At 52.5% G+C, this 57,671-nt stretch carries 47 protein-coding genes and 2 tRNA genes (1 of these 49 running past the window's edge); 20 read left to right on the top strand and 29 right to left on the bottom strand.

From position 1 onward, the window contains the following. From P8J86_05915 to P8J86_05875, 9 genes are all read right to left on the bottom strand, one after another. Window positions 1–3,092 carry the 5' portion of a hypothetical protein gene (locus P8J86_05915; GenBank protein ID MDG2054226.1) on the bottom strand. The gene continues 2,764 nt to the left of window position 1, outside the view, so the window shows 3,092 of its 5,856 coding nt (coding positions 1–3,092); its start codon is at window positions 3,090–3,092; its stop codon lies beyond the left edge, outside the window. A gap of 37 nt (window positions 3,093–3,129) precedes the next feature. Beyond that, window positions 3,130–4,701: a prepilin-type N-terminal cleavage/methylation domain-containing protein gene (locus tag P8J86_05910; protein ID MDG2054225.1), complete on the bottom strand. Its 1,572-nt coding sequence runs from the start codon at window positions 4,699–4,701 to the stop codon at window positions 3,130–3,132. Next, entirely contained in the window at window positions 4,701–5,855 is a 1,155-nt protein-coding gene (locus P8J86_05905; protein MDG2054224.1) for a hypothetical protein, read from the bottom strand. The genes P8J86_05910 and P8J86_05905 overlap by 1 nt, the downstream gene beginning before the upstream one ends. After that, window positions 5,852–6,808 carry a prepilin-type N-terminal cleavage/methylation domain-containing protein gene (locus P8J86_05900; protein ID MDG2054223.1) on the bottom strand — a complete coding sequence of 319 codons (957 nt, stop codon included), beginning with the start codon at window positions 6,806–6,808 and terminating at the stop codon, window positions 5,852–5,854. Before P8J86_05900 ends, P8J86_05905 begins: the two co-directional genes overlap by 4 nt. Beyond that, entirely contained in the window at window positions 6,805–7,803 is a 999-nt protein-coding gene (locus P8J86_05895) for a type II secretion system protein (GenBank protein MDG2054222.1), read from the bottom strand. The genes P8J86_05900 and P8J86_05895 overlap by 4 nt, the downstream gene beginning before the upstream one ends. A gap of 25 nt (window positions 7,804–7,828) precedes the next feature. Then, complete coding sequence (locus P8J86_05890; GenBank protein ID MDG2054221.1) at window positions 7,829–9,133, bottom strand: type II secretion system F family protein; 1,305 nt, start codon at window positions 9,131–9,133, stop codon at window positions 7,829–7,831. A gap of 78 nt (window positions 9,134–9,211) precedes the next feature. Beyond that, on the bottom strand, window positions 9,212–10,987 hold the full coding sequence (locus P8J86_05885) for an ATPase, T2SS/T4P/T4SS family (protein MDG2054220.1): 1,776 nt from the start codon (window positions 10,985–10,987) through the stop codon (window positions 9,212–9,214). A 459-nt stretch (window positions 10,988–11,446) separates the two neighbouring features. Continuing rightward, window positions 11,447–12,565: a type IV pilus twitching motility protein PilT gene (locus P8J86_05880; GenBank protein ID MDG2054219.1), complete on the bottom strand. Its 1,119-nt coding sequence runs from the start codon at window positions 12,563–12,565 to the stop codon at window positions 11,447–11,449. Window positions 12,566–12,599: 34 nt separating this feature from the next. Then, window positions 12,600–14,366, bottom strand: a complete 1,767-nt coding sequence (locus P8J86_05875) for an ATPase, T2SS/T4P/T4SS family (GenBank protein MDG2054218.1) — start codon at window positions 14,364–14,366, stop codon at window positions 12,600–12,602. Between the two features lie 388 nt (window positions 14,367–14,754). Between P8J86_05875 and P8J86_05870 the strand changes: the two genes are divergently transcribed. Next, on the top strand, window positions 14,755–15,414 hold the full coding sequence (locus P8J86_05870) for a phosphopantothenoylcysteine decarboxylase (GenBank protein MDG2054217.1): 660 nt from the start codon (window positions 14,755–14,757) through the stop codon (window positions 15,412–15,414). On the opposite strand, the gene P8J86_05865 is transcribed toward P8J86_05870, so the two are convergent. From P8J86_05865 to P8J86_05855, 3 genes are read right to left on the bottom strand one after another with little or no spacing between them, the layout of a single operon-like run. Beyond that, window positions 15,348–16,619 (bottom strand): cytochrome c peroxidase, encoded by a 1,272-nt coding sequence (locus P8J86_05865; protein MDG2054216.1) that lies wholly within the window; start codon window positions 16,617–16,619, stop codon window positions 15,348–15,350. The genes P8J86_05870 and P8J86_05865 overlap by 67 nt on opposite strands. Window positions 16,620–16,654: 35 nt before the next feature. Then, window positions 16,655–17,137 (bottom strand): FixH family protein, encoded by a 483-nt coding sequence (locus P8J86_05860; protein MDG2054215.1) that lies wholly within the window; start codon window positions 17,135–17,137, stop codon window positions 16,655–16,657. Window positions 17,138–17,188: 51 nt separating this feature from the next. Then, a complete protein-coding gene (locus tag P8J86_05855) occupies window positions 17,189–19,120 on the bottom strand; it encodes an NHL repeat-containing protein (GenBank protein MDG2054214.1) in 1,932 nt (643 codons plus the stop codon). 145 nt (window positions 19,121–19,265) lie between these two features. Between P8J86_05855 and P8J86_05850 the strand changes: the two genes are divergently transcribed. The 3 genes from P8J86_05850 (at window position 19,266) to P8J86_05840 (ending at window position 22,075) form a co-directional block, all read left to right on the top strand. Then, the gene (locus P8J86_05850; protein MDG2054213.1) at window positions 19,266–20,858 is read left to right on the top strand and encodes a sodium:proton antiporter; all 1,593 of its coding nucleotides are present in this window, start codon (window positions 19,266–19,268) and stop codon (window positions 20,856–20,858) included. A gap of 113 nt (window positions 20,859–20,971) precedes the next feature. Further along, window positions 20,972–21,202 (top strand): sulfur carrier protein ThiS, encoded by a 231-nt coding sequence (thiS, locus tag P8J86_05845; protein MDG2054212.1) that lies wholly within the window; start codon window positions 20,972–20,974, stop codon window positions 21,200–21,202. 15 nt (window positions 21,203–21,217) lie between these two features. Continuing rightward, window positions 21,218–22,075, top strand: a complete 858-nt coding sequence (locus P8J86_05840; GenBank protein ID MDG2054211.1) for a thiazole synthase — start codon at window positions 21,218–21,220, stop codon at window positions 22,073–22,075. Between the two features lie 9 nt (window positions 22,076–22,084). Here P8J86_05840 and P8J86_05835 read toward each other — a convergent pair whose 3' ends face one another. The 6 genes from P8J86_05835 to P8J86_05810 all read right to left on the bottom strand — a co-directional run bounded on the left by P8J86_05835 (window position 22,085) and on the right by P8J86_05810 (window position 30,604). Then, entirely contained in the window at window positions 22,085–23,491 is a 1,407-nt protein-coding gene (locus P8J86_05835) for a phosphomannomutase/phosphoglucomutase (GenBank protein ID MDG2054210.1), read from the bottom strand. Window positions 23,492–23,591: 100 nt separating this feature from the next. Continuing rightward, on the bottom strand, window positions 23,592–25,634 hold the full coding sequence (locus P8J86_05830; protein MDG2054209.1) for a helicase C-terminal domain-containing protein: 2,043 nt from the start codon (window positions 25,632–25,634) through the stop codon (window positions 23,592–23,594). Then, complete coding sequence (rsmG, locus tag P8J86_05825) at window positions 25,631–26,368, bottom strand: 16S rRNA (guanine(527)-N(7))-methyltransferase RsmG (GenBank protein ID MDG2054208.1); 738 nt, start codon at window positions 26,366–26,368, stop codon at window positions 25,631–25,633. The genes P8J86_05830 and rsmG overlap by 4 nt, the downstream gene beginning before the upstream one ends. Then, a complete protein-coding gene (locus P8J86_05820; protein ID MDG2054207.1) occupies window positions 26,361–27,572 on the bottom strand; it encodes an FtsW/RodA/SpoVE family cell cycle protein in 1,212 nt (403 codons plus the stop codon). Before P8J86_05820 ends, rsmG begins: the two co-directional genes overlap by 8 nt. Further along, a complete protein-coding gene (locus P8J86_05815) occupies window positions 27,572–30,010 on the bottom strand; it encodes a penicillin-binding transpeptidase domain-containing protein (protein ID MDG2054206.1) in 2,439 nt (812 codons plus the stop codon). Before P8J86_05815 ends, P8J86_05820 begins: the two co-directional genes overlap by 1 nt. 153 nt (window positions 30,011–30,163) lie before the next feature. Beyond that, window positions 30,164–30,604: a hypothetical protein gene (locus P8J86_05810; GenBank protein MDG2054205.1), complete on the bottom strand. Its 441-nt coding sequence runs from the start codon at window positions 30,602–30,604 to the stop codon at window positions 30,164–30,166. A 167-nt stretch (window positions 30,605–30,771) separates the two neighbouring features. Here P8J86_05810 and P8J86_05805 point away from each other — a divergent pair, with 167 nt between their 5' ends. Both P8J86_05805 and P8J86_05800 read left to right on the top strand, forming a co-directional pair. After that, window positions 30,772–31,110 carry a hypothetical protein gene (locus P8J86_05805; protein MDG2054204.1) on the top strand — a complete coding sequence of 113 codons (339 nt, stop codon included), beginning with the start codon at window positions 30,772–30,774 and terminating at the stop codon, window positions 31,108–31,110. 308 nt (window positions 31,111–31,418) lie between these two features. Continuing rightward, complete coding sequence (locus P8J86_05800; protein MDG2054203.1) at window positions 31,419–31,775, top strand: hypothetical protein; 357 nt, start codon at window positions 31,419–31,421, stop codon at window positions 31,773–31,775. 33 nt (window positions 31,776–31,808) lie between these two features. On the opposite strand, the gene P8J86_05795 is transcribed toward P8J86_05800, so the two are convergent. Both P8J86_05795 and aat read right to left on the bottom strand, forming a co-directional pair. Continuing rightward, entirely contained in the window at window positions 31,809–32,882 is a 1,074-nt protein-coding gene (locus P8J86_05795) for a DUF933 domain-containing protein (protein ID MDG2054202.1), read from the bottom strand. A gap of 38 nt (window positions 32,883–32,920) precedes the next feature. Further along, on the bottom strand, window positions 32,921–33,574 hold the full coding sequence (gene aat / locus P8J86_05790) for a leucyl/phenylalanyl-tRNA--protein transferase (GenBank protein ID MDG2054201.1): 654 nt from the start codon (window positions 33,572–33,574) through the stop codon (window positions 32,921–32,923). 66 nt (window positions 33,575–33,640) lie between these two features. Between aat and P8J86_05785 the strand changes: the two genes are divergently transcribed. Then, entirely contained in the window at window positions 33,641–34,597 is a 957-nt protein-coding gene (locus tag P8J86_05785; protein MDG2054200.1) for an aldo/keto reductase family protein, read from the top strand. Between the two features lie 12 nt (window positions 34,598–34,609). On the opposite strand, the gene P8J86_05780 is transcribed toward P8J86_05785, so the two are convergent. Continuing rightward, window positions 34,610–36,532 carry a hypothetical protein gene (locus P8J86_05780; protein MDG2054199.1) on the bottom strand — a complete coding sequence of 641 codons (1,923 nt, stop codon included), beginning with the start codon at window positions 36,530–36,532 and terminating at the stop codon, window positions 34,610–34,612. Between the two features lie 1,105 nt (window positions 36,533–37,637). Between P8J86_05780 and P8J86_05775 the strand changes: the two genes are divergently transcribed. From P8J86_05775 to rplI, 8 genes are all read left to right on the top strand, one after another. Next, window positions 37,638–37,709: transfer RNA gene (locus P8J86_05775), tRNA-Gln, on the top strand. 73 nt (window positions 37,710–37,782) lie between these two features. Next, entirely contained in the window at window positions 37,783–38,586 is an 804-nt protein-coding gene (locus P8J86_05770) for an NTP transferase domain-containing protein (protein MDG2054198.1), read from the top strand. After that, window positions 38,583–39,617: a ribose-phosphate pyrophosphokinase gene (locus P8J86_05765; protein ID MDG2054197.1), complete on the top strand. Its 1,035-nt coding sequence runs from the start codon at window positions 38,583–38,585 to the stop codon at window positions 39,615–39,617. Before P8J86_05770 ends, P8J86_05765 begins: the two co-directional genes overlap by 4 nt. Continuing rightward, window positions 39,614–40,270, top strand: coding sequence for a 50S ribosomal protein L25 (locus tag P8J86_05760; GenBank protein MDG2054196.1), 657 nt, complete (start codon window positions 39,614–39,616; stop codon window positions 40,268–40,270). Before P8J86_05765 ends, P8J86_05760 begins: the two co-directional genes overlap by 4 nt. 21 nt (window positions 40,271–40,291) lie before the next feature. Next, a complete protein-coding gene (gene pth / locus P8J86_05755) occupies window positions 40,292–40,867 on the top strand; it encodes an aminoacyl-tRNA hydrolase (GenBank protein ID MDG2054195.1) in 576 nt (191 codons plus the stop codon). Window positions 40,868–40,903: 36 nt separating this feature from the next. Further along, entirely contained in the window at window positions 40,904–41,413 is a 510-nt protein-coding gene (rpsF, locus tag P8J86_05750; protein ID MDG2054194.1) for a 30S ribosomal protein S6, read from the top strand. Window positions 41,414–41,504: 91 nt separating this feature from the next. Continuing rightward, the gene (gene ssb / locus P8J86_05745; GenBank protein ID MDG2054193.1) at window positions 41,505–41,939 is read left to right on the top strand and encodes a single-stranded DNA-binding protein; all 435 of its coding nucleotides are present in this window, start codon (window positions 41,505–41,507) and stop codon (window positions 41,937–41,939) included. Window positions 41,940–42,101: 162 nt separating this feature from the next. Further along, window positions 42,102–42,695, top strand: coding sequence for a 50S ribosomal protein L9 (gene rplI, locus P8J86_05740; GenBank protein MDG2054192.1), 594 nt, complete (start codon window positions 42,102–42,104; stop codon window positions 42,693–42,695). Between the two features lie 77 nt (window positions 42,696–42,772). Here the strand turns inward: rplI and P8J86_05735 are convergent, their stop codons facing one another. The 4 genes from P8J86_05735 to P8J86_05720 form a co-directional block, all read right to left on the bottom strand. Next, window positions 42,773–43,183 (bottom strand): hypothetical protein, encoded by a 411-nt coding sequence (locus P8J86_05735; protein MDG2054191.1) that lies wholly within the window; start codon window positions 43,181–43,183, stop codon window positions 42,773–42,775. A 108-nt stretch (window positions 43,184–43,291) separates the two neighbouring features. Next, window positions 43,292–46,696 (bottom strand): transcription-repair coupling factor, encoded by a 3,405-nt coding sequence (gene mfd, locus P8J86_05730; GenBank protein MDG2054190.1) that lies wholly within the window; start codon window positions 46,694–46,696, stop codon window positions 43,292–43,294. A gap of 35 nt (window positions 46,697–46,731) precedes the next feature. After that, window positions 46,732–47,055 carry a helix-hairpin-helix domain-containing protein gene (locus P8J86_05725; GenBank protein MDG2054189.1) on the bottom strand — a complete coding sequence of 108 codons (324 nt, stop codon included), beginning with the start codon at window positions 47,053–47,055 and terminating at the stop codon, window positions 46,732–46,734. Continuing rightward, the gene (locus P8J86_05720) at window positions 47,052–48,590 is read right to left on the bottom strand and encodes an endo-1,4-beta-xylanase (protein ID MDG2054188.1); all 1,539 of its coding nucleotides are present in this window, start codon (window positions 48,588–48,590) and stop codon (window positions 47,052–47,054) included. Before P8J86_05720 ends, P8J86_05725 begins: the two co-directional genes overlap by 4 nt. Window positions 48,591–48,815: 225 nt before the next feature. Here P8J86_05720 and P8J86_05715 point away from each other — a divergent pair, with 225 nt between their 5' ends. Then, complete coding sequence (locus P8J86_05715; protein ID MDG2054187.1) at window positions 48,816–49,745, top strand: phosphoribosylaminoimidazolesuccinocarboxamide synthase; 930 nt, start codon at window positions 48,816–48,818, stop codon at window positions 49,743–49,745. A gap of 3 nt (window positions 49,746–49,748) precedes the next feature. Here the strand turns inward: P8J86_05715 and P8J86_05710 are convergent, their stop codons facing one another. Continuing rightward, entirely contained in the window at window positions 49,749–50,681 is a 933-nt protein-coding gene (locus P8J86_05710; protein MDG2054186.1) for a bifunctional 5,10-methylenetetrahydrofolate dehydrogenase/5,10-methenyltetrahydrofolate cyclohydrolase, read from the bottom strand. A gap of 4 nt (window positions 50,682–50,685) precedes the next feature. On the opposite strand from P8J86_05710, the gene P8J86_05705 reads away from it, so the two are divergent. Together P8J86_05705 and P8J86_05700 are read left to right on the top strand one after the other, a co-directional pair. After that, window positions 50,686–51,450: a type III pantothenate kinase gene (locus P8J86_05705; GenBank protein MDG2054185.1), complete on the top strand. Its 765-nt coding sequence runs from the start codon at window positions 50,686–50,688 to the stop codon at window positions 51,448–51,450. Then, complete coding sequence (locus P8J86_05700) at window positions 51,431–52,414, top strand: 50S ribosome-binding GTPase (GenBank protein MDG2054184.1); 984 nt, start codon at window positions 51,431–51,433, stop codon at window positions 52,412–52,414. The genes P8J86_05705 and P8J86_05700 overlap by 20 nt, the downstream gene beginning before the upstream one ends. A 19-nt stretch (window positions 52,415–52,433) precedes the next feature. On the opposite strand, the gene P8J86_05695 is transcribed toward P8J86_05700, so the two are convergent. The 3 genes from P8J86_05695 to P8J86_05685 all read right to left on the bottom strand — a co-directional run bounded on the left by P8J86_05695 (window position 52,434) and on the right by P8J86_05685 (window position 53,811). Then, window positions 52,434–52,823, bottom strand: coding sequence for an FHA domain-containing protein (locus P8J86_05695; protein MDG2054183.1), 390 nt, complete (start codon window positions 52,821–52,823; stop codon window positions 52,434–52,436). A gap of 89 nt (window positions 52,824–52,912) precedes the next feature. After that, on the bottom strand, window positions 52,913–53,692 hold the full coding sequence (locus tag P8J86_05690; GenBank protein ID MDG2054182.1) for an enoyl-ACP reductase: 780 nt from the start codon (window positions 53,690–53,692) through the stop codon (window positions 52,913–52,915). Between the two features lie 45 nt (window positions 53,693–53,737). Beyond that, window positions 53,738–53,811, bottom strand: a tRNA-Arg gene (locus P8J86_05685). 291 nt (window positions 53,812–54,102) lie between these two features. On the opposite strand from P8J86_05685, the gene P8J86_05680 reads away from it, so the two are divergent. Beyond that, entirely contained in the window at window positions 54,103–57,297 is a 3,195-nt protein-coding gene (locus P8J86_05680) for a tetratricopeptide repeat protein (GenBank protein ID MDG2054181.1), read from the top strand. Between the two features lie 39 nt (window positions 57,298–57,336). Next, window positions 57,337–57,671 (top strand): hypothetical protein (locus tag P8J86_05675; protein ID MDG2054180.1); only part of this gene is annotated, 335 nt, incomplete at its 3' end.

The raw sequence follows: 57,671 nt of genomic DNA, 5'->3' as shown, positions 1-57,671 counted from the left end.
CTCTCAGCACTGGCCCCCTGCTGAACTATTCGGCTGATATTTTCATCCATGGCATAGAAGACCGCCGTATACGGCGCTTCAGGCGTACCAGGTGGCAACAAGAGCTGCTCGGCTAAGAAGGCTGGCTGTTGAGTCGTGTCTGCGGTTGGCGTCCCAACCAAATCAGCTATTTCAAACTCTTGACCAAACACATCAATCACATAATCAGAAAGGTCAATAGCAACATCAAAGGGGTTGGCAATTTGAACCACCACAATCGTGCTTTGCCAATTCGGATCGTTGGGACCCGGTGTTGACTGTGGAGTGGCTGAACCACCAGTGCCATTGGCGCAAGGACCATATGGATTCTCGAAGACGGTATTGGCTTCTTGGTCTTCATCTCGGTAAGGAATACCAAGCTCATCTCGCTCGGGTATCTCTTGCGCGGAATGCACATGGGCCACAAACGCTTCTAGCAAGAACGGCTGAGGCTCCACGCCCAGGAAGTAGCGATTGTTCATCTGCATCTGATTGGTATCAACAGGTTGACTACCACCGGCATACAACTCGGGTTGATGCAAGCCAACATCTGGCAGCGGTACCGCTTCGACTAACTTGAGATCTTGGTCACTGTCGCGCCACTGCAAAATGTTAGCAGCATAGGCGGCCGCCAAACGACGGGTATTGCGATAGGCCTCATCTGTAACGCTGTTATACACGCCAAAGTAACTGTGGTACGGCGCGGCTGGATCAAGATCATCGCCAAAAGCACCGGCACCAAAGGTCATCTCAGGACCATCGGTCAAAGCCATCATTAAGGTTGGCGATAAACGCTGCGAGAGTGACAAGTAACCAGTAGTAGGATCATTATCAAGCCGGGGCCGGCTCTCTCCGTTGGGAAAACGATCTTCGCGCAGGTCAAGCTTCCAACCGCGCTGATCATCAAACTCGTTCATGACGCGGCGAAATTCACTGGCTCCTTCAATCGCGTCGGGATAATCCCACTGATCAGGGGTCAAGAGATTGGGACGACGCTTTGAGAAGCGCAGCCACGCTGGCAATTCATCATTGCGAGCGCCGTTATAGCCAGTGAGCTTGCGGCGATTATCAAAGACCAACTGCTGGTTACTGAGCTGACCGAGGCCCTCACTTGTTTCCGCTCGATTATTACGACCTCGCAGTGGTCCAATTTGTGCCCAACTAGGTCCCTCCCAGTGGGTGTAGTTCTCCAGCTCTGAAAATTGATAAGGCCGATTCTGGCCGTGATACGCTGCTAACTCAAGCTCTTCACTGAGATCAAGGTTGGTCAAACCTGCCAGTGGATCATCAGGGCGACTGCCTTTGAGGTTCCAATAGCGCAACCGCCCTTGCTGTGTCGCCCAAGGGTGAATTTCTGAGTTCTGTGTGTCGTCATACGCTTCATCCCAGAAATCAAGGTTGCCGTTGAGACCAAAGAGCTCAAGGAACGGATCATCAGTGTAGTTGCCAAACAGACGCCAGCGCGGCATACCGTCAGTCGGAACCCCATCGGTGTTGGCATACCACTCTAGATGTGGCCAAATCACTTGATGCCCATTACCGCCACCAGAGTATTCAACCCATCGCTCGGCATTATCCACGGGCTGCCTTTGAAACCAACCAGGTTGGTTCATGGGGGTGTCAAAGAAACCTGTATTCCAGTTAAAACTACCCGTTGAAGAAGTAATCTCTTCCTGCGAAATATTTCCACCACCTTGCTGTGGAAATCCGCCGCCACCATTATGAATTAACGGCGGCACTTCTTGTCCAACCAACGCCACATCAGCTGGGGTATGCCCTGCAGTCGCTTGGGGAAGCACAAAGCCCGCATCATTTTGATATCGCGAATCTTCATTGCGACGGAAGATCGTCGCGGTGTTGAGGTTCAGCTTACCACTGAGATCAACGACTGAAACGCCAACCACATGATGCACCCCATCTTTGATCGGCAGCGGTGGAATCCACCAAAAGGAATCGGTAAAGCCATCACCATCAGTATCGTTCAATCGACGCTCAACATACCAGCGCCAGTTGATGTTGCCCGCCGTGTCAAACTTGGCGTACGCCGCTTCAGGACGGTCACGGAAGTTGTAGTTGTTGCCATCACCATCAAGATCGCTGAGGTCATAGTGGTTGGGTGGCGCCAAGGTAGGATCGGCGTAAGCAAGGGCCCCACTTTGATCGATCGCCACTGTGTTACCACTAAACCAGTTATCCCAGGCAGCATCAAAGAGCGTTTGCTCAGGATTGTTCGGATCGGGCGTGGTATTGAGGGTGGCATTACCTGAAGTGCTGTTTAAAAGCGCATACCCCTCATCACTGACACCACCCGGTGGTGTCGGCAGCCATTGCTCCACGGGCAAGTTCAAGTTCATCAGCGTGGTTTGCGGCCCCACATTTGAAATGTCTGTGCAAAGACGCCAACCATTGTCGGGCCGGGCCAGATAGGTCATGTGCTTCCAGTGTGAAAAGGCATTGAGATCTTCACTGGTCTGACCGGTGGTCTGCCAATTACTGGCCCAGCGCAGCGGCTCGGTCGAGCGCAGCCAGCGACTATCACCAAAGCCGGGGTTGCCGATCGCGTTACGAGGACCTACCGGCGGAAAGATCACGCCATTATCGTCGGGCAAGTTGGTCACTGGGGCCACATGCATGGGCGCGTGATTAAACGGATGCCAGCGATCGGCGCTGTAGCGGCCACCGCGATCGTCAGGCCCCACCGCACCAGGCTGGGGAAAGCCAGTGCCATCACCCACAAGCTGAGCACCTGATTGAATTCGAGCATTATTAGAATTGCCAACATAGTTGTCAGCATCAGCATCAAAAGAGAACCCACCTTCTGGCACAGCCAGTGGCCGCGCAAACAGGGCCTGGGCCAACTCTTCAGCCAGCATGGCGCCAACATGTTCGCCGGCGCCCTCTCTTTGGGCTGCGCTCTGGTGAGCGGCCGCGGTGGAGCGCGTCGCCCGAGTGCGTGAGATATAGGCGGTGGCCATAATCACCAGCAACGTCAACATCGCGGCCACCAAAATCATGGCGTTGCCGCGCCATTGGCGACGATCGGTTAAACGAATTGGTAAGTCGATGTACTTCATTGCGTCACCTCGCTTATCGTGATGAACTTCTGGGTATTCATTTCTCAGGTAGCTCCACGATGAACTGGAAGATCCGCCCCCCTTCAAGATTCTTCTGCCGGTCATTGAGCACCATGGTGATACGTAAGGCCGTCGGCCATGGAACAAAATCCTGGCGAAGGTTGCCAACAGTATCAAAGGCGCCATTTTGGTTGTAACCAAAGATGGCCCAATACTCCCGGTATGGTGCCTGTCCACCAAAGCCGCCAAAGTCTGGCTCAGCTGGGTAGACCACTTTCTGAAAAACCCCCTCTGTTTCTGGGGTCAATACTTCTGCTTGCTCTTCGAGCGGAAGATCACGATAGTTACCAACACCGCGGAAGACGCGCCGCTGCTCTTGCTCGCTCAAATTATCAATACCTGTCAGTGAGGCGACCTGCGCATCGCTGAGACCAAACCAACGAATTGGTCGATCGGCCGGCTGCCGTGGCCCGTACAACTGTGAACCGTTGTTCTCATCTTGAGCGCTGCCCGCCAAATCGTCATACGTCCACTCGACAATGAACTCACTACATCCACCCGTTAGCACATGATTACTCAGCGCCTGGTCAAGCGAGCTGGTGCTGGGCGGCTTGCGCTCGGCGCGGGGCCAGTAGACCGCCTGATCACTGATGAACTGCTGCTGATCAAGCAAGAACCGCTGCCGACCCGTTTGCGGGTCTTCTGTTACCAAGGCACGGATTTCTGGAAGCTCGGTGGCGGCGATGTCATGTCGCCCATCGCGCACTTGTGGCGTGATACCCGCTACTGTTTGATCCTTAAAGATTGATTTCGCAGTACGGAAGAGGTTCTGAAAAAACGTCTTATCGTCATCATCCGGCGGTGACTCATCGTCATCAGCCAGCACCACTGCCTGGCGACTCAAAATCCAATCGGTCGCCGCGGGCTGACTGGCATCGGCCACCCCTGCATCGCTGAAGGTATAGATATCGCCATTACTATCTCCGGAACGTGAATGCCGCGTTCTCACTTGAGCAACATCACCTGTCATCCATGGGGTCATGACCGCATCAGGATTTGGATCATAGGTGTATTGAACAGAACTTACAGTCGGTAGATCCGCATCTTTGGAAGATGGTATTTGAAATGCGTGACCGTAATAGATGCGGGCTGCTGAACCTGCGGCCCACAAGTCGGTGGGATTTGTTTGCGTTGCCGACGCATCATCCATCAATTGAAGTGTGCTACTTGGAAAGTTTCCCTCGCCAAAGAAGACCAGTTGATCGGCGCGAATTGGCGCCTCTTGTGGCCGGCCAGGATCAAGCAGTTTGCCAGTAATGGCCACGTTGATGTCATTGGGGATGGCCACTGAATGAATTGCCAAAAATCCATTATGACTGATGCGATCAATGTCATCACGAATTTGTCGCTCAATGGCCACCGAATCTTGCAAGAGATCGTTGGTCGAATCACCAACACCAGAGATGGTCGAGGCCGCAGAAAAGACCTGGCCCACGGCAATAATAATCAAGACAAAAATAGCAACAGCCACCAAGAGCTCTGCCAAGGTAAAGCCGCGGCCTGTGATCACAAAGCGGCGACCATGAGATTGTGGGTTCTTATTTCGCATTAGAGCTCTCGCACCGTGGCATACACGGGCACCACATCAACAAAGCGACTGCCTTGACCATCTTGTACTTCAACTTCAAGCGGTAGGTACCAAAGGTTGGTCACAGCCCCAAGGTCAGGGTCACCATCCTTATAGTGATTCACGCGCGCTGGACCGCCAATTGGAATCGGCGACCGAAACTCACACCAACGCTCATCATCACTATCCACCCAACCGTTCAGCGGGCGATGCACAATGTTGTTCTGATCGATGAGCCACTGCCCTGGTTCCAAGGCCTCACGCAGTTTGGCGTAGGCTGGACTAGCTGCATCAGACATGACCTCTGAAAGCTTCAGACGACTGACCGCTGGAATAGATGCTTGCACCTCTTCAAGATTCAGATGACGCACACCCATGTCCTCGCCATCACTCTGCGACCAGTAGGCACGCGATCCCTGGGCTTGATCAATCACACGGTAAACAAAGATGGCCACCAGCACCTTGCCGTCATGGCGGCGGAACATGCAATCCCACCGATAGCGCGGTCGCGGCGGCAAGAATTGCTCGGGGTTCACTTCACCGAAATACCCCAGCCCTGCATTGGTGCCGTCAAGCTGATCGGCCATCGGGTAACAGCGCTCACCCTGGGTCAAAATGACTGCTGAAGGAACGTTATCATCATTGAGTTGCGTGTTATAGGGCATCACGCCCAAAGTAGCCTCATCGACATCAAAGCCATCTACCGGCGCCACAGAAGAATTAACAAACACATGCACCGCGCCCGCTCCATGGGTCAGCGAACCACTTGCTGGCAAGCTGGAATCCACAGTGACAGTGCCCTCTGCATCCGCTGGATCAAACAACGCTGGTCGGCGCCAGAACCAATCACCGCTTGCCGTTGGTGGCTCAAAGCCAGTGGCCAAATCGGCGACCTCCTCACGAGTGCCAAACATTTCAGGCTTGACCTTACTGCGAATCACCGACAGCGCATTGTTGGCCACAATTGGCCCCATCACATCATCAACGGCTTCATCCGTTTGGCGAATGCCAGCGGGAAAGACCGCAGCGATACAAATTAAGCCCACGCCCAAAATGCCGATGGCCAACATCAACTCAACCAGTGACATACCGCGCGTCGCATTGCCGCGTTTTGTTTTCATAAGCAGAAGTCTCATTCCATGATCACTCCACTAAAGCGGTTGAAATACAGTGGGTCCACGTTCTCACTGATATAGCCGTTAGGCCCGATGAGTTCGTTAATTTCAAAAGAGGCTGGGTCTAGAGGGTCTAAAAGCAGTTCACGTGCTTCTTCGCCGTCATAGACACCCAAGATCATCGTTAATTTCAAACGCGGCTCATCCTGAGGATGCAGAAAGAGAAATCCACTAACGCCCGAATTGGCCTGCTCTTGCCAACCATTGTTGTTGAAGTCCATCCAAAGATACCGGCCATCAGATTGATTGTTTCTCGTTCGCACAGTGCCATCGGGGGCAAACATCACGCCGACCATGAACCACCGGTGGGCGCCGAAATCGATATTGTCCAGTTCATCAACCGGCACATCCTTCAGCTCAGGCCCCGTGGCCCAGACCATGCCGCCGTTTGCAGCCGTCGAGTTGTAATAATCAATACCGGCCACCTTAATACCGCGCGGTAGCACATAGCGCTCGGCGCCGGGAATCTCAACATAACGATCGTCAAGCGTACTACTACTGCCCTGGTAAAGATCTTGAGGGGGCAAGCCCTGCTGATCTTCTGGTGGCCAATATGGACTCCAAGTTCCGGTCTCACCGGTAAACTGACCAAAGAGAATTTCAGTACGGGTGGCTCGTTTTTCCTGCTCATCAGAAAGATAGTCATCATCATCTTCATTGATCAGCGCCGGCTCGCTCGGATCAGGCACCGGCCGAAAAGCCACCACGACCCACTCGTTTCGTTCCATCGCTAAAGCGCGCCCTTTGCCAAGCGCCCCTTTGACGGTGGTAATCGACCCCGTCAAACGCGCGTTGCGAGAAACAGAGCTAAAGCTCAATGCCGTGACCACAGCCACAATCACAATAATGACAATCACCACGATCAACTCGATCATGGTAAAGCCGTGGCTTCGATGACGCTGTTGATACCTCATGGACCAATCTCCACGAGGTTATCGATATTGAATTCTTCTTCATCGACACGGCGATCTTCATCAACGGCTTGATCAGCGCCCCGTGAAAAGAGTGCAAAATCTGCCGAACGGGTTTGTCGCAGCGCCTTGCCTTCACCATTGGCATCGAGCACTTGCGAATCGATCACTTGACCTCCAACAATTGACTGTGGACGCAGTACCACCACATCTGAAAGTGACGGCGTAAATTCAGCGCCGGGCGCTTCATGTAACTTTGTGCCAGGGTCAGTGCCAGCATACGGCGTGCGGTAATAGCGAATCGCATTGCCCCAGTAATCAGCAATGGCTTTGGGACCATTGTCACTGTAGCCAGGGTCACCTGGAAAGAGCACCTTGCCATTTGCTGTCAGCATGCCAACCAGCCGCTCATCAGAGAGCGTGATGTAGGGACCGAGCACACGCCCAGAAAGCTCTTGCTGGCGGTAGAGATTGCTAGGATTAACATCAGGGTCGCGATCGACGAGCGACCCATTGCCATAGCGCTGCGCCCCCCAGACACCATCAGGCCCCGGATGGCGAATGCCAAGTGGCGGGTTCTCTTTGGGACGTACGGGGAGCTGGTTGTTGCCGTTTAGATAATATTTGCCATAGCCATCTTGGTTATAGCCACCATAGCCCAGCAAATATTCGGCCAGCGTTGTTTCTGAATACCACTGCTGGCGATCGTCGCCATAATCATCATCATCAACCGACGGACTCATAAAGGGGTCAAACCCACTGTTTGAAAAAGCAGGCATGAGACTTCGGTCATCGTTCAGTACCGGCGGGTAATAACCGGTGTCATTTTTGAACTGCGTCAATCCTTGTGAGATTGACGTCATCAGCGCCTGGGTATTGGCCTCTTGGGCTGTACGCCGAGCCGCAGAACTCACATAAATCACCAGTGTGGCGACCACAATGATCAAGCCCACTGTAATAAGCAGCTCCACTAAACTAAATGCTCGACGATGTCTCACGCGTATGTTCCTCATGTCGTACACATCAACCGCCCGTACGGCCTGATACCGATTCAATCATGTTCACCAATGGCAAGAACAGTGCCAAAACAATGGTGCCAACGATGCCACCAAGAACCACCACCATCAGCGGCTCCAAAAGGCTAAGCAGCGCTTGAACCGCCACATCAACCTCTTCGTCATAGTTATCTGCAATCTTGTTAAGCATGACATCAAGATCACCGGTCTCTTCACCAACATCGATCATATTCACGACAATTGGGTCACAGACCTTCGCTTCACGAAGTGGCCCCGCAAATGTTTCACCCTCACGAATAGAGTCATGCACATTCGTCAGTGCGACTTCATACACATGATTTCCAGAGGTATCTCGGGTAATCATGATCGCTTCAAGAATAGGCACACCAGCAGAAATCAAGGTGCCCAACGTTCGCGTAAAGCGAGCCACAGCAGTCTTGCGAATAATGGTTCCAAAAAGCGGCAAGCGCAGACGGATCTGGTCTGTAATAGCGCGACCATGGCGCGTCTTCCGTACTAAAAACAAAAGAACCCACAAGATAAATGGCGAGCCAACGACAATAATCCAGCCCGGCACAAGCTGGTTTTCACTGAGATTCCCTACCACCCAAGCACTTGTATCAATCATAAAGAGCGTCAGCTTCGGAAGTGGCACATCGAAGTCCAAAAAGATCTCTTGGAACTTTGGAATCACAAAATACATGATGCCCATCACGATCGCGACCGCAATAAAGATGACCACTGCAGGATAAATACAAGCGCCAATAATACGACGCTTCAAGCGTTGGGCCTTTTCCATAAAGTTGGCCAGCCGCTGAAGAATGATGTCGATCACACCACCAATTTCACCAGCATTGACCATCTTGCAATAAAGTCGATTGAAGGCACGCGGGTGTTTCGCCATTGCATCTGAAAGCGTTGAACCAGCTTCCACATCCTCACAAATCGCGCCCAAAATAGATTTGAGCTGACCAGGCTTCTCCTGTGATTCGAGAATCTGCAGCGACCGCAATAAGGGAAGACCAGCATCTTGCAACGTTGAAAGCTGTCGTGTAAAGAGACAAAGCTTCTTACCGCTGACAGGAAAAATGCTGATCGAAAATTCGCCTTTTTTCTTTTTCTTGCCTTTCTTCTTAGGCTCACCCTTCTTCTTACCAACCTTGCCACCTTTGACTTTTTGCTCGCGCACAGAGGTGGGAAAATGTCCCTGCTGGCGAATGCGTTGAATCGCCTCTTCACTCGACGACGCTTCAATGGAGCCAGATTCTGGCTTACCTGCAGAGTTCAATGCTTCATACTGATAGGTTGGCATACCTGTCGTCTCCTGACCTAACACGGCTGAATCATGCTTGTCTTTCAACAGGCGAGACCCAACCATCCACCCAAAGGTTTATTCTTCAACAATCGTCTCGCGGACGACCTCATCAATCGTTGTTTGCCCTTCAAAGATGGCAAAGAGCCCCGATTCACGCAACGTACGCATGCCTCGCTTACGCGCTTCTTCACGCAATACCGCTGTCGATGCATCGGCCATAATCATGTTACGAATCTTGTCATCCAGCGGCATGATCTCGAAGATTGCCAAGCGACCCTTGTAACCACTGTTATTACACGCTTCACAGCCACGGCCGCGGAAGAAGGTCCGACCTTCAACAGCATCGCGCCGCAGTTCGAGCTCCAAGAGCTCTTCATCTGTTGGCGTAAATTCTTCCTTACAAGCGATGCATACACGACGCACCAATCGCTGCGCCACAATCGCTTCAACTGTTGCCGTCAACAGAAATTTTTCGACGCCGAGATCAACCAGCCGGAGCACTGAAGATGGCGCATCATTGGTATGGATCGTTGAAAACACCAAGTGGCCCGTCAACGCAGCCTGAATAGCAATTTGCGCTGTTTCAAGGTCACGAATTTCACCCACCAGAATAATATCTGGATCTTGACGCAAGAAGGAGCGAAGCAAACGGCCGAATGTGAGATCTTGATCAAGATTCACCTGACACTGAATCATGCCATCAATGTCATATTCCACAGGATCTTCAGCAGTAAGAATCTTCGTATCGGCCTCATTGAGTTCCGTCAACGCCGCATACAAGGTCGTTGTCTTACCGGAGCCGGTTGGCCCAGTGATCAAGACAATTCCGTTTGGCTTGCGGATCAGACCTTCCATCTCTTCTAACTCGTCATCCCGCAGCCCAATCTTATTGAGGCTCAACTGCACATTCGAACGATCGAGCACACGCATCACGACTGACTCACCAAACATGGTCGGCAATACTGAGATACGTAGATCGATTGGAAGATTATTAACCACCAACTCGATACGACCATCCTGCGGAAGCCGCCGTTCAGCGATATCGAGATTGGCCATCACCTTAATGCGAGACACAATTGGCAGCGCCAAGTGCTGCGGCGGAGGAATCATCTCGTAAAGAACACCATCAATGCGGTAACGCATCTTGAACTCTTCTTCAAAGGGCTCAAAGTGAATATCCGATGCCTTGTCCTTAATGGCTTGCAGCAAAACCATATTGAGTAAACGAACAACCTTGTTATCTTCTGCAGCGCTTGCGAGCACTTCCAGGTCGATGGAATCACCCCGACCTTCCAATACCGCAAGCTCATCACTTCCTTCGAGCTCGGCCATCATGTCGGCCATCGATGCCTTTTGCTCGCTGTAGAATTTTTCCAGCACCGCATCAATCTGGCTTGCTGGTGCCACCACTGCATCCACTTTGAATCCCATCAACAAACGCAGGTCATCAACCGCGCGAAAGTTGTCTGGACTCTTCATCGCGATCGAAATCTGTCGCGTCGCCTCATTAAATGACAGAGGAATAATCTGATAGGTATTGGCCGTTTCCACTGGCAGCGCTTCAATCGCCTCAGCTGAAATCTCATCGATCTCAATATTGACCATTCGCATCCCGGCCTGGCCTGCGACGGCTGCTAAAACATCATCCGCTGTGATGACGCCCATCTCTTGAAGTAAGTCACCCAGGAGCGCCTTATCACCCTTCTCCTTACGAGCACGCTGAACGGACAATGCCTCATGCACCTGCTCGCGCGTGACTTTGCCCAGCTTGGTCAAGACACGCCCAATACGACGTCCCTTAAGCTCGCTGACCTTAACGGTGTCTGTTTGAGATGCTGTGGTTTTTGCCACGAGAAACTCCTGCATCCTGTGCAAACAGTGAGTGCTTACACTGGCGGCCATAATGAGCCACCGAAAACAATGGGCCCGCCTGATGACCTCGCGTAGGTCAAGTCAACTCGGTGCCCAACGAGGCCGGAAAATCCCGCCTCTGATTAAGCCAGCAGCTATCCACAACTGCCAACGCCCCGATCCCACCTACTAGCTATACGCTCAATATGACAGCTCTATCGACCTCAACAAGAGAAAGAGGCGGTATTTTTTGTTCGGACACTTAAGTTCTGCAACCAATTTGCCCCCGGCAACAATCCTCAACCGACAGTTTATCCAGAAAAACGGGCTCTATTTAAAGACCTAAAAACACGCCTCAATAAAGATGCAAAGTGCCCCTTAGAGGCTAAAAGAGGGGTTGATGTTAGACAAAAAAAGCCGCTATCCAGGTTGCCTGAAGGCAGTTACCCACAATACTGGCTAGCCCGTAGGTTCGGCCTCAGCATCATATTCAGTGCGACCAACCCGATTTCCAGATCGGTGAACCTTCTCAGATAAATCACCAGGATCCTTCGCCTTATCGATCATTTCATCAGCATCAATCATGCCCTTGCCATAGAGTTTCCAGAGGTGGTCATCAAGCAACTGCATTCCAAACTTACGGCCCGTCTGGATGGCTGAATCAATTCGGAAGGTCTTGTTCTCACGGATGAGGTTGGCAATAGCTGGCGTGACAGCCAGAAATTCATAGGCCGCCACACGTCCATCTTTGTCACAACGAGCCAAGAGCACCTGGCTCAGTACCGCGATCAACGACGTCGATAGCTGCACACGAACTTGGGCCTGCTGATTCACTGGAAAAGCATCAATCACACGCGTGATGGTGCCCGCTGCCCCTGTGGTGTGAAGCGTTGCAAAAACAAGGTGGCCCGTTTCTGCCGCACGGATTGCCGCCTCAATCGTCTCGAGGTCACGCATTTCACCGACGAGAATCACATCGGGGTCGGCACGAAGCACACGACGCAATGCCTCAGCAAAGCTCGGCACATCAACACCAACTTCACGCTGATTGAGTACCGCTCGCTTGTGATAGTGGTAGTACTCAATTGGATCTTCAACGGTCACAATATGCCGGTCTAAATTGTCATTAATAAAGTCAATCATCGTCGCTAGCGATGTCGTCTTACCTGAACCGGTTGGCCCAGTCACGATAAATAATCCACGCGGGCGTCGGATCAACTCTTTAACAATGTCTGGCAGGCCAATATCATCGAAGCTCAGAAGTTTATTTGGAATCAATCGAAGCACGAGCGCCAGTGCGCCACGCTGACGAAAAATAGCAACACGAAAGCGAGCCTCAGTGCCATAGGCAAAACCGAAGTCACAACTCCCATCTTCCTGTAATTCCTGCTGAGCTCTTTCGGGCGTAATAGACTTCATCAGCGCAACACAGTCATCATTGTCGAGCACCTTCGTATCAAGGTTCCGCAAACGACCATTGAGGCGCAGGGTTGGCTTACGCCCCACCGTCAAGTGCAAGTCCGATGCATTTTGACGAATGACTGTGTCGAGAAGACGATCTATCTGAATGGTTGACATAAGTGACTCCAGCGTCTCTGGCTCTCAAGAGAACTCAGACGTCGATATTTGCCTCTAACAGACTATCAGCCTGCGCGAACCTCGCGACCTCGACCGGCGTCGTTTCGCCTCGCAAGATCTTCATCTTGCCATCCTCAACGAGCTCTCGCATACCAGAACGAATCGCCGCAGCCCGGATATCTCCCACAGTACCCTGCTGGAAGGCCAATTCTCGAATCTCCGTATTCAATTTCATTAACTCAAACAGGGCCCGCCGGCCTCGGAAGCCGATTTTGCCACATTTGGCACATCCGACAGGCTTACAAATGGCACCTGACCGAAGGTCTTCTGGCTCCAGACCAACCAACTCTGCCACCTTTGGAGGTACATCGGTATCGGGCTCCTTGCAATGATCGCAAAGCACGCGGAACAATCGCTGAGCCATGACTGCCTGAATTGAGCTCGCCACCAAGTATGGCTTCACACCCATATCAATCAGACGCGTCATGGCTGAAGGCGCGTCATTGGTATGCAACGTTGAAAAGACCAAGTGACCTGTCAATGCTGCCTGAATAGCAATGTCCGCGACTTCCCGGTCACGAATTTCACCAATCAGAATAATGTTCGGCGCTTGGCGAAGCATGGACTTAAGAATCCATGAGAAAGACAGGCCAATCTGCTCACGCACTTGACACTGGTTGATACCAGCAAAACTATATTCAATCGGATCTTCAGCTGTGATGATCTTACGATCAGGGCGATTCAAGATATCTAACGCAGAATAGAGCGTCGTCGTCTTGCCAGAACCAGTTGGCCCCGTTACGAGGAAGATACCGTTGGGCCGGCGAATAATCTTGTTGAATGTCTGAAGATGATCGCTTTCAAAACCCAAATTCTCTAAACCAATACGCACCGAATCAGGTCGCAAAATACGAAGCACCACTGACTCACCGTGGTACGCGGGGCAGACACTGACACGAAAATCAACAACGTCTTCATCAACAGTCATCTTGATACGACCGTCTTGGGGTATTCGACGCTCTGCAATATTCACACCCGCCATGAGTTTTAATCTAGCAAGCATTGCTTGTTGCATGCGCTTGGGCAGATTGTCACGCACGTGGCAAACACCATCAATCCGATACCGAAGCAGAACGCGATCATTCATTGGCTCAACATGAATATCACTTGCCCTGGTCCGAACGGCCTCAGTGATAAGCCGCGTGACCAAGCGAATAATAGGCGCATCATCACCATCGCCAGCAGCAATGTCGACAGATGCATCAACAGATGTATCGACTGAGCGATCCATGGTGACATCAACCGAATCAGTCACCAGTGACTCTTGCCCACCAAACAAACTACCGCCATCGCCAGCTTGCCCCTCTGCAGCATTGACGCCCTCAATGAATTCTCGCAACTGTGACTTACTGGATACCGCAGTATCAATTTCGCAATTCAAACGAAAGCGAAGGAGATCGAGAAGTTCAAGATCCATTGGGTCGTGCACGACGAGCTTCATGCGACCACTAACCTTCTCCATCGGAACGATAAGATGTTTCTTAACCATGTCGCCTGGCACAAGCGACATATCGCAGCGACTCTCAATATCATCTGAATTCAGATCGACATATTCCATTCCAAACTGTTCAGCCAAGGCTTCCGCAAGGTTGCTTTCATCCAGAAGGCCTGCTTCAACCATGGCCTCGCCTAATCGCTTGCCTGAGCCATGCGAGATCTCCAACCCTTGAGTCAGGGTCTCCTTCGTCGCAAACTTACGTTCACGGAGGATCTCGCCAAGTTTCTTACGTTTTCTGGCCATAATTGATGCCAGTTCCTCTCAAACAATCAACAGGTCACTACTGGACCTGCCATTTTAGCTCTCGCGCCCCAAACAATGCTTGGAGCGACCATTATCATCGCTTCGCCCATGGCCACAACCCTCGTGACCAGTTGCTGCCAACCGAATCGGCATCTTCCCATCGATATGATGAGTAGTATTAACCGCCCTTACAGGCCCTGCAACCCTGAGATGGATGCTGAGGCGACCGATGACCAACAACGACACCTAGGCTTAGAATTGAATCTACAGTATCCCTCATTGTAGAGGGCCAGTAGCGCCCATAGAGCTTTACGTTAAGTCTATCTACCACGGTTCCACTATTAAGCCCTCAAAGGGCTCTGCGATCAACATTTTCTAGATAAGAGCCATGATGCACCTTCTAATCACCGCTGGCCCAACCCACGAGCCCATTGATGACGTCCGATACATCGGCAATCGTTCATCGGGTCGCTTGGGGCTGTCGATCGCTGAAGAAAGCTGCAATCGCCATTGGAAAACAACCCTTCTGCTTGGACCAACAGCCTTGCCCGTTCCGCAGCTAGAGGGGCTCGAGACCCAACGATTCCAAACAACCGAAGAACTCTCCCAACTCCTTGATTCATACTGGCCAAGCTGCGATCTCCTCATTATGGCCGCTGCAGTCGCTGACTACCGCCTGCCAACTGACTCAAGGCCTGCGAAGCATGCCCGCCAGCCACAAGGCCTCGATCTCCATCTAGAGTCAACCCCTGATCTCGTCGCCGGACTCCAACGCAAGAAAAACCAACGCGTGGTTGGCTTTGCCCTCGAAGAGGCTGCCAATCTCGTGCCCCGCGCGCTTGAAAAGCTATCAAAAAAGAAGCTCGATGCGATTGTTGCCAATCCGCTTGAGACAATGGACGCGCTCAACATCACCGGGCAACTGTTTTTTTCCGATGGAACACATCGCTTGGCCCCAGAACAGACCAAGCAAGCCTTTGCTCACTGGTTACTCGATGAGCTCGGCGATTGGCCAGAAGGCTCGCCTGTCACTGGTGGCGATAAATAAATCTCTTCTGGCGGCGTACCAGTGAGTGACTCAAGGAAGGCCTTGAGATCTGCCTGCTCTTGTTCCGTCAGGCCCAGTGGCTCCAAAATGGCTTCCTGGTGGTGCCCCGGAAAGATCGCGCCATCTAAGGTCGAGTAATAAGCCAGAACCTCTTCCAGCGAGGCAAACTGACCGTTATGCATATACGGCGCCGTCTGGGCAACATTACGCAGTGAAGGCGTACGAATTTGCCCCCAGAGCTCAGGCCCACCGACCAATCGCCCCGCAAGCTTTGCTTGCTTGCCCGTTGGATCATCGCTGTAGATACCGGCGGCTCGAAATGGATTCGCTTGCAACTGCCGAACGCCATCAAATCGACCTGGCAATTGCATCACGTCCCCTGCGTTACCGACAATACCTACCGAATGAAACTCTCCATCGGAGAGCAATGCTCCAACATGGCACATCCGGCAGTTTGCTCGCCCCACAAAGAGAGCCGCGCCACGCACCGCCGATGGCGTCATCCCTTGAGGCAACGCGGTGGCATCTTGTGTCATACCCTGAACATAAAGATCAAATGGCGAAGGACCCGTCACAAGCTTTCGTTCATAGGCCGCGATCGACTTACCTGTATTGACAAAGATTTCATTAACGACCGCTTGCTGCCCTGCAGGCATACTTGCCCACGCTGCTGAGATTTGACTGTCATCAAAACGAGGGGCTGCTCTTTCAGGCCACGACGCGGTTGCCTTGGGTAACGGTAGTGGACCGAAGGCTGACTCATACGCTTGCCGCAACGTCTGATCGGTGATCAACAAACGAGCAACTGAGACGCGATCACCATCCATTTCTTTGCTACGCTCAATTGGCTCTAATGCTTGACCCCACAGCGTGTCCATGCGTCCATCCCAGAAGAACCAGCGCTGATGCGCCACATTCAAAAGCGTAGGCGTATTCCGAGAAACCTGCCCCGCACCGCTGGCCACTTTGAGGCCGTCGGTAAATGCCTGACTTGGGTCGTGGCAAGACATACAACTCAATTGTCCATTACCGCTGAGGCGCTTCTCAAAAAACAACCGATGCCCAAGTGCAACAGCTGCTTCATCTTCCGCATACATATTGGTTGAATCTGCAGGCAATTGAGGCAGAAAGCCATGCCGCGCAATACGTTGTTTCTCTGTCGGTGTCAGCGACGCTGGCTTCACAGCATCTTGCGCCTGCGTCACAACAGCCACTCCCATCACTGCTGACAACAGAAACATTACTCGAAGAAAACAACGCACTGAGCTCGCTCCGTCACATCGTTTTCAGTGATGTCAAAGTAAAGCTCCCATCGACCTGGCATATGAAAGAGCATTCCATCGACAAGAAAAAGGCCATCGTTTTGAGCTTCAACTTGCGGCACCACATTCATACCGTGTCCATGGTGTGGCATCGCGGCATCTGCAAATAGCTGCAGATCCTCGGTCGCAATGACTTTGCCATTAGGCCGCAACACTCGGACCTTGAGCTCACACAATTCACTGACAGGCATTGGGTCGGGCGAAGAAGCAAACTGCACCAGATAATTACCTGCATTACTTTCAATAACATGGCCTTGAAAAGGCTCGCGCCCCTGCGCTGGTGCATCGACTACCAGCGTTGACTCGCCTCCCTGATACGGAGCGCAGCAAGCCGTCGCCGCTGCGATACACGCAATCATGACACTGCCAATAAACACGCCTATGGAATGATAATTCTTCACCGCAAAGATTGTAGGACGCCTTGGGCCTCAAGAGGAAATCAAGTCTCAGGATTATTCACTGGGTATTGGCCGCGGCCTGCGATCCGGTGTGTATGAGCGGCCAAGGCCAAAAGTGACCAACCATTGCCCCTGCGGCGACCAAATTTGCCCACGATGATTGCCCTCATCAAGCACGATGAGCCGCCCCTGGTGATCGTGCACAATTCCAGATGGCTTGAACATCTGGTCGACATCGAATCCCCGTCCACCAGGCCCCGCAATACGCTGAACCACCTGGTCATCACCAACATCGAACACGACAATCTCACCGGTGGCGCGATCTGTGACGTACACCCTATCGCCGACGACCGTTACACCAAAAGGACTTTCGAGAACATCTGGGCCACCGAAGGTCCCAACAAACTGACCATCGACACCAAATATAAACACCATCTTTTTCGTCGCATCGACGATGTAGAGCTGCTCCTTTTGATCCAGCACGAGAGCTGTTGGCCGGCTCAAGGACTGTTCTGGCAAATCACTTTGGCCAAAGCGTCTTTCAACTTTGCCTTCTGAATCAATCACAAGAATCTCAGCATTGGCTTGATCGATCATAAATCGCCGACCATCATCATCAAGAACCATCGCGCCAAGCCAAAGCCCGCGCTGCCCTTTTGCAGTTGCGTCCTCACCAAAATCACGGCTCTTGACCAAACGACTAATCAAGGGGTCAAATTTCAATGGATCCTCTGGCTTCCAATCCAAACGAAACTGCGCCAGTCGTGAAGTCGAAGGGTCAAGCACCTCAATGGTCTGACCATTCACTGACAAACCACTCAGATCCATAAAACGACCAGCGCCCGTGCCACGCATACCAAATTGCGTAATCAGAATTGGTTCTCGCGCGGTCATTCGAAAGACATAGACCTGGTGCGTTTCTGGATCAGGTATCACCAGAAGTTCTCCTGAAATTGCTGGATGGGCGCCGAAGTGCGTCTTGGTCTCCTGAGCCAAGATCCCTTGCGGCCCTGCAGGCGCTACCAATGGGTCTCCAGGTTTAAAGACCTGCATGCGATCTTCGAGCCCTTCAACAACCATTGCCCAGGTACCATCAGGGGCAACGAGAAACTGATCTGGGTAATGTAGTTTGCCCTCGCCTTGATGAGGCATTAGTGCATGTTTACCCCACATACCCTGGCTTTGACCGGCCATGTCAAAAACTTGCACACGATGATTACGCCGCTCGGTCACATAGATCAATCCATCAACGATCTGCAACGCTGCTGGCTCGTCAAGCATGCCTGGATACATACCCCACTGCCCAACTTGCTGCGCTGGGCCAACAGATTCACTGAGCGATTCAGGTTGAACAATCAGTAACCGATGATTACCGGTATCAGAAACAACAAGCTGACCATCTGCTGCAACAGCAAGCCCCGCGGGCCTCTTCAGCGGCAACTCCTTTGGTCCTTGCCAATAACCCTGCAACTGTCCGTCAAGGCTATACCTTGCAATACGATGTTGCCCAGTGTCCGCAACGTAAAGCACACCACGCTGCTCATCAATGGCCAAGCCAGCAGGCTCAAATAATTCCTCAGGACCGCCCCAAACTGCCAGCGGCGCTCCCCAGGCATCAAGCACAATAATTTGATGACGGTCAGCATCTGCAATATAAATGCGCTGGTCGCCATCAGCAACGATCGCGGAAGGATTGCCGACATCGTCAAAAATCGTCAGGCCAGCAGGATCATCAAACTGCCCATGTTGACCACTCAACAAACGCACGCCACCGCGTTCTGCCAGCACGACACTGTAAGTACCTGTCTCATCAGGCGGTAAAATAGCGGCTGCCCGCGGCATATCCAGATCACCGACGGTCTGTGAATAAGTCCAACCGATTGCCTTTTGGGATTGGGCCCGAACTGATAAAGGTTGCGTCAATAGCAAAGCTGCCATCGCCATCAGCGCCAATTGCCATCCTAAAACACTGCCCTGCCTAGTCATCTTCACTGAGACACCTTCCATTTTTAACAACTGTTCCTCATTCTAAGGCTCAAAGTTCCACACAGTACCCGGATGCTTCGTTACTCTACGCCAACGAGCAAGAGAACACCTCGACAAAACGAACAAGATTGGCCCTATCTGACCAGTGACTACCACGCCTCCTGACATCAATTTGCCAAACGAAACCAGGCTTGGCCCAATTGCTGCCGCTGCGATCTTGATTGGGTTGATTGTGGCCATTCTCACCGTTTGGGGCCTTGTGGGTCATTCCACCCCCAGTGATCACACACAACAAACCGCTACCGCTGAAGCAGAACCAGCACTCGCCACCACAGCGGCAACCGATCATGAAGTGCACGAGGCCCATGACGATCACACACCAAAGGTGCTTCCACCAGTTTGGTACATCGGCATTCTTCCGTTTATCGGGATTCTTGGCTGCATTGCAGTGCTTCCGCTCCTGAGTTCGACACACCACTGGTGGGAAAACAACCTCAATCGATTCATCGTCTCGATGTGCTTTGCTGGCCTCACCATGTTGTACTACTTACTTGCAGAAGGCTTGCACTCACTGCCGTACGTGATGAACCATGCCATCATTGAAGAGTACATCCCGTTCATTGTTCTGCTCTTTAGTCTGTACGTCATATCCGGTGGCATTCGTCTCTCAGGCGACCTTGCGGCGCACCCACTCACAAACACCACCTTCTTGTTGGTTGGTGCTGGCATCGCAAGCTTCATTGGCACGACCGGCGCCAGCATGCTTTTGATCAGGCCGCTGTTGAATACCAACAAAGAGAGAAAGCATAAAGTTCATACTGTTGTCTTCTTCATTTTTCTCGCCAGCAATATTGGTGGAACCCTTCTGCCTGTTGGCGACCCACCACTTTTCCTGGGCTTCCTTGCCGGCGTGCCCTTCACATGGACACTTGGACTCTGGCCCGAGTGGCTGATCTGCTGCATTGTTCTTCTCATTGTCTATTACATCATTGACACCCGTGCCTATAAGCGCGAGGCACCAGCTGATGTTCGCCGTGACGATCGCAATATTGAACCACTTCGCCTAGTGGGCTGGTTCAACTTGTTTTGGCTTGCTTTGCTCGTAGTCGTGCTGGCGTTGATTGATCCGACGAAAGTTGTTCCTGGCACAAATTGGGAACCTTTTCTGTTTATGCGTGAGCTTATTATGCTCGGCATTGTGGTCATTGCCTGGGGAACAACGCGACCTCAAATTCGCACTGACAATCAATTCAACTTTGCGGCCATCATTGAGGTTGCCGTTATTTTTATCGGTATTTTCATTGCCATGCAGGTGCCACTTGAAGTGCTCAAGATTTCAGGAAGCACGATCACCAATGCCTTTGGAGAACCATGGCATTTCTTCTGGGCCACTGGCATTCTTTCAAGCTTCCTTGATAACGCACCGACGTATCTGGTTTTCTTGCAACTTGCCCAACAGGTACCAATCACAGAGGGCATGGATACGCTTATTATCGCTGAAGGCACCGCCAAAGAGTATGTCATCAGTGATAGTCACTTGGCAGCCATTAGCCTTGGCGCCGTCTTTATGGGCGCCATGAGTTATATCGGCAATGGACCAAACTTCATGGTCAAAGCGATTGCTGAGCAATCAGGCGTGAAAATGCCAAGCTTCTTTGGATACATGTTCCGCTACAGCATCCCAATTCTCATTCCGTTGTTTATTGTGATTAGCCTTCTTGTTGAATTCGTTATCTAAACGGCTTTCGAGAATCAGTAAACCACCCCATTTTTGAGAGAGGCACGGCGCTCCTGGGCTCCAGATAGGCCCGTTCGGCCTGGTATCACAAACGTGGTCATTCCTCCGGAAAGCTGCCTCGATCGGCGTATAATGCTTGGCTCATGGAAATCATGCTCAATGGCACCGCACAGCAAATTCAGGAACAGGCCACCATTGCTTGTTTACTATCGCTTCGCGATCTCACGAACAAACCCTGCGCAGTTGAAGTCAACCAACAACTGGTACCAAAAGCCATGCATGAACAGCACCATTTAAACAGCGGCGATCAGGTTGAAATTGTCACGCTGGTTGGAGGCGGCTGAAAAATGGCGCACACAATGCCAAAGACACCAAATACAACTGACCCAGCGGACCTCATGGTTGGGCCAGTCAATATTACCAATCGCTTGATCGTTGGCACCGGCAAGTACGGCGACTACGAAACAATGCAACAGGCGCTCGATGCATCCGGCGCCAACGTGATTACCGTTGCAGTACGCCGCGAGAGACTCATTGATGACCAAGGCCGATCACTGCTCGACTTCATTGATACCGACCGCTATACCATCTTGCCTAATACCGCCGGCTGTTTTAGCTGTGATGACGCCGTTCGAATCGCCCAACTTGGTCGAGAAATTCTGAGCCAAATGAACAACCCTGGGGCCGCTTGGGTCAAGCTTGAAGTCCTAGGCGACCGCACCACCCTCCTACCTGATCCTGTCGGCACACTTGAAGCATGCCGACAACTTGCAGCTGATGGCTTTACCGTCATGTGCTATTCCAGTGATGATCCAATTATGGCTTGTCGCTTACGTGATGCTGGCGCGGCAAGTGTGATGCCAGCAGGCAGCCCTATTGGATCTGGCCGTGGCATTGCGAACCCTGCAGCGATTGCAATCATTTTGCAGCTACTCAAAGATACAGAACATGGTGGAGACCCAAACTACCCAGTGATTGTTGATGCCGGCGTGGGCACACCCAGTGATGTCACCGCCGCCATGGAGCTCGGCGCTGATGGCGTCCTGCTCAACACCGGCATCGCCCACGCCAAAGATCCGATCAACATGGCCCACGCGATGCGTCATGCTTGTGAAGCTGGCCGCCTTGGCTATGCCGCTGGGCGAATTCCCAAAAAGCTCTACGCAACCGCATCAAGTCCTTGGGAAGGCGTGATCACCACCATTCCAGGTGAGTAGCTCGTGGTTTTAGTGATCTACCATTTTGCCTAGATGGGCAAGATGCTCAGCGACTTCAGCCACTTTTGCATCAACTGTAGCGGCATTTGGCCCTTCTAAATTGAGTCGCAACAAGGGCTCTGTATTACTGGCCCGCACGTTGCACCACCAATCACCTGAATCAAGCGTGATACCGTCAAGTTCTTCCAAAGTGGCATCTGAAAACGCTTCCACAAGCGTTTCCATAGCTGCTTCCTTTTCTTCAACTTCAAAGTTCATTTCGCCAGACTGCACATAACGCTTGGCGCGCTCAATCTGCTGACTCATTTTCGTATCCGCGTTAATCAGTGCGCTGACAACAGCCGCAAACGCGATCGCACCAGAGTCTGCATTGAAATTATCACGAAAGTAAAAGTGACCAGAGAGCTCCCCGCCAAACGCAGCACTGTTCTCAGCCATGGCCTGCTTCATGAAGACATGGCCAACCCGCGATTTCACAGGACGACCACCAGCCTCGGTAATCATTTCAGAGACTGATTTACTTGATCGAAGATCAAAGACAACGGCACTCCCTGGCGACTTCGCTAAAAAGCCTTCCGAAAGCCATGCCGTCAGTAGATCACAACCAATAGACGATCCTTGCTCATCAACAACCACACAACGATCTGCATCCCCATCGAAGCAAACCCCTAAGTCAACTTTCTTTGAGACAACCGTTTCTTTCAACTGCTGAAGGTTGCTCTCGACCAGTGGATTCGGTTCATGCACGAAGACACCTGTTGAATTATCAAAGTTGATCTTATTGATTTTGATTCCTGGAACATCTCCAAACAATTTAGGAACCATGGTCCCAGCCATGCCATTGGACGCATCAATAGCGACCTTGATTTGCTTTGACCCATCAAGCAATCCAGGATCTAAAAACTGATGAACATGAGCTCGATAGGGTTCCCATAAATCTCGGGCTTCAATTCGACCGCCACCGTTACGAGGTTTATTCGGATCCGAGACCACCGCAAAACGTTGCACCTCTTCAAGACCACTCCCCATGCCAACCGGTTTCGCTGCGATCTTCGAAAACTTAAACCCATTGTAGTTGGCAGGATTATGACTTGCCGTCGTTTGAATACCACCACAACACCCAAGATGGTTCACAGCAAAGTAAATCATCGGCGTATCGACCATGCCAATATCAATGACATGAACACCGAAATCTCGGATGCCATTACAAAGCGCCTCAACCAATACTGGTGAATGCGTGCGCATATCGTGCCCAACCACAATGTGCTTCATCATGGGCTCTTCACGCCCTGCTGCGGCTGCAAATTCGGTCAGATATCGAGCAGCCCCAGCCCCAATCTGCCAAGCCACTTTTTCAGTCAATGGCTTTGGATAGGTCGCCCGAACGTCATAGGCTTTGAACACTTTGCCAATCATGTCTCTTTTTGCTTTCTGATTTTAAAGGTGGCTCTTGTTTTGGGAGAGACAGATCATAGCCGACGAACGCGTTCACCTTGAGCAACTTCAATGGTTTCTGCTAAAGCAGCTCCAAGCCCTGCTCACTGACGACATACTCACATCCCTCGACCGCAGGATCCACTAAATTTTCCTCTCGCACCACCACCCCCTGTGGCAAAGCCTTGAGAAAACTTCGCCCATAGCCCTTGGTCATAATACGAGGGTCGAGTACCGCCACCAGTCCTTCATCCGTCGTTGAACGAATCAAGCGGCCGATACCCTGCCGAAAACGCAACACCGCCCTGGGCAGCTGGTCATCTTTAAAGGGGTTGCCGCCACGCTGCTTAATCAGGTCGCAGCGAGCTTCCACCAAGGGGCGATCCGGCACCTCGAAAGGCAGCCGTGTAATAATCACACTACGCAACGCCTGCCCGCGAACATCCACACCCTGCCAGAAGCTAGCGGTACCCATCAGTACAGAGCGATGGTCAGTACGAAATTGCTCAAGTAGGACAGAGCGCGTGCCACCCTTTCCCTGCACCAATTGCTGGTAACCATGCGCACGGCTCACTTCAGCCATGGCATTGGCAACCTTTTTGAGCATGCTGTAGCTCGTAAATAATACAAAAGCGCCCCCATCAGTGCGTTCGAGCAAGACCTCCAGTCGCTGACAGAGTCCTTCAACAACTTGCGGATCTCGCGGCTCGGGGGTACTGCGGTCAATCACAACACGCATGAGTCGTGCATGATCAAAGGGGCTACCAACTTGTAAGGTCTCTGCTTCTTCACAACCAAGACGCTTTGCGATGTGTTCAAATTCGCCGCTCACGGTTGTTAATGTAGCGCTGGTGACGATCACTGATTTCTGACGGCCAAAGAGATGGTCCTGCAGTAAGCCAGCAACCTCAATAGCCATACACTTAATGACTGCTCGACGTGGCCCTTTTGCCGGCCTGGTCACCTCCACGCAATAAACGCAGCCCGGCAACACCTGATTCAGAAGCCCTTCGATCGTTTGGGACTGCTCTCGAGCTCGTTCCAGAAAGCTACCTAACTCAAAGCCACTTTGCTCATCATCCACTGATTGACGAATGATATTGAGCAACTCAGCAAGATCAGACAGTGACGCACTGAGAGACTCTTCTACAACATTTCGCTCAGTAATCCGCCCATTGGCAGCACCATGGGACTGGGCATATTGTTCCAGCTTGTTAAAAAAGTTGTCAGCATGATCACGGCAGCGTTGCACCTGCTTAATAGCAGCGTCAATCTGCGCAGAACCAGTTTCCAGTCCAGCCAGATGAACTAAGAAGCCTTTTGATCCAGATGGTTCCCACAACCCAGTGAGAAGATGGGCCACCTGTGATTCACTAATACTCAATCCAAAATGCTCGGCGGCCACATCTTCCAGCGCATGACCTTCATCGAGAATCACATGGTCATAGGCCGGCAAGAAACCACTGCCTTGCATGCGAAGGGCAAGATCGGAGAAAAAGACTGCGTGATTACAGATCAGGAGATCACTGTCTTCCATCTCTTTACGAGCACGCTGATAGAAGCACTTCTCGTAGGTGGGGCATCGCCGCCCCATACAATTATTCGCATCGGACACCACATGGTCCCAGACCCCCGGGGCGCTCAGTTGCGGCAACGTCGCGAGGGTTCCATCACGCGTATCACGAGCCCAGCGATCGATGACATCGAGCGATGCATGCTCGCTCGGTCGCGAGAGAATTCGCCCACGTCGTTTGATGGCCAGTTCCATACGGCGTAAAGAAATATAGTTGCCACGCCCTTTGACTAAGACCGCACGGACTGGATCTGACAGCGTACTCAAGAGAACTGGAATGTCCCGCTCGACAAGTTGCTCTTGCAAATTGATGGTATTGGTCGAAATCAAAATTCGCTCACGCTGTTCAACAACGCGCTTGAGTGCCGGCAAAAGATACGCAAAAGACTTTCCTGTGCCTGTTCCTGCCTCTACCAGCAGGTGCTGACCACTGGCAAGAGCACCACTGACCGCTGCAGCCATGCGCTTCTGCTCTAAACGCTCTTCAAACCCCTCAAGCACACCAGCGACGGCGCTGGTCGGCGTCAGAAATTCTTCAACATCCAGAATCATAAGCGGCTCTTACTTGCCATCTTGCCGCCCAATGGCGATCGCTTGGGTTCCCCCGGGCGACGTGGATAGAGGCGATTGGTTGGCGATTCCTTGACGACACTGACAACCGTGGCGGTTTCCATACGAAGCGTGTCTTGAACTTGAGCGCCCAGTAACTTTAAAGCTGTTGCTGCATGAGCTATTTCCGCTTCAGCGCGATCACCCTTAACAGCAACAAGAACGCCGCCCTCACAAAGCAACGGTACCGCCAGTTCAACCAAAACATTAAGTGGACCAACCGCTCTTGCTAACACGACCTCATACATCTCCCTGCCATCGAAGCGGCCATGATTTTCTGCGCGAGCATTAATAACCGTCACATTCTCTAACTCCAAGAACTGACTAATCTCTTTAAGGAAATTCGCTTTCTTGCCTGTCGCTTCAAGCAATGTCATCCGAATATCTGGCGATACAATGGCCAGTGGCAATCCGGGGCACCCCCCACCCGATCCCAGATCGAGTACCGATGAGGCCTCGACCGCACGCAGATGCCCTATTAAGCGCAGGCTCTCGAGCACATGACGATGCCACACCTCCGCGGGCTCGGCGATAGCCGTCAAGTTCATCACCTGATTCACTTCAATCAAGGCGGCAACATAGCCCTCGAGGCGCTCCAGATCACCGGGCTCAAATCCAATGCCAGCTGCTTGGGCCTTCTCAAGAAATTCGTCGGGTGGTGTAAAGGAACTACTCATCTTCACCATCGTCGAACTCAAAGGGGGATTTGGCAAGTATTGGTGATCTTCGCATTGAAATACCCATCAGCAGTCCCATCATAATCCAGGCGATAATCAGGCTTGAACCTCCATAGCTCACAAAAGGCAGTGTCAAACCTGTAATGGGCATCAGACCAATGGTCATACCAGTATTGATGAGCATTTGGCTCACCAGCATGGCCACGATACCAACTGCCAGCAAACGACTAAATGCCTCTTTGGTGCGGGCAGCTGCAATGATCCCGCCAACGGCCAAGACCAAAAAGGCCAGCCATGTGACCCCTGCTCCAAGCAGGCCCCAACGACAACCGATGACCGCGAAAACCATATCGTTATGTTCTTCTGGCAGGTGATTGTACTCAATCAGCACTGAAGCCTGCTCACGTCCCAGTCCAGTCAAACCACCAGCCCCGATCAATGTGCGCGCCCGAGCACCTTGAAACCCAATGTCATGATCGAACTGAGTATCGCCCTGCACATGAGCAACCATCGCTGCAATCCGTGCTCGCTGATGGGGCTTCAGTAGCGGCGCCATACAACCTGCAGCCACCAATCCCAAGAGAATCAAAATAAGAAGATGTTTGAATCGCGCTCCAGCGGCAATCAGCATTGCAAATAAGGTGGGCAAGAACAGAAGCGAAGTCCCAAGGTCTGGTTCTACTAAAATCAACCCGATCGGAATAAGTGTCAGGCCCAGGGGAATCACGAGGCCACGCAAACTACGGTGGTTCTTTCGATACCGGAAGTAAGCAGCCAAGACCACGATGTATGACACCTTTGCCAGTTCTGATGGCTGCATATCGATCAGACCTAAATTGATCCAGCGTCGCGCCCCATGCCGAGGGTGGACCAGCGCATCTGGTATCCAAGGCACCAACACAAACACCAACAATCCAAGCGTGAACACCATGCCCGGTATCGCCAATTGACACCAAGTGCGAGGATGAACCCAAGCAACAATACATGCCGTCACAAGTGACACCGACAACAACATGGCATGTCGAGCCGCATACCCTGGCTCAGTGGTGCCAATAACCACAACACCAAGCAAACTCAAAAAGAGTGCCGCAGCGCAGCTCATCAGCGCTGGATTGATCATGACGACACGTGAGGCGTGCATCGCCCGACCTGCGCCCGGCAATCGCCCCTGTGTGGAACCTCGTTTTATTGCGACACCACTCACTAAGGCTGCTGCTCCTGATACGAAGGCTGATCACCTTCATTGACACCACCTTGCAAAACATGTTGCGGCCATCCCGATGGCATTGCAGAACGCATCAAGCCACCACCTGGCACCAACATCAGCGCCGAATCCATGACGGCGCTGTCACTGAATGGACGCTCAAGATATCCCGTTTCCTGTAGTGCCCAGACAATCTGATTGGCCACTGGACCAGCGCACCGACCACCTGAGCCACCATATTCCACGATCACTGCAATCGCATACGCCGGCGTCTGGCTGGTTTCATCGCCAGCAAGACCAACAAACCATGCATGATCAAGATCACCTTGAGCTTCATCTTCATGATTCAGCTGACCATCCTGATTAGAGTCATACTTTCGAGGCGGCGCCTGGGCTGTACCAGTCTTGCCCCAAACCATCGCACCAGGGGCGTTAAAGATTGGCTCTTGTTGCCCACCGCTATGGGTCAGATGGTGCCCAGTGCCATAGCGCTTCGAGACAGATTCTCGTAAGCCCTTGAGAATCGAAGCCTGTACCGCTTCATCCATATGCAATGCCATACGCTGTGGCTGAGGCGACTGCCCCTGGGCCCAAGCAATCAGCGTTGGGTCGCGCACATCACCACCACGAGCAAGCATGGCATAGGCGTTCACTGCTTGAAGTGGCGTCCATGCAATGGGCCCCTGTCCAATACCGGCGATCGCTGTCGTAAATGCAAGCTCACCACCACGTCCTTGAGCGCGCTGTGAGATCGTATCGGGCACCAAACCAGATGACTGCAGCAAACGCCTCGACTCACCATCACCGCCCACAGTGCCCAGGCCTCTTACGGGCATTAACATCTGTCCCAACCCAAGCTGGCGATACCCCTCAGCAAGACGTGTCAAACCAAGTCGATCCGCCAACGTGTAAAAGAAGATATTGCAGGAACGAGCCAGTGCCTCCGATGCAATCAGCGGCCCATGGGTTCCCATATTGTGTTGCTGCCGATAGATCCAACAACGAGCCACCGTGGGCCGGTTGGGGAAAAAATGGCCTGTACATTCAATGGGGTCATGAAGCCGATGCTGATCTTCTGCACACGCAACGGCTAGAACAAGCGGTTTAATGATTGATCCAGGTGGGTAGATTGCTTCAAAGGGTCGATTCACAATGGGCTGCGCGATGTCTTGATCTACATCAGACATCTGCAAGCCCATATCAATTGTTGGCATCGAAACAGCCGCAAGGATCTCACCTGTTGCAACTTCCAAAACAATAGCCGCTGCATTGAGCCGTGTGCCTAGGGGCAGTCCAGTATTGCGATGCCAAGGCTGCACCTGCGTAAGACCAAAGCTTGGGTCCAAAATAGCCTGCACGCGAGCCTGCAACTCAATGTCGATGGTCAGCGGCACATCCCCACCGGGCTTTGACTTTCGATGTTCCATCACACCGCGATCAACGCGCGTGCGCACTAAACCGCGCTCACCGCGCAGTCGATCTTCAAGCACCCACTCCAAACCACTGGCTCCGACTTCATCACCTTGGCGGTATCCACCCAGATCAAGCCCATCAGGCTTTGACATTGGCCGGCGCTGCACATCTTCTCGCCATACTTTCGAACGAACATTGCCGAGTAAATGGTCCGCCACACCAGTGCTGTGCACCGTCATCGGCGACGCCGCTCGAATCGGTGCTGGCAAGTTGTCACGCCGTAACGTGACCTCTTGGGCCGACCAAGGATAAAACCTGGCTCGTGTTGGACGAATCTCAATCAGATCGCGATGCGATTCGGTGGCGTATTCAATCGAAAGCGCCTTCTCTTCATCAAGTCCAGCGAGCACCACATGGGCCTGCTCTTGCTCTCGGATTGGCTTGACTCGAAAAGTCTTTTCTGAGCGCCCCTTCGCGAGATGGTCACTGAGCTGCCGAGCCCAAACCGTCGATGCCATGCGCTGGACGCGCCCTTTGATCTCATCAATTTGGCGCTGCATCTCAAGCTGCCCAATACCTCCGAGCCCAGCAATAGTCTCAAGCAGACCTTCAGCTTCTTGTTCATAAAGCGGTAAGTATGCTCGCCCTGCTTCATCACGCTCCGAAGCGGTCATCTCTGACCAAGCAGTCGCACCGACCATGCGCTTGGCCTTGACCCGTGACTTATGCCGCTGCCAATTTCCATTGAGTAACTCGTAGGCAATGGCAATGTCACTGGCAGCCCGATCTTCGGCAATAATCCGACCATTCCGATCAAGAAGTCTGCCGCGATAGGTTGGTAGATAATTACGTCTGACAAGTCGAGCCTCAGCCTGAGCAAGTAGCTCATCGCCCTCGAAAAGAGACAGCCGTGCCAACTGAATGAACTCAATACCGAGTACAACCAGCAACAGCAACACCAGCAAACGCACACGGCGTTGAAACATACTGGTTCGAGCTGATTTGTCAGAGGCCCTCCTGGCCACAGCAGACTCCATTCCTGCCTCTGATTGACAGAGGTGACTTCATTGTCAACATCATCGGCTTATGCCGCAAGCACTTAGCAATTTAAGGCCAGTTTACGCCCCATACTGGTGCGAGAAAAGGGCCCACCCCATCAAGGGCGAGTCCAAAGAGCATCAATCTGATCTGATACGTACTTCGACCACCTGATCATCACCATCAAATTGAATCACCAGCCAATCAGAGTCGATGGCAAAGTAACTATTCCGCTGGGGACCCAGCTCATACGCCAGGCTTCCTTCAAAATAGCCTGAATGAGGATCGTTCCCAAGCAAGGCGATGACCTCAGATCGTGGCTTGCCAAGAAGCAGCCCCGATGCAACCACACTTTCGGCCATCTGAAATCTCGTCTCGATCGAGGCATCGTCCTGGCCAGCTTGAGCTTGCTTCCAAGTATTCGAATCGAACGGCTCGCCAGTAGGCAAGACCACGGCAAAAACCAACAGAAGCACGACGAAGACAAGCAGTAAAACAATCCAAATCCAAGGACGACTGGCTTGCTTATCTCCTGTTGTCTCTTGATCTTGCATGGAATGACCTTTCTCAGATGAGCTCATCGATTAGTCGCACGGGCATGCGGGCAACTGTTTCACTATAAACTACTTCTCAGCCGGACTCAGATCGCCAGTCAATGAGAGTGTTTAAGAAGAACGCATAGCCAATCAGCTTCGCTTTACTTATCGCCTACGCATTGACTAAAAATCTTTAAAAAGGAAGACGTTTCATGAAGGAAAGAACGGCTTCTATCCTAAAACGAGTTGCAAAAGTAAGCCTCATCTGTTCTTTGCTTGCGGTTCTGCTCGGATTCTTAGGGCTCGCCTTAAGCGGTGACAATCCCAGCGACAAAACATCCTCCGACGCAAGATTAAATCTTTTTTGTTTAGTGCTCTTCATTGACTGGCTACTCTTGTTCTTTGTCGTGCTTCCGGGTTTAATAATTACCTTTGTCTGCGGACTACTCAGCTGTCGCAGTAAGCAACACCGCAAAGCATCCCTATTCCTTACCATCACCAGCGGCACATTGATACTTGCCCTTGTACTGGTTTGGGGACTCACTGCATAAGTCTAATTGAGTGGCCAATCTCTCTGTTGATTCAATTTGAGCATCAGACGTTAAAAAGAAAGTGCACCACATCACCATCTTGCATATCGCCGAACATGTGCACTAAACAATTTTGAATCGGAAGACGCCGCATGAAGAAAAGAACAGCTTCTATCCTATAGACGAATTGCAAAATTAAGCCTCGTCTGTTCTTTGCTTGTGGTTCCGCTCGGATATATTTCCGACTACTTAGAGATCACCTTTGCAAAGCCCAATGATTCTAAACTACATCACGAAGTGACGCGTCATATCAGGAAGGCCGAGAAATAATGAACAAACAGAACTTTTCACTTCTACTGATTATTTCAATCATCAGCATGGTGTGTTCCATGTTAACTTTTGCCACGGCAATCATCTTATACGTAGCCAGCGAGCATGCCTCAACTGCCTATGAAGGCCATGACTTCTTTCATTTTTTTAGCTTTGACAACGCAGCCGCCAACGATTTCTTCGCAAGCATTTGGATCTTTGCTTTCTTGACGATTCCACTTTCAGTACTTGCGATTTTATTTGGACTGGCCAGCTACGCAAAAAAACAACGCCGCGCCTTGTCGCTCTACGTGGTTGCCATCGGAGCCCTGCCCATTTGCTTCGCCATCGCCGTTTACATTTGGTCGCTGACTTAGTCATGTTCTTTTACTTAATTGAACAACAAAGAGCTAGACATTAAAAAGAAAGTGCACCACATCACCATCTTGCATGACGTATGACTTGCCTTCACTGCGAAGCTTGCCCGCTCCGCGAATAGCTTTTTCACTCTCATGGGCCACCAGATCATCAACATGAAAACACTCGGCGCGAATAAAGCCGCGTTCGATATCAGAGTGAATGGCCCCTGCCGCCTGCGGCGCCGTGGCACCATGAACAATCGTCCACGCACGGACCTCTTTTTCGCCAGCGGTATAGAAACACGCCAACCCGAGAGACTGATACAACGCACGAGCCAGTGGTCCAATGGCCGGCTCGCTGAGACCCAGTCCCTCTAACATCTCATTGCGGTCATCCACATCCATCTCGGCAATCTCTGCTTCAAGTACGGCGCAAACCGGCACACTCAAAGCACCTTTGGAAACCGCGTACTCGGCCAGCGCTGTCGCTGCCGCCCCTTGCCCGCTGGGGTCATCCTCTCCGACATTGGCCACAAAGAGCACTGGCTTTGAAGTAATCAAGCCATAGGCACTCAACAAACGAGTTTCTGTGTCATCGAGTTCTTTGGCCATTTCACGAACCGGCATACCTGCTTCTAATGTGGCAGAAACCTTTTCCAGCAACGATTGTCGCGCCGGCGCTTCGGGATCACGCCCTCGAGCAGCGCGTTTTGCTTTATCAAGAGCGCTTTCCACCACAATGAGATCTGCCAACACAACTTCGTCATCCCAAGCGCGTGCCTCCGCTACTGGATCAGCTTCTGGCAGACCAGGGGCGTCATAGCAACGGAGCACCAAGCAAAGCGCATCGACCTGACGCAAGTGAGAAAGCACATTATTGAGTTGCTTTGGATCTTGCCCTGACGGCAGACCAGGAATATCGATCAGCGTCAAACTGACGGGAATAATTTTCTCTGGCGGAATCAGCGCTGCGATTGTCTCTAAGCGTGGGTCAGGCACAGGCGCCATCCCCATCGCTGGCTTCATCGCTGAGCCAGATGAACTGATTTTGCTCTGCCCGCCAACCAGCGCCGCCAGCAGCGTACTTTTTCCTGTTGAACTAAAACCAACGAGGCCGCATTCCATCGTTCATCACTCCTAGTTTGAATCTCAGCGGCGACATCCTACAGATTCGCAGCCCCAAGGGGGCCACATTGCTGCTCAACTGCGACCGCGAGCTGCTCAAGATAATCCTCACGGGGCAATTCTTGGCATCCGAACTGCTCGAGATGGGGCGTATGAAATTGCACATCAAGCAATAAAAACTCGGCCAGCCGCAGCTGCTCAACCAGATGGACCAATGCCACTTTGGAGGCATCGCGTCCACCGCGCCCAGGATCACTGAACATTGATTCACCAAAAAAAGCAGCCCCAATGCGTACCCCGTACAGGCCTCCGACCAAGGCCCCACCTCGATATGCCTCCACGCTATGTGCATGCCCTTGCTGATGGAGCCTCAGATAGGCCGCCCGAATTGCTGGCGTAATCCAGTTCCCTTCTTCTTTCTGATCATCCAGGCGGCTGCAGGCATCAATGACGGCCTCAAAATCTCGATCAAAACAAATCTCGAATCGCTTTGAACGCACCCTGCGGGCCAATGACCGAGGGACATGAAAGGCACTCAGATCCAGAACGGCCCGTGGATCAGGGCAATACCAGTCCAGCCCCCCATGCTCGGGGCTGCCCATTGGGAAGAGGCCTTGGCGATATCCCCACAGCAGATCCTGCGGTGAGGGCTGATCGGGATCAAAGCCAGATGGTGGTACGAGTTGGTCCATGGGCGAGGGTTGCCTTCCTTGGATACAGTACCCGACCGCTGTTGACCCATATGGGAGTTTCTCACCATGAAATACAGACAACTTGGTCGCTGGGGTTTGCAGGTCTCCGAAGTTGGATTCGGTTCCTGGCTGACCTTCAAAGATCAATCCACCCAGCATGGCCAGCAGATGGTCAACACTGCCTATGACAACGGTATCAACTTCTTTGATACCGCCAACGTCTATGACCAGGGTGACGCCGAACAACTCTTAGGCAAGGCCATCAAGTCATTGCGCCGTGATGCAATTGTCCTGGCCACCAAAGTCTTCTGGCCCATGTCACGCGAGTGGCCCTTTCCCGGTGCCAATGATCGTGGACTGAGTCGCAAACATATTTTTGATCAGTGCCACGCTTCGCTGCGCCGCCTTGAGTGCGACTACATCGACCTCTATCAATGTCATCGTTATGACCCGTCAGTACCACTGATCGAGACCTGCCGAGCCATGAACGATCTGGTCAATACAGGCAAGATTCTCTATTGGGGTGTCAGTGAATGGACCGCCGAACAGATTGCTGATGCCCACGGCCTCTGCGAAGAGCATCGCTGGCATCTGCCGATCAGTAGCCAACCGCAATACAACATGCTGGAGCGCCATTGGGAAGAGTCGGCGTTCCCCACTTGCAAAGCGATGGGCATGGGCATCGTGGCCTTCTCTCCCTTAGGCGAAGGCATGCTCACCGGCAAATATGCTGAGGGCGTGCCTGATGGAACCCGCGCCGCGCATCCAGAGCAGGGCCAGTTCTTACAACCGCGCCTCACCGAAAAGAACCATGCGATCGTCGCACGTCTTAAAGAAGTTGCTGATGGCATGGGGCTGCCGCTGGCGACCTTGGCCTTGGCTTGGTGCCTGCGCCGCCCCGAGGTGAGTTCCGTAATTGTTGGGGCTAGTAAGCCTGAGCAATTAAAAGAGAACATCACGGCCAGTGATTTGACGTTGGATGAAAGTGTGCTGGAACGCTGCGCGGCGATCTTAGGCGGATAAGAGCGGCGGCTCTTACGGCGTGACCTCAGCAACGGCTGGGTGCAGTGAGTCGAGATCGATTTGCACATGTGTACAACTGACACCAAATTCGATATCGGCGAGCTCCATGTAATTCACCACCAGCTGATCTAATTCCGTACTGCCTGAGGAGCGCACCACTTCAATAACCGCTTCATCCCAGATCAATTGACCAGATTCCGTGACTGGGGCCACCTGCAAGATCGGATCCTTGACCAGCGCACCCAGTGCCGCTTTGGCATCAACAAGCTCGATAGCCTGTTGTGAGGTAAGTTTCGGCGCTTTGATCGTCACCTCTTTTTTGCGTGCAGCCCCATACCCCCCAAGAACTGAATCAGGGTGTATGTAGCTTCTAAAGTGAACATCACCAAAGGCAAACTTTGGAACCTCCAGTGCGAGTTGTTCAAACTCGGTTGATACTGACCAGACACCCAATGGTGCGTGCTCACGGAGATAAGCTGGGGCGAGATGCGCCTCGTTGTCAATCTTGAAACCGGCTTCGGAAAACCAGACCGTGACCTCAATCAGATTTCTGCTTTTGCGAGGCACATACGGCGCCACCTGTATCGCTGCCCTACGATTGCCGCGTTTCCATGGCCCAATCGAGCACTCTTGCTCTTCACCATTAATAACCACTTGCAATGCAATCGCTTGGACAGGAATCTGTGCGTGACGAACAAGTGAAATCGATGGTCGGGATGGCACCTCATACTTCCAGTCAACTCCATAGGAAGAAGAAATTGAAGGGCTGGCGCGGACGACTCGATCTTCCGTGGCTGCATCAAGTTGCCCACTATCTATCATTGAGATCAACCAATTCCAGCCCAGATTCCCGAGTGATTCATCACCCTCTAGACGAGTGATATAGACCTTCACGAGCGACTGATCTTCAAGGGGCGTCAGGTTCCTTTGGTGCAGTTCCGCCTGCAACGCCTTGGCATCATCGCCCCAATAGCCATTGTCTTGCCCAAGCCCCGCAATGAGCGCTGATGCTGTTGCGGTGGTGGGCGTTTGGAGTGCTTGGTTCAGCTGCCAATCACGATACATGCCGTTGCCAAGCAAGAGAAGGGCAAGAAGAGAAAAAACCAATCCGCCATACCCCACAGGCCGCCACTCAATGCGGTGATGCAGTAGCCCACCAGGCGCATGCCAGCTGCAACCACATTCACTACAGCGATCAGGCAAAGCGATGCCCTCTGGCACGGTATAGAAACAATGGGCGCAGCGACTGTAAGGCTCCCGTCTTAAGCGGATGCCACCAATGATTAACACCGTCCCGATGATGATAAATGCAGGTGGCAAGAAAGCGAACACACTCACATTACGGTCAAATATCTCTGCTTCAATTAACCCAAAGAGACTGGCGAGCAAGAGATAGAAAGTTAGACCTATGATCGCGAATTCCACACTACAGAATGCCAGGGCAATGCGATCTGTCGCAGCGTGCAAACCTAACTTTCTATAAATCCACTTCCAAACCGGGGAGGCATCGGCCGCACGAAATTTGGCGAACTTGCCATCGATCAAGCGCGTCAGTTGTTGACCTGTGTAGCTCGAGGCACATTGACTGCATGACCATCGATCTGGCGCCGAGGCTGCTTCCAAAGGAACTTCACACTGAGGGCAAACTAGCCCCCCCCTCGCGATCACCTTGTCAAAGAAGTTGTCGCGGGGCGACAACCGTCGACGTGCAGTCAAAGCATGGTCAATCAAGTACCACAAGAAGAACGCCGGCATGATGACGCCGATACCCGAAGAATATATCCAGAAACTAAGATAGAAATGCAACAAGATGAGGACCGCCAGGAGAGGCGCCCCGATCCAAAGCAAGCTTTTTTTAGAACTCGCCGCGACGCGATAATGACGGAGCCCTCGATCCCACTCGCGCCAGCTGCCCAGATCAAGATGCGGTGACATAGGCGCATCCTCCGGCGGCAAGGCGGCCGGGCGCGGCGCTGGCCTGGCATAGGCGTCAGCGCCTAGCTTTGAATTCTCCAAGATGGCTTGCTTGTTGACCATTACGGCGTGACCTCAGCAACGGCTGGGGTCAGTGAGTCGAGATCGATTTGAAAGTAGACAAAACGACCAGCGAAGAACACAATGAAGAACACCGAAATTATTATGGGCAAGAACATGATGTGACTCCAATGGCGTCGCGCAAGCCCGCTGACTTCTACATGCTTCTATATGCCATTGCCATGATTTCATTGCACACGCACTCAAAAAAAGACCACTGCGGCCAGCAGAATCCTTAAACAGGTGCGTTCGATGAGGGCGTACCTCTTTTGGATACGCGTCACCCTGCAGGTGTGGTTCCCTTGAACCTCTTAACAACGGTAGAACCTTCGATAGACCAACACCCCCGCTGGATGCCTATCCAGTCAGGGGCGTCTGTCTTTCTCTCTTCTTTCTCTCAAATCAGGGAGGGGGCTTTATTTCCTTCTCTCAATGACCATGAATTCGATTTGCGTGGGGGGTGGCAGGGGTGAGTCTTCTTACAGCGGGCATCAGAATGGCCAGAGAAATCCGACTGAAATAGCCGGGCAGGGTATTTCTAGGATCACAATCTGAGTGCCACACACCATTAGGTGACCAAAGGAGCCTCTCTCTCCCACCCCAGCCATGAACTTCTCAATCTGAAGTCCCCACACTCAATTAGCAGGACTCAACGCTCTCCCTACAGAACTACCCCACTTCAAAGCAGATGTCCCCTCAAGATGGCAAAAAAACAGCCCCTCAAAATGGCCATGCCCAGGGCAATCCACAAAATCAGTGCCCACAGCATCGAGAGTGCCCCTTGACGCCCCTCATAGGCCTCATACAATCTGTCGCTCCCCTTTGAGGGGCCGTTGGTGACAGTGATGGGTGATTCTTGAGCCCGAAGCTGGCGCCTCATGGGGTATGTCAAGCGGCAACGACATACTCCCGCCTCGGGATTTACAGTGCCGCTCCTGCATGCCTTGTCGCGCGGACCACGCTTAACAGCCCCCGTCACCGCAAGACAAAATCATGGCAGGTTCACTGGCCCGTGGTGTAATCGGTAACACACCTGTTTTTGGTACAGGCATTCCAAGTTCAAGTCTTGGCGGGCCAGCTTCTTGAAGCCGCCTGAGCCCACGCAAGACAAGAACGCACCACGTAAGGCTACGTTCGCGATGAATAGCGGCATGAGCCAAAAAAACAATCGCACCAACGAGCAAGAGCTCGGCGCTATCATTTTGGCTGCAGGCAAAGGTACGCGTATGAATAGCGATCTACCAAAAGTCCTTCACCCAGTGGCAGACCGCCCCATTGTTTCATGGGTGATTGATGCCTGCCGTGCCGCTGGCTGCAACAAAATTGCCGTGGTGGTGGGCTTTGGTGCTGAAGATGTCAAACAAGCAGTCGCTGCAGATGACGTAGTCTTCTCAGTACAAGACCAACAACTCGGTACAGGGCATGCCACTTTATGCGCTCATGAGCACTTCAAAGATGGCGAAGGTGATGTGCTCGTACTGGCCGGCGATGGACCGTTGATTCGAGCTGAAACCATTGAACGAATGATCCAGCAACACCGCGCCACTGATGCTGCGGCCACACTCGCCACAAGCGTCATTCCCGACCCAACGACGTATGGACGAATTGTTCGCAATTCGAGTGGTGGCTTTGAGGCAATCGTCGAAGAGAAAAACTGCACCGACGAGCAAAAGAAAATCCACGAGGTCTACCCAAGCTATGCATGCTTTGATGGGCAAACGCTCTTTCGTCTGCTGTCAGAGCTCAGGCCAGACGGGGTTTCCGGCGAGTATTACGTGACCACGCTACCGATGCGGCTCAATGAGCTCGGACAACATGTCGAACTCGTTGATGGCGTGCCACCAGAAGATGTCCTTTCGATTAACACGCCAGAACATCTTGCCGAGGTAGATGCGATCCTTAGAAATCGACTTTCTAAACAAGCCCGCACACAAACTGAGGAGATCACGCAATGAGTGCTGTTGATCGAGACGACCTGAAGATCTTTGCCGGACGCTCTGGCGTCAAGCTTGCAGAGACCATGTGCGGCCACCTCAATATCCCGCTTGCTGCCGCCAATACAGAGCTGTTCCCCGATGGCGAAGTCATTGTCAAGATTGAAGAAGATGTGCGCGGCCGCGACTGCTTTGTGGTGCAGCCAACCTGCGATCCGGTCAACGCCAATCTGATGGAGCTGCTGATCTACATCGACTGCCTTAAGCGAGCGAGCGCTCGGCGCATCACCGCTGTCGTCCCCTACTTTGGCTATGCCCGACAAGATCGCAAGGATGAAGGTCGTACGCCCATTACTGCCAAACTGGTCGCCAACCTCATTACTGCAGCTGGTGCCGACCGCCTTTTATGTATGGATCTTCATGCAGCTCAAATCCAGGGCTTCTTTGATATTCCCGTCGATCACCTTTCCGCAAGCAAGGTGATTGGCAACTACCTTCAATCAATTCGCAGCGAGCTGGGCGATATCGTGCTGGTCTCGCCTGATGTTGGCAACGTCAAAGTGGCGACCAACTACGCAACGCTCCTTAACGCCGAGCTCGCCATTATTGACAAGCGTCGCGTCTCAGGCATGAATGTCACTTCGAACCATTTGATCGGTGACACCAGTGGCCGGACAGTCATCATGGTCGATGACATGGTCTCCACAGCTGGCACTGTCTGCGAAGCGGCTCGCGTTGTCATGGAAAACGGCGCTCGAGATGTCATTGTTGCTGCGACTCACGCGGTCATGGTCGGCTTGGCCATGGAACGGCTCAATGAGGCACCAATCTCTCGCGTGATCGTGACAGACACCATTCCCGATGATGATGGACGACTCGATCCCATCCGACCAATGCTGACCCAACTGACCGTCGCCAATCTGCTTGGCGAAGCGATCTATCGAATTCATCACGACATGTCGATTTCGGCACTGTTTCGTGAAATCAACCGCTCAAAAAGAGTTGCAGCCGCTGAAGCGGCTGGCTCGAGCCAAACAAGGACGACATCATGAGTTCAGAAAACCCAACCCTCACCGCTGAGCCACGCGAAAAGACTGGCTCCCGTTATAGCCAGCGACTCCGAAAAGATGGCCGGCTTCCAGCGGTGATCTACGGACAAGAAGAAACACCTGAAGCAATTAGCCTCAATGCCGAAGAGATTCTACGTACGCTCCATGCTGGAGCTCACGTCATTGAACTCAAAATTGGCAAGGAGAAAAAGGCCACTTGCCTGGTCAAAGATCTGCAATTCGGCTGCCTTGGCGATGATGTGATTCATATTGACTTTGCACGTGTCAACCTGAACCAAGAGGTGACCGTGAAGGTATCCCTGGAGTTCCATGGCGAAGCGCCAGAATCCAAGAAACCAGGCGCTATTTTCCGCTCAGAGCAAAGTGACCTCGAAGTGATCTGCAAGGTTCGTGCTATTCCTGATTCAATTCGAGTAGACCTGGGGTCGATGGAAACCATGCTCACCATTGCTGACATCGAACTACCACCTGGCGTCCGATGCGATGCAGACCCAACTTCAACCATTGCTTCAATCATCTTCGTACAGGAAGAGGAAGAGCTGGGCGAAGAAGCAGACGTCACGACTGAAGGCGCCGAGCCAGAAGTAATTACAGAGTCTAAATCTGACGAAGCAGAGGGTAATGCCAGCGAGTAACCACCTCGTTGCATGAATGTTATGAAGCTCATCGCAGGCCTTGGCAATCCCGGTTCTAAGTATGTTTCAACCCGACACAATGTTGGGTTCGATGTACTTGATCGCTTGGCCAGACGCTATGGCGATGCAGCGCCGGCCAGAAGCAAGTTCCATGCCGTCGTCATTGATGTTCAGATCAGTGACGAGAAAGTCCTACTTGTAAAGCCAACGACGTTCATGAATCGCTCTGGCGTAAGCCTCAGCGAGGCAGCAAATTTCTATAAGTTGAATATTGAGGAAGACGTCCTGGTACTTGTTGATGATGTCGCCCTACCGTGCGGCAGCATACGCATGCGGCCCAGTGGTTCTGCTGGTGGGCACAATGGCCTCACTGATATTGAACAACGACTGGGCTCTGGCCAATACGCACGCCTGCGTATTGGTATTGATGAACCAGGGCAAATTCCTCAAAAAGATTATGTTCTCGGGCGCTTTCGCGAAGATCAGCGTGAGCAACTTGAGCCCGCTCTTGAAGATGCCGTTGCAGCAGCGACCTGCTGGGTCACTGCCGGCACAACCGAAACAATGAACCGATTTAATCGAAAAGCGACTGCTTGAGAAAGACCTACGACTGGTCACGGAGTACTAATTCAAATGTCTAAGATCCGCACCCATACCTATGAAGGCCTCTTCCTTTTCCCGGCCTCTGTTGCAACCGACCTCAAGGCTGCATCTGACCATGTCCACGAACTCTTGGCACGGGCTGATGCGCAGGTCATCTCTTTTGCGAAGTGGGATGAACGTCGCCTTGCCTATGACATCAAGGGAAATAAAAGAGGCATCTATTTCCTGACCTACTTTAAGGCTGCTGCTGATCAGATCGCCAACATCGAGAAGGGATGCAACCTCTCGGAGCAACTGCTTCGTGGCATGGTCACACGCGCCGATCACGTCACACAAGAGCAGATTGAAGAATCTGATGGCCAGGCCTCACTGTCCGACGAGATCAACTTGCGTGACCAAGGCCCTGCAACACCAGCGACTGATGCTGCCCCAGAAACAGCTCCAGAGCCCATCGCCACGATGGAAACCGTTGTCGATGAAGAACCTGTGGCCCAGGCTGTGGTCACTGAGGCCCCGAGCGAAAACACCGAAACAAGCTAAATCGCAACCTGTCGCGCACGGGGCTCATTCCTGACCAAAAGGCCCCAAGCCGCTATCCTGATTGAAACGCTTTGAGAACAGGGAGGTCACAATGGCGAACTTCAACCGCGTAATGCTCATGGGCAATCTGACCCGTGACGTTGAACTTAAATACACCCCGAGCAACCAAGCCGTTGCGAATATTGGTCTGGCGGTTAACCGACGCTATAAGACCAAAGACACCGGTGAGCAGCGAGAGGAAACCACCTTTGTTGACTGCGAAGCCTGGGGTCGCACTGCTGAAGTCATGAACCAATATCTAGCCAAGGGACGCCCCGTGTTTATCGAAGGACGCCTCAAGCTCGATTCATGGCAGGACAAAGATGGTGGGAATCGTTCTAAGCTCAAGGTGGTGGTCGAGAACTTTCAGTTCGTCGACTCACGCGGCGGTAGCGGTGGTGCTGGTGGCGGCCAACAACAATCTGCACCAGCAGCCAATGCAGGTGGCCAACACCAACCGGTCAGCGAAGCCGATATCCCCTTCTAGAACACCTCAGATGAGTCTATTGACGCTCGCCAACCGCATAACGCGGTTGATCCTGCTATAGTCCCCGACCCACAACTAATGGTGCTTGCGAGCACCACGCGTTGGGGTGCTGGTCGCTGTGACGAGCACTCCTCACCGTCACCCGAACGAGGACAGCGCACCATGGCAATGAAACGCGTCAACTTATTGTTACTCGAAAACGTCGAAGGCCTTGGCATTGTCGGCGATGTCGTCCGCGCCAAGCGCGGCTATGCAAGCAACTTTCTGATTCCACATGGCCTTGCCGAGCCACCAACAAAGCACCGAATTGCAGCATTGGCTGAACGCCGAGCTGAAGCTGAGGCGGAACTGCAAGCGCTGCGATCAGCACGTGTCGAACTACTGACTCGCATGGAAGCCGTAACCATCTCTGTGGTCCGCAGCTGCAACGATCAGGGCGCCTTGTATGGATCTGTGAGTCAGCGAGATATTGCTGACGCCCTTGTTGAGGCTGGCTATAACGTTGGCGTCCGCTCCGTTCGGCTCGCCCAGTCTATTCGTCGCGTCGGTGAATATCTGGTACCCATTCAATTCGACAAGGATCTCAAGACAGATGTGACACTGATCGTCAAACCTGATCGCACCTTAGAAGAATTAGAAGACAACGATGAGACCCCCGATGATCAGGAGCAGAAAGATCAAACACCTGAGACCGGGGCCGAGGACGAGACTTCAGCATCAGCAACTGAGACCGAAGAAGCTGCCACTCAGTCATGACCTAGACCGTCCGCTATAAATACAAAAAAACGCCCGCCTATCAATGAGGCGGGCGTTTTCGTTAAGTGGTGCTCACTTTATGATTCACTAAAAACCGCAATGGGCTGGCGTGATTTACTGCTTGGAGAGCCGCGCTGTTCAACAAAGCGAAACTCCAGATACCGAGCCACGTAGTCAAGAATACTGGTCGCCTCTGGAATATCAGGGTTACTGGTGGCGCCCATTGGATCAAAACGCATTCCTCGAAAGCGATCACAGGCCGCTTGCAGGGGTAGCCCGTACTGCAAAGCGAGACTGAAGGCTCTCGTAAAACCCTGAATCAGACCAGACAGCGTCGAGCCTTCCTTACTCATTTTGATGAAGATCTCACCCACCTGGCCATTCTCAAAAAGACCAATGGTCAAATAACCCTCGTGGCCAGTGATCGCGAATTTGTGCGTGACTGAACTACGTGTCGCAGGCAATACTGCTCGTCCGTTTGCTTCCATATTGTGGGTCTACCTCCATAGGGGCTTGATCAGCTCAAGGAAGATCGGCCGTGCAAGCCAGTGCTCTGCAAGAAAGGCTGGGACAAAACCGATCTCACCTCTGATCGCTCAGGAAGCAGGCCCCTCTGAAACGCCCCCTCTTTCAGATGAAGACCCACGAAGCCGGTGAGCCAACCTCGACGCAACCACATCCGCCTTGAACTCTTCCGCTGGTGGTCGATAGAAAAATTCGACCATCCCCTGAGCATCTGGCTGACCAACCACCCGCCGCATACCTGGCGCATCAGCGAGCTGAACTTCAAGAAGGTGCCCATTTTTGGTCTTGAAGACCAGATCCTCTGCCATTCGGAGCACCGAGTGAACAGCCAAATTTGCCGCCAGGACACGAACCCGATGCAGGTCAACCAGGCGATGTGAGACCACTGGCAACTGCCCATAAGCACTTTCCAAAGCGGCGACTGCTCGATCGAGCTGAGCTTCATCAGTTGCCTCTGCAAGCCGCCGATAGGCATCAAGCCTGCGTGTTTCTGAGGGGATGTACCCCCGTGGCAATCCCACCTGAATCCGCAACTCCACTTGTGGTGATGGTGGCGGCTCGGGCTCACGCTTGAGTTGACGCACTGATTTTTCGAGCAAACGACAGTACATCTCATACCCAATGACCGAGATATGTCCGGATTGCTCAGAACCAATCAGATTGCCAGCCCCACGAATCTCCAGATCACGCAGTGCAATCTGATAACCCGCGCCCAACATGCTAAAGCCTTCAATCGCTTTGAGCCGCTGCAGCGCAATGGCCGTGGGCGGCCGATCACGCGGCAGCAAGAGATAACAATAAGCCCTGTTCTTATACCGCCCTACTCGGCCGCGAAGCTGATGAAGCTGCGCCAACCCGAACTGATGAGCCTGATCAACGATCATTGTATTGGCATTGGGAATATCAATACCAGATTCGATAATCGTGGTGCACACCAAGATGTCGATCTCACGGCGAATGAATGCCAGCATGACTCGCTCAAGCTCACGCGGACGCATTTGACCATGGCCAATGGCAATTCTCGCATTGGGCACCATCCGCTGGACCTCATCGGCAGTCGACTCAATACTGTGCACACGATTGTGTAAGTAAAACGCCTGCCCCTCACGAGCAAGTTCACGCTCCAACGCACGAGCGATACGCGACTTTTCGTAGGCCATGACTTCTGTCACCACCGCACGGCGATCAAGAGGCGGCGTCTTCAGTGAGCTAATGTCACGCAAACCTAACATTGCCATATGCAGCGTTCTTGGAATTGGCGTCGCACTGAGTGTCAACACATCGACAGTGGCACGCATCGCTAACAGCCGCTGTTTATGCTCGACACCGAAACGCTGTTCTTCATCGATAATGACAAGCCCAAGGTCTGCAAATCGAATATCACTGCTTAAGATCCGATGGGTACCAATGAGCACATCAACTTCACCCAAGCCAACCCGCTTGGCGATTTCCTTTTGATCGCTGGGGCCTTTGAAACGGCTCAGCGACTCAACAACCATGGGGTAACCGGCCATTCGAGCAGCGAAAGTACGATCATGCTGCTCAGCAAGCACCGTCGTCGGCACCAGCACAGCCACCTGCTTGCCTGCATTGACCGCTTTGAATGCCGCCCGCACCGCGACTTCTGTTTTACCAAAACCAACATCTCCACAGATCAATCGATCCATGGGACGCCATCGCTCCATATCTCTTTTGACATTGGCAATCGCATCAAGCTGATCAGCCGTTTCATCATATGGAAACGAGGCTTCAAACTCTGATTGCCAGGATGAATCAGGTTCATACTTAATACCTTTGACAGACGCTCGAGCCGCCTGCACACGAAGAAGATCACCCGCAAATGACTCTACCGCGCCAGCAACATCAGCTTTTTGCTTCGCCCAAGTCTTGCTACCCAGCGTTGAGAGTTTGGGATCACCATGAAATGCCCCAATGTACTTCTGCACGAGATCGATACGCGTCACCGGCACATGGACCAGTGCCCGTTTGGCAAACTCAAGTGTCACATACTCTTCCACTTCCGGCTCAGTAGACTGCTTGACGCGTGAGCTGGGCGTGATCCCGATGTACTTGGCCACACCATGGTCTCGATGCACCACAAGATCACCTACGGCAATTTCGACAAAGCGATCAATACCTGGCCGATCACCACCTGCTTGATCCTGATGAGCACCAACGCCATCTTTCGCACCATCACCCTGCCCACGCTGAGCAAAGCGACGACGGACACCATGACGGCCCATCAGTTCATCATGAGGCAGCAGCATCCACTGGTCAGGTGGCGAGCCGAGAACAAAAGACTCTCGCAAATAGCGAAGCTCAATTTGCACCTTATCAACGAGTGTTTCCTGCTGCTCAATGATCTCTTCAAGACGTTGAGCTTCACCATTATTTTGGCAAGTCACCACGACATTTTGATGTGAAACAAGTTCCATCAATAGTTCTGCTGGCCCCATGCCTGGGGTCAGCGCTGGTGGGTCTGCCATCGATGCTGAAATTGCCTGAGCGTCACCTGGTGAATCGTGACTGCGGATGGCGCAGACACAACTGGCCCGCTCCAGAAGCTTGGCTTGCACTTCTTCCCAGGTCAGAAGCCCTGCCTGATCTTGCACGCGATCGAGATAACTGCGTCCCTGCTCGGCCAGCTCCCGGATATCACTGAGTACCACAACCGCGTCGTCTGGAAGCAGGTCAGCCAAGGTGACACCATGTTCCCAGTGCGTCTGATCGATATCTGCTGCGATAATTTCGACACGATCAATACGGCGATCAGAACCAAGGGTGTCAAGATCAACCTCATGCAGTGACTCGAGTTCATCACCGAAGAGATCCAGCCGCACAGGCATACCAAGACTTGGGAACAAATCGACAATACCACCGCGTACCGCAAACTGCCCTGGCCCATCAATCGAATCAACCCGACGATAGCCTGCTTGATTGAGCCAAGCCAGCAGTCCCCCCCGATCAACATTCTGCCCAACTTTAAGCGGGTGCACCAAATGGGCAATCTCATCTGGTGCGGGGAGCGATTGCATCAATGAGGCAGCAGAGCAAACAACCATGCCTGCCACCGCGTTGAGTAAAAACTGCTGCTGCACATGAAGGCGTTGAGCAAGAATTTCTGGGCTGGTCTGCTCCATCCCTGGCAGCGTTTGCTGAGCCGGAAATACATATGTAGATAAGCCCGGATGAATATCATCACGCAACAAACCCGCCGCCTCATCGGCCGCATCATCCACCGCATCAAGATGAGCCGTCACAAAAACCACCGGCCCTTTGGAATCAGCGAGCAACTGACAGGTGGTTGCAGCAAAAACGACCGCGGCAGTTTGATTCAATGGCGCAAAATCGACAAGGCCTCCAGCCCTGATACGTCGCAAACTCTCCGCCATTGCGGGATCCGCGCGCAGTCGATCCATCCAGGTCACAGCCACAAATAGCTCCACCATCGTCACACCCACTATCCCCTGGGTCATGGGGCCCGGATACGACCGGGATGATCAGGCCTACTCTATCGGCGCGAGCTACTTGCGACCACAAGCAATCTGAGTTCAGCGATCCGAACCGGTCCAATGCCAGCGATCTGATCAAGATCGTCGACCGAAGCATACAGACCTGTTTCTTGTCGCCACCGCACGATCCGCTGAGCCAATGCTGCCCCAATTCCTGGCAATAACTCTAATTCAGCAGTCTTCGCTTGATTGATATCTATTCGGAGATCGGGCGCAAGAATTGAACGCGATGGCAGAGGAGGCACTGCGAATGTCGTCACAACAGACAAACCAAGCAACAAACTCACAAACAACTTTTGCTGCGATAAACAAGAGCGGCTCATGTGTTTGCCTTCACTGGCAATCGCAGCGGCCCCAGCGGCTTGCGAAGCGTGCGCCGATGGGCTGCAAGACGGCTAAGCGCCATCTTGGGCTTCCCCTTCTCACTAATCAAACCAGAGTGCTTCAATGCCACACCATCGTGGTCATAGAGATCTGTCCACAGTACCGAATCAACAAATGGCTTAGAGAGTGACATTGCAAAGGTACGTGTGGCCCACATCGCCTGTTTCTCTTGAGACCAGGCCCCCATCCACTGACCGCCAAGCAGAGCCTCTCCTTGCCCCTGTTCACTGGGCACGCCAATAGCTGTCAAAACCACTGGAATTTCAATAAGGAAAAACGAATCCAAGAGATCACTGACCTGCATGAGATCTCGAACCTGAATTCCGCCTCGAGCATCTCCAAACAACAGCTGGACGCCAATCGCATCTATACGAATACCTTCTTGCAGCACTTGCTCCAAAAATACACGCGGTGCAATTGAGTCCTTGTTGATGGCACCATGCTCGCCGAATGGCTCACGAAGCTCTAGTAAACAACGAGCGGTGCGACGCGCTTCTCGCACCGCCAACACACTCATTCGAGTCAGATCGAGCAGTTGTTGGGGCGTGAATGAGAAATAGTCATTGAGATTCAGGCCACTCCCGACATTCCATATGGCTACCGCGTTCTTATAGCGATCAACAACACGATGCAGATGATCATAAAGCAAATCGCGACAAGCCTTGTAATCATGTTTCCACACTTGCATCCAATCGGGCATCCAACGCTCCGAAAGATTAAGCAGTGGCCCCGCAAGAACAGGCTTGCCACACTTTTCAGCCCAAGACATCAATCGATCGGTTGCTCGCCAGTCAATCTCACCTTGACGAGGCTCCATATCACGCCAGATCAGTGGCAGTGAAACAACATCAAACTCTCGCTCAACTAAATCAAGCACAGACTGATCAAATCGACTCGGCCAAAGACGCAAGCCCAAGGTCGTTGTAGAAGCAGCACGCTGGCCATAGCGACGGTGCAATAGAATTTGCGCATGTGCCGTGGCCAGACGCTCTGACGCATCCACACTTTTAGCCAATGCCTTGTTCGCTAAACGAGTCGCCTCACAACCATTTTTAGCGACCAGCGCCCGAGTCAACAGTTGACGCGCGTCTTCCCAATTTGCAACCGCGGGATGCTCTTGGCTGAGATCGAACATCTGCCACTCTTCCGATTTGCTCAGAAACATCTTGATGCGATGCCGAGCCAGTTCAACTGATAAGTTGTAAGGCTCGTCTCTTTGGCGGAGAAGGCATGTCTGCAGCATCAATAGACCACGCCCTGCTACGTCGTACTGAACCGTCATGGCCATCGCACCCGCTGCCCCCGAATCCCCACGAAGAATCCCATTCACGCCAGCCTTGGTGCTCTTGCGAAAGTCTATTTTTCCTGGCAAGGCTCGCAGATTCTTGTCCATGAGATAAGCGCTTGAGGCATCAAGATTGCCTTCACCAGCATCTTCAACTGAGGGACTGAAATATTCCAATGACAGCGACATAAGCTCTTTCCAAATCCAGCATTCAACCGCGACCCTTGATTTGAGGCCGCCCACAATCCTTCTCAATACGGCCCGCACGAACCGCTATCTTCCCATTGTCGCGTGAAACGAGCCGACTGCAATATGAGAGGGTGCTTTCAATCCGGAGAATCCGGAAAAGGTGTCTATGTCCATTTTTACCACAGCAGCAATGCTAGACTAAGCCCCATGAGTATGACAGATTCAATGAACACCGTTTTTCAGACCGATCTCCCCCTCCCCGGCCGTCGACAGGGCAAAGTACGCGATATTTATGAAGTTCCAGGCGATGCCAATACCCCGCCTCGAATGTTGATCATCGCCTCTGACCGCATTAGCGCTTTTGACGTCGTCTTGCCCACACCAGTTCCGGGCAAGGGCTGCATGCTCACTGGCATCGCTGAAAAGTGGTTTGACTTTGTCCGCGAACTCAACATCATCGAAGACCACCTTCTATCAACGCGGGGCAACGATGTTCCCGGCATCTCGGAAGATGAAGCCGCCTCGATTGATGGACGAGTGATGGTCGGACGGGCCTGCGAAGTCATTCCTGTTGAGTTTGTCGTGCGCGGCTACCTCGCTGGCTCTGGATGGGTCGAATATCAACAAAATCAGTCCGTCTGCGGCGTCTCTCTACCCGCGGGCCTGATGCAGTGCAGCCAGCTGCCTGAACCGATTTTTACCCCAGCAACCAAAGCCACTGTGGGGCATGATGAGAACATCGACTTTGAAACCTCATGCTCGATTGCTGGCAAGGATGTCATGGAGCACTTGCGCACGGTCTCGCTCAATATGTACAACGCCGCCGCCGAGTACGCCCGAGCCCGTGGCATTATTCTCGCTGATACCAAGTTTGAATTTGGCTACCCGATCGACCACCAAGGCAACCGGTGCGGCGAACCTATTTTGATCGATGAGATTTTGACACCTGATTCATCACGCTTTTGGCCTGCAGAAGAGTATGAAGCGGGCCGCGATCAGAACTCATTCGACAAGCAGTACGTACGAAACCACTTGCTTGGCATGGTGAAGGCCGGAAGCTGGGATAAAACCCCTCCAGGCCCAGAGCTCCCCGATGAAATTATTAGCAACACGCTCAAACGCTATCGCGAAGCTCGTGACCGCCTCTTCGACTAAACGCTAGCGACCAAGACGCTCGGCAGCTTCAACCGTATTGCGGAGCATCATTGCTACGGTCATCGGACCAACGCCACCAGGAACTGGCGAGACGTAGCCTGCGACTTGCGCCACCTCATCGTAGACAACATCACCAACCGTATGCACCTGGCCGTCATCGCCTTTGACCCGATTGATGCCAACATCGATCACCACCGCGCCGGGTTTAATCATGTCGCCTCTTACCAGACCAGCAACGCCTGCCGCTGAAACGACAATATCAGCACCACGCACCAGCGCGTCTAGAGATTTGGTATGCACGTTTGTAGAAACCACTGTTGCCTGAGCTCGCATTAAAAGAACTGCGACAGGCTTCCCTACGATGTTGCTGGCACCCACACATACAGCACAAGCCCCCTCAAGCTCCACACCTGTGGACTCAATCATCTCCATGACTGCAAGAGCCGTGCACGGCACCAAGCTACGGCGACCATAGACAACCTTACCAATGTTCGCTGGATTCACACCTTCTACATCTTTATCAACTGCAATCATGGATTGAATTCGCTCGGTGTCCACACCTTTTGGCAAAGGCAGATGCATCATGATGGCTCGCACATCCTCATTGGCATTGAGTAAGAGAATGCGACCCAGGATGTCATCTTCCGTCGCCTGACCAGAGAGCTCATGAAGGTGATATTCAATACCAACCTCAAGACAGGTCTTGGCCTGATTCCGGGCATAAATTGCTGCAGGACTATCAGCCCCACCAACCAGTAAGGCATCGAGCCTGACCGGCCGCCCCTGCGCTTTCACCTCAGCCACAAGCGCCCCTATCTGGGCTTTAAACTTCGCTGCCAGAGAGATCCCGTCAATCATTGTCGCTGTTGCTTCCATCATGCCCACAAGAATATCGTCTCCTGCGTACACTGTGGGGATGCCACAGCCAGAAGTCATCGCAATGAATGTAGGTAACACCCGGACCCAGATTGGCCAAATCAGCGAGGGGAAGCTCGCGACAGCCGTTCGTATCCCAAATACAGACCTCGCCAAAATAGTCCAGCATGTGGTTGCCGAAACAAAACGTCTCCCAGAAGTGCCCGCAATCGTCCTTGCCGCTGTCCATGAACAGATGGGCGAGACAATGACCTCAGCACTTCAGGACCAATTGGCCACCGACGTCTATCAAGTCGGGAGAGATGTGCCCGTTCCAATTGGCCAATCACTTGATCGCGAAACGCTGACCGGCATCGATCGGATGCTCAATGCCGCAGCAGCCTTTGACCAACTCCAACAGGCATGCGTTATTGTCGATGCAGGCACCGCAGTCACTGTTGACTTTGTTGACGGCGAAGGCACATTCCATGGCGGCGCGATCGCACCCGGCGCACATATGCAACTCGAGGCACTCTCTCAACATGCTTCAGCGCTTCCTGAAATCAAATGGCGCAAACCTGATGACGAACCCTTTGGCCGAAATACCGCAGAGGCAATGCTGCAAGGCGTCTACTATGGAATCCGAGGCCTTGTTCGTGTTGTTGTTGAACGTTATGCAGAGCACTATCGAGCGTATCCATTAGTCGTGGCCACAGGTGGTGACAGTCAACTGTTGTTTGACCAAGATGACTTTGTAGATCGCGTGATTCCAGACCTGACACTCGAGGGAATTGCTGTGGCCGTGCGCCATGCACTTGCTACTGATCAACATGAGCAAGAAGAAAGCTGAAGCTGTCGTTAGAGCCACACTGACAACACCACCAATTCCAGGTGCCGTTGCGATCATCTTGCTGCAAGGAGATTGCGCCGCAATACTCAGCAAGCTGACCGGGCGAAATGATCTGCGTTTGGGCCAAACACATTTAGTCGACTTTGTAGATATTGACGAAGGCCTTGCATTACCGCTCTCAGAAAAGACCGCACTGCTTATGCCCCATGGTGGGCCAAGAATTGTGGAGCGACTGGCTTCATGGCTCATTGAACAAGGCGCTCTCTGGAGCGATGCCCAAGACATCGACTGCCAATCACTCTTCCCAGAAGCCGCCGACGCTTATGAAGCGTTGATGCTTCGCACCCTGGCAAAAGCCAATAGCCGCCTAGCGGTTGATCTCCTTCTAGACCAGCCCAAACGCTGGCGGCTCAAACCTGTGCTCGATCGTGACGACCTGAGTCGAAGCTTGCGACTCAATCGCCTGATTCAACCAGCTCACATCGCCTTGGTCGGCCAACCCAACGCAGGCAAGAGCTCACTGATGAACGCACTGATGGGCAGGACCATCTCGATCGCAACCCATCTGCCAGGGACGACCCGAGACTATACGACCGGTCTCATCGATCTCGCCGGCATCACAGCCCTTGTTCACGACACGCCTGGTCTCCGTCAAACACAGGACCCCATTGAAGCAAGCGCTATCGAACTAGCCGCTTCAGTGGTGGCGCGTGCAGATCTTGTTGTTTTACTAAGCGCGCCTGACTGTGGGTGGCTGGATACGGTGTTTTCTCGCGCGCCAGACATCACGGTTAGGACCATGGCTGACATTGCCAAATGCGATGATGGTGATATCTGCATCAGCAGCCAGACCCGAGAAGGCCTGAGCCATCTCACCCAAATGCTGAAAGAACGCCTCGTTCCAGAATGCGACCTCAATCATCCCGGCGCTTGGCTTTTTGACTCGCAATTGTCGGACATCTGACCTCAGGGGCCGCCATTGCCTACCAGCCTGCGTTCTGATTATCCATGAGCGTATTGGTTCCTTGGCGAGACGAGACGGTTCGAGCCTCTTTCGCCTCCGCAGCCGACTCGAACGTTGCTGAAGAATACTCAATCACCGTATCTCCAAATGCGAGCTGGTCACCATCACTGAGCACGGTCGCAGTCGACATGAGCTTGCCATTGCATCGAGTTCCATTGGTTGACTTCAGATCCTTGGCAACATGCTTTCTCGAATCATGGCTATAGCTCACACTCAAATGCGAGCGAGAGGTCTTTTCATCAGCCAAGGCAATGCTCGACTCCTCCCCACGACCAATCACAACCTCCCCCTCACTAAGAAGGTAAGCCTCACCATTATTTGGTCCTTCAACAATATAAATCGTCGCCATCACTATCACCCTCTCGCCTAAAAAACTCTACTGACCTACAACCAGAGCGTAGATCCACAAACCTGCAACATTCATCCCTTCGATCGATTCTATAGTCCAATCGTACTGTAACCACAGTCAACATGGATGACTTCACCAGTCACGCCACCAGCCAGTGGGCTGAGCAAGAAAGCGGCCGTATCACCGACATTGCCGCCAGTCACATTGCGTTTGAGCGGCGACTTCTGTTGCACCCAATCAAGAATATCAGCAAAGCCTCCCACTGCCATTGCACTGAGCGTTCGAAGTGGGCCACCCGAGATGCAATTGACACGCACATCTTTTTCACCCAAATCAGCCGCCAGATAACGTGTTGCTGATTCAAGTGCCGACTTCGCAACACCCATCACGTTATAGCCAGGTATTGCCTTCTCAGCGCCGTAGTAACTCATAGAGACCATTCCACCACCATTGGGCATGATCTGAGCCGCACGATTACCCATTGCCATATAGGTATAGGCACTGATATCAAGCGCTTGATTAAACACTTCTCGTGGTGTCGCCGCAAACTTTCCTGCCTTGAGCCAATCACGATCCGCAAAAGCGATCGAGTGCACCAAGAAATCAATCGAACCAAAGTCCTTACCCAACTTGTCGAAGACGCGATCGAGATCTTCATCATTAGAGGCATCGAGAGGTTCAAGCCATGGATCAGCAATACCAACTTTTTCGATTGCCTTTGAACAACGACGAGCCATCTTTTCGCCAGGCAAATGCGTAAAAAGACATTCACCTCCCTCACGCTTAATGGAGGTCGCGATATGAGTGCCGTAACTATGCTCGTTGGCAACACCAACAATCAGACCGCGTTTCCCTTCAAGAATGCCCATACGAATCAGACTCCTGTATATGCAAGGCCATGGCCGCTGATCAAACACGCGCGGAGGGACTCGAACCCCCAACCCTCGGTTCCGAAGACCGATGCTCTATCCAATTGAGCTACGCACGCTCAGGGAGATTCAGATTCTACTCAAATGTCCCAGGCCCGCCAATGGACGCACGAACCACCAAGGAAGCAACGCAGCCCGATATAGACGCTCGAAAGAATGCCCAACAAAGCTCGCCAAAGTCCAATCTGACACAAGGAAAGCACTCCGGTTATTGCATTGCTCAATCCTGGAGATGCCTGGCATCAAACTGATTCCCTTGTCCAACATGACGCCACAAGCACCTAATATCCAGGCGAACTGGCTCTGCATAGATAAAAAAATGCCTCGATGCCCATGCCTGCGGTACCCTGATGGGCATGCCTGAAGGTTCTGGTGACAAACCAACGCCTGATCCGGATGCCACGCTTGATCAGCCTAGCGTGCGTGGGCGATCAAACCCCATTGGTTTGCAGCCCGGCGATACTGTTGGAAACTTCAAAATACTAAGCCGGCTCGGCGAAGGTGGTTTTGGCGTTGTCTATCTCGCCGATCAGTTGGCACCGGTCAAACGCCGTGTGGCGCTGAAGATCATCAAACCAGGCATGGACACTCGGGCCGTCATCGCGCGCTTTGAGGCTGAGCGACAAGCACTGGCCTTGATGAACCATCCCGGTATTGCGCGTGTCTATGAGGCGGGCACGACCGACGATCACCGGCCCTTTTTCGTCATGGAATATGTGCAAGGTGAACCGATCACAACCTATTGCGATCGGCATCGAATGAACACTCAAACACGACTACGGCTTTTTGCTGCCGTCTGTGATGCCATCCAACACGCACATATGAAGGGCGTCATCCACCGTGATTTGAAGCCGGCCAACATTCTGGTCATTATCAATGAGCGAGATGAACCTCAGCCTAAGATCATTGACTTTGGCATTGCAAAAGCCACCAGCCAATCGCTGACAGAAAACACCTTGTTCACTCAACAAGGCCAGCTCATTGGAACGCCAGAATACATGTCACCTGAGCAGGCTGAGATGAGCGCCGTTGACATCGATACCCGAAGCGATGTCTATTCCCTCGGCGTGCTCCTGTATGAACTACTGACTGGCCACACACCTTTTGAGTCACAGACACTTCGAGAAGCTGGCCTGGCCGGCATTCAACGGATCATTCGCGAACAAACACCACAAAGACCCAGCACCAAGCTCACCAGCATTGACACAAACGATGCTTCCCAGGTCGCTCAGTTAAGAGCAACAAGTATCGACCATTTACGAGGTATTCTGCGCAAGGAACTTGAGTGGATCCCACTCAAAGCGCTGCGCAAGGAACGCAACGAACGGTATGCCTCTGCCAAAGAGATGGGCGATGACGTACATCGCTATCTTGATGGCGATGCGCTTGAAGCTGGCCCTGAATCGGCAAACTACCGCTTGCGCAAATTGATTAAACGCAACAAGGGCCCAGTGATCGCTGCGGCAATTATTTTCATTGTGCTCGTACTTGGCATTGTTGCAACATCTCTCTTTGCAGTTCGAGCCGCATCTAATGAAAAAGAAGCTGACCGCCAAGCAAAACTCGCTCAAGAGAATGCCAATCAGGCTGAACTTCAGAAAAAAACAGTCACGGCGCAGTATGCCGCGCTGCAAGAAGTTGCAGATCAACTTGAGCAACAGCGGCAGATTGCTGAACTGAAGTCCAATGAAGCAAAGGAGGCGGCACAACAAGCGACGGAAGAAGCCATTAGAGCAACCGAAGAAATGCAGCGAACGCAACTGATCTTTAGCTATTTGAATAACCGTCTCTTCAGCGCTATTGATCCACGCTTAAGGGGCGCAGGGCCAGATCAATTCAGAGCAGAACAACCATTTATTGAAGTGCTTGATCAGGCCATGCAGCACATCGATGAAGACTTTACAGATGAGCCTGAGCTTGAGGCTCGCATCCGCACCACCATGGGACGCGCTTACTTTGGACTCGCTCGCTTCGAAGCCGCGGCCCAACAAATGACCAAAGCCCTGACACTACGCCAGCAAGTTAATGGGCCAAATCATCCCAAGACACTATCGATCCAAGCTGCCTTAGCACAATCCAAAGCAGAACTTGGTGAGATAGATCTTGCAGAGTCAATGCTCCGCCATGTACTCGAAAAGCAAATCGAAGCCAATGGCCCAGATGACATTGAGACCATGATGACGGCCAATGGTCTTGCCAGCCTCTTACATCAGCAGGGAAAAACAGAAGAGGCGGAGTCCATTTATCGAGCACTGCTGGCGAAAGAAAAACCACAAACACAAATAGACCTTCCGCCGAATGTGGATCAACGACCCAACGCCAGTCTGCTTGGCCCCGAAATGTCTCAACTGACCGTCGGTACCGGGTTCAAAGACAGCCAAGAAACGCCGGCTTCAATCGAAGCACAGGCCACAGAACAATTCATGCGACCAAATATCCAATCACAGGTTGCAGTGAATCTTGCCATCATGCTCCGGGAGCGCGGCGAACTCGATGAGGCCCTTAAACTTGCCGAGAAGGCATGGCAAGACACACGTCAAAGAGGTGAGACCGACTCAGCACTCAACGCTGCCAATGAACTGGCGATCATTCACTACACCGCAGGCCGCCTCGACCAAGCAACAGAAATGCTTGAATGGGCACTTGAGCAGCAAATGCGCCGCCTGGGAAGAGCTCACCCCCACACGATTGACTTGATGAATACTCTGGGTGCGGTCTGTACTGAACAAGGCCAAATGGAACAAGCCGCCGAGTACTTGCAGACGGCAGGCGATGTGATTGACGAAATGTATGGCGATGAAAGTGAAGAGGCACTTGCGAACCTCAACAATCTCGCCGCTTGGTATTACAACAGCGGACAGTACCAGCAAGCCGCACAACGCTTTGAACGCGGCGCCAAGCTCAGTGAAAAACTCAACGGCCCAGAAGCCCGTGACACCTATTTCTTAAAACTCAATTGGGCTGTTGCCCTGGACACACTCCAGCAAGACCAACGTGCTGAAGCAATGCTCATCGAACTCGTCGAGCAAATCACAGCCACGTTCGGCCCTGATGATGCCCTTTCACTTAAAACCAGGCGCGCGTTGGCTGACCTCTATGAGGAGTCGGGACAGTCTGCCAAAGCTGAACCGCTGCTTCGCCAAGTCCTTCAAACGCAACAGGCCCAAGCACCAGATCAAATTGAGACACTAATCACCATGCAAGCGCTGGCAAGACTCTTACGTGAAACCAGCCAATACGAAGAGTCAATCAGCCTCTACGAGCCAGCATTGGCGGGCTTAGAGGCTCAGGGCTATCGACCGATTGCGGCCATCGTCCGCGGCGCTTATGGACGCTGCCTCTTTCTCGATGGGCAGCTCGACAAAGCTGGTCCAGTTTTAGAACAGGCCTTTAAAGAAGTACAGATGTTTCATGGGCCAGAAAGCCCACGGAGTCAGGACATCCGTTCTTACATCAACGATCTTATTAATGCCTATCAGGATGCCGGCAATATCAAGCGAGCCGCCCAATATCGAGCCCAGCTTGAAGAGCTCGAAAAAGAGTAGGCCAAAATGTTTACACACTTTTTTTAGAATTGTTTAGCTATGCCTGATCAAACAAACGCTCCTGATCAACATGATCACGACAAGCGTGTGCATGAACTGTTCATGCAAGTCATTGATCTACCTCAACAAGAGCAACGGGCGTTCCTAGACAAAGCATGTGGTGATGACACGGATCTGTGTAACGACGTACTCGAACTGCTGCGCTTCAACGAGCAGCAGACGAAGACCGTCGCTGATCACAAGAGCTCGTCAGACAGATCACAACGAATGACGCTTGCCCGCGGTGAAACCATCGGCCCCTATACCATTATCGATGCGCTCGGTGAAGGTGGCTTTGGTGTCGTCTATCTGGCCAAACAGACCACGCCAGTCAA

Source organism: Phycisphaerales bacterium, from assembly GCA_029268515.1.
GTDB lineage: Bacteria > Planctomycetota > Phycisphaerae > Phycisphaerales > SM1A02 > JAQWNP01.
Note: the sequence above shows the minus strand (reverse complement) of the source record. Positions and strands in the feature narration are given on the sequence as shown.

Coding starts and splice junctions, on each gene's coding strand:
- P8J86_05910 (MDG2054225.1), bottom strand. CDS start 4,701: ATGCGAAATAAGAACCCACAATCTCATGGTCGCCGCTTTGTGATCACA.
- P8J86_05905 (MDG2054224.1), bottom strand. CDS start 5,855: ATGAGACTTCTGCTTATGAAAACAAAACGCGGCAATGCGACGCGCGGT.
- P8J86_05900 (MDG2054223.1), bottom strand. CDS start 6,808: ATGAGGTATCAACAGCGTCATCGAAGCCACGGCTTTACCATGATCGAG.
- P8J86_05890 (MDG2054221.1), bottom strand. CDS start 9,133: ATGCCAACCTATCAGTATGAAGCATTGAACTCTGCAGGTAAGCCAGAA.
- P8J86_05880 (MDG2054219.1), bottom strand. CDS start 12,565: ATGTCAACCATTCAGATAGATCGTCTTCTCGACACAGTCATTCGTCAA.
- P8J86_05875 (MDG2054218.1), bottom strand. CDS start 14,366: ATGGCCAGAAAACGTAAGAAACTTGGCGAGATCCTCCGTGAACGTAAG.
- P8J86_05870 (MDG2054217.1), top strand. CDS start 14,755: ATGATGCACCTTCTAATCACCGCTGGCCCAACCCACGAGCCCATTGAT.
- P8J86_05855 (MDG2054214.1), bottom strand. CDS start 19,120: ATGACTAGGCAGGGCAGTGTTTTAGGATGGCAATTGGCGCTGATGGCG.
- P8J86_05840 (MDG2054211.1), top strand. CDS start 21,218: ATGCCAAAGACACCAAATACAACTGACCCAGCGGACCTCATGGTTGGG.
- P8J86_05835 (MDG2054210.1), bottom strand. CDS start 23,491: ATGATTGGCAAAGTGTTCAAAGCCTATGACGTTCGGGCGACCTATCCA.
- P8J86_05830 (MDG2054209.1), bottom strand. CDS start 25,634: ATGATTCTGGATGTTGAAGAATTTCTGACGCCGACCAGCGCCGTCGCT.
- rsmG (MDG2054208.1), bottom strand. CDS start 26,368: ATGAGTAGTTCCTTTACACCACCCGACGAATTTCTTGAGAAGGCCCAA.
- P8J86_05810 (MDG2054205.1), bottom strand. CDS start 30,604: ATGAGCTCATCTGAGAAAGGTCATTCCATGCAAGATCAAGAGACAACA.
- P8J86_05805 (MDG2054204.1), top strand. CDS start 30,772: ATGAAGGAAAGAACGGCTTCTATCCTAAAACGAGTTGCAAAAGTAAGC.
- P8J86_05800 (MDG2054203.1), top strand. CDS start 31,419: ATGAACAAACAGAACTTTTCACTTCTACTGATTATTTCAATCATCAGC.
- P8J86_05795 (MDG2054202.1), bottom strand. CDS start 32,882: ATGGAATGCGGCCTCGTTGGTTTTAGTTCAACAGGAAAAAGTACGCTG.
- aat (MDG2054201.1), bottom strand. CDS start 33,574: ATGGACCAACTCGTACCACCATCTGGCTTTGATCCCGATCAGCCCTCA.
- P8J86_05785 (MDG2054200.1), top strand. CDS start 33,641: ATGAAATACAGACAACTTGGTCGCTGGGGTTTGCAGGTCTCCGAAGTT.
- P8J86_05780 (MDG2054199.1), bottom strand. CDS start 36,532: ATGTCACCGCATCTTGATCTGGGCAGCTGGCGCGAGTGGGATCGAGGG.
- P8J86_05770 (MDG2054198.1), top strand. CDS start 37,783: ATGAGCCAAAAAAACAATCGCACCAACGAGCAAGAGCTCGGCGCTATC.
- P8J86_05765 (MDG2054197.1), top strand. CDS start 38,583: ATGAGTGCTGTTGATCGAGACGACCTGAAGATCTTTGCCGGACGCTCT.
- P8J86_05760 (MDG2054196.1), top strand. CDS start 39,614: ATGAGTTCAGAAAACCCAACCCTCACCGCTGAGCCACGCGAAAAGACT.
- pth (MDG2054195.1), top strand. CDS start 40,292: ATGAAGCTCATCGCAGGCCTTGGCAATCCCGGTTCTAAGTATGTTTCA.
- rpsF (MDG2054194.1), top strand. CDS start 40,904: ATGTCTAAGATCCGCACCCATACCTATGAAGGCCTCTTCCTTTTCCCG.
- ssb (MDG2054193.1), top strand. CDS start 41,505: ATGGCGAACTTCAACCGCGTAATGCTCATGGGCAATCTGACCCGTGAC.
- rplI (MDG2054192.1), top strand. CDS start 42,102: ATGGCAATGAAACGCGTCAACTTATTGTTACTCGAAAACGTCGAAGGC.
- P8J86_05735 (MDG2054191.1), bottom strand. CDS start 43,183: ATGGAAGCAAACGGACGAGCAGTATTGCCTGCGACACGTAGTTCAGTC.
- mfd (MDG2054190.1), bottom strand. CDS start 46,696: ATGACCCAGGGGATAGTGGGTGTGACGATGGTGGAGCTATTTGTGGCT.
- P8J86_05725 (MDG2054189.1), bottom strand. CDS start 47,055: ATGAGCCGCTCTTGTTTATCGCAGCAAAAGTTGTTTGTGAGTTTGTTG.
- P8J86_05720 (MDG2054188.1), bottom strand. CDS start 48,590: ATGTCGCTGTCATTGGAATATTTCAGTCCCTCAGTTGAAGATGCTGGT.
- P8J86_05715 (MDG2054187.1), top strand. CDS start 48,816: ATGAACACCGTTTTTCAGACCGATCTCCCCCTCCCCGGCCGTCGACAG.
- P8J86_05710 (MDG2054186.1), bottom strand. CDS start 50,681: ATGACTTCTGGCTGTGGCATCCCCACAGTGTACGCAGGAGACGATATT.
- P8J86_05705 (MDG2054185.1), top strand. CDS start 50,686: ATGAATGTAGGTAACACCCGGACCCAGATTGGCCAAATCAGCGAGGGG.
- P8J86_05700 (MDG2054184.1), top strand. CDS start 51,431: ATGAGCAAGAAGAAAGCTGAAGCTGTCGTTAGAGCCACACTGACAACA.
- P8J86_05695 (MDG2054183.1), bottom strand. CDS start 52,823: ATGGCGACGATTTATATTGTTGAAGGACCAAATAATGGTGAGGCTTAC.
- P8J86_05690 (MDG2054182.1), bottom strand. CDS start 53,692: ATGGGCATTCTTGAAGGGAAACGCGGTCTGATTGTTGGTGTTGCCAAC.
- P8J86_05680 (MDG2054181.1), top strand. CDS start 54,103: ATGGGCATGCCTGAAGGTTCTGGTGACAAACCAACGCCTGATCCGGAT.